The following is a 57,438-nucleotide window of genomic DNA, read 5'->3' as shown; positions in this document are numbered from 1 at the left end:
GACACTGGCCGGACCGCCTACCTCGAGAACGGGTTTGAGCCGCTCGCGCCGGATGAAGTCTCCTAGACGAGCTGCCAAGCGCACGGTCAGGCAGTTAGCCGCCCGATCGAGGCGGGTGTCGCGGCGGCTGACACGGCAACCTCGGTGCGATGCTGGGGCGATGTTGGCTACCGTCGATGTTCGCCGAACCCAGGGTGGGCTCCAGTTGACGATGACCGCGCCTGGACCTTCGGGTGCGTGGATGACGCGGCTGCGCTACGACCAGGCAGAGGAGCTGTCGACCGCGCTGAGGACGGATTCTCCTACGTTCTTAGGGGGCACCGTCTCGGCCGGACTGGCCTACATCCCGCACTATCCCGAGGTCGAAGACGGCGTCCTCGCTCGCATCGAGGGCGAACTCACCGAGGATCTGCGCAACGCCACGCATATAATGCGTACCGACATCCAAGCGATGCGCGATATCGGGGATGCCCTGCGGGCGCACATGCCCCATCGGCTTGAGCCGATTCCCTCCGATCCGGCGGCGTCATGGACGCCGACTCCAGTGAACTGATCAAGGGGCGGCTGGGAGTGTCGCCAGCGCCCCCTAATCGCGACCTTTCACGGCACGACGCCCGGCACGCGGCCCAAGCCCAGGGCTACATCGGTCGCGCGATCGCCCTGCGCAATATCTATCGGGTCCGCAACCGCGTCTTCGGCCTCGTCGGGCTCGCCCGCGCCCACCCTGATCACCGGCGAGCCGGAACGCGCTGCCGAGCTGATCGACATGGCCATGCCTGATACCGCGCCGTGGACGTCCGGCCGGGTCGGAGTCAAGATTCGGGACTTCCAATGGGAAACAGGGGCGTTCGCTACGGTGCCTGCCGTGCGAGACATCCGCGAGGTCGTCGCAGCAAAGCAGAGCTCCGCGAGATCCTGAAGAATCAGCGCGACGATCTCGTCGGTGTCACCTGCTCGGCCCGGGGCGCCGACTCGGTCTTCGCCCGCGTCGTTCTGGAGCTGGGTGGGACGCTGGAAGTCGTGCTGTCGGCGGCGGACTACCGTGACCGCAGACGTCCCTACATCGTCTGCGTGTCGGCGTCGGAGTGGCTTCAGCCCACGGCTGAACGCAACGCGGCGATCTGGGCTTCGGCGCCACGATTCGACTGGTTCCCGCGACGGCGTCGGCCTGGATCGCCCGATCGCGTGGTGGCGGGGCACATCGACCCTGCCCCTTCTAGGGTGGGCAGTGAAGCCTGCCCCGGAGGAGGACGACGTGCGTCGACGCAGCTTCTTGAAGGCCGGTGGCGTGGCCATCGGCGCCGCTTTCGCAGGCGCCCCGGTCGCGGAGGCCGACGCGTCTCCCGCCCCCGGGGCACTACCGGATCCGGCTGTCGTGCTCACCACCTGTTTGTCGGACGTCCTGCTTGGCAGCCGAGCGTCCATCGGTCCGGCGCTGCCGACCGTCGGGCTGACCCGCGCACTCGCAGCGGCGCGCGCATCGTTCGGCAAGTCCGACTTTCTGGCGTTGGCCGACCAGCTGCCGGCGTTGGTCCGAGCCGCGGAGGCCGCCCAGGACGCCGGAGCAACAGCTCAGGCTTACACGCTGGCCACCCGCGCGCTGGTCAAGCTCCGCCCTGCGGGGCTGGAATGGATCAGCGCCGACCGCGCCGTGCGGGCTGCGGAAGCAGCAGGTCAGCCCCTCATTCTCGCCGAAGCCGAGCGCATGCTCTCCGGTGTGTGCCGCCGCGCCGGTGACCACGACCGGGCGGGCACTCTTGTCGTGCAGGCAGCCGGCCGACTGGCGCTCGACGGCCGGGACCCGCGCCATTTCCTGCTGCACGCCAGCCTGCTGTGCACCGGCGGGTACTCCGCTGCCCGGGCCGGCGACGGCGCCCGAGCTCGCGACTTGCTGACAGAGGCCGCCGCGACGGCGAGCCGGCTCGACGGCGCCGGGGCTGCACGGGCCCGGGCGAACCTGCTAAGCCACCGCGTCTCGGTGGAACAACTGCTCGGCGAGCCCGGGGCTGCGCTGCAGCACGCTCGCACGGCCCGCGGGGTGCGGTTCCCTGATCTTGAACGGGAGGGGCGCTACTTGGTCGACTTGGCCGCGGTCCAGTTGCAGCTGGGGCAACCGGGCCCGGCGTACAGCACGTTGCTGGCCGCCGAACGCCGCGCACCCGGTGAAGTGCACACCCGCGCGGCCGTCCGCACCATCGTCGACGCGCTGCTGAACCAGAATCGTGCAGCCGTGCCAGGAATTCGTGATCTCGCTGCCCGGGTTCACGTACCTGCCTGATCAGGCCCAGACCCCCGGCGGCCGTCAGGAAGACTTACCGTGCCCTACAACAGCTTTGTTGATGTCCTGATCACCTTGGAACGTGGCGAGCAGGTCTTGCTCGCCCAGCGTGTGGGCACCGGCTACGCGGACGGCCAGTGGAATCTGCCCTCGGGCAAGCTTGAAGACGGCGAGGACCTCGTCGCCGCCATCATCCGGGAAGCCCGCGAGGAGCTCGATGTCGAGGTGGACTGTGATGATCTGGAGATGGTCACCTCGGTCCACTATTTGAATCCTGAGGGCCAGGCAAAGGTCGGGTTTTCTTCCGGGCGCGGTGATGGCGGAGAGAACCACGCAATGCCGAGCCGCACAAGTGCTCGCAGATCGCATGGTTTCCGAAAACCTCCCTTCCGGAGAGCACAGTGCCATACACCCACGCCGGTGTGGAGCTCTACCGTCGTGACGAGCGGGTTCGGGCTGCAAGGCTGGCCGCATCCAGCCGTGTCGGTATTGGCTGGGCGCTGACCCAGGTGGCGTGCCGGTCCGGGTGGCCGAACGATCGCGGCATACCGGTCATGGAATCTTGGTCAGAGAGTGCTCTGGCGCTCGCGTGTGCGCCATGCAGGTGGACCTGTCCTTGAGAGGTCACTCCTCGCGCCGCGGGCGGCTAAGGCGCCAACGGCGGGCTCGGTCGTTTCCTTTCGGCGACCGAGCCCGCCGTCCGTGAGGGGGTGTCGGCTTCGCGGCGGTTCGTCAGTGAAGCCGTGCCAGCTGGCGCGAGGAGCCGCCGCCTGGGGCCGAGTAGCCGGTCACAGGGAACCGGAAGTGGCCGGGCTTGCAGGTGGCTGAAGCGGCAGCGCTGCCAGCTCCTCGCAGCCTCGTCCAGCCTCCTCCTGCGGTGTTACGCCGCCGTCGGGACCGTGAATTCACCGTCTGCTGCGCCAGGGGTGAAGGCGGTCCATTCATCGTCGGTGTAGGTGAGTGTGGTGGTTCCGTCGAGGCTGTGCAGGCGCGCGCCGCCGACGGAGAAGTGTTCGATGGGCAGGGCGTGTATGGAACATTCCAAGTGAACGTGCTCGCGGTAAAGCGAGGGGACTCGCCGCGTGGGGTCCCATCGCGACGGAAGGTAGGCATCCGAGGGAAGCACCGTGAAACCGAAGCTCGCGGCGGAAAAACTACGCCGCAACATCGCGCAGTACCCCACCACCACGTTCGCTATCGACGACGACGCCACCCGTGAGGAGCTCACCGCCTTCTTCATCTCCTGCCGCTTGAAAGTCGTCGTCGCGGCTGGCTCGCCGACGAATCCCTCCACCTGGCCGCCCGCTTGACGAACGCGAAGGAGAACCTCGCCGAGGCCGCTGGCGAGCTGGAGCGGGCCGTCGGCATCTTGCGGCAGGGGTTGATGATGGCACAGCGCTGGCCAGTGTCCAGGGTTTGTTCGTCCGGATCGAGCAGGCCGCCGCGCGGGCACGCGCACGTTTGGAGAACTGAGGTGACGCCGCGGCCAGCCAGCCCGGGGAGCCTCCGGAGCGTGAGTAGATCTACCTATGCTGCGTGGGTAGATCGGCCTGAGATGCTGTTTTTCCTGTTCACAGCTGTTGTGACCTGTTGAAGGGCACCGCCCGGCTGTCGTAGGGTGACCGAGTGGTTACCGGCGACGGGGAGGCGTTGTGGGCTCGGGTTACCAGGTGGTGATCGACAAGATCCGCGGTATGGGCAGGGCCGCGGCCGAGGTGGCGCAGGGGCTTCGCGGAGCGAACTGCGCGGCGACCGTGCCGGCTGGTGATCTGGGGATGCCGGGGTCGCGGGCCGCGCTGGCGATGGCGCAGGTCAAGCACGCCCTGGTGCAGCGCGAGCAAGGTTTTGAGGTCCGGCTGGACACCCACGCCGCGAGCATGGCCAAAGCCGCTGATCATTACGCCGCGCAGGAAGCGGCCGCGGCCGCTGACTTGTCTGCCCGCGGTCAGGGGCCGGTGAAGGCGAGCTGATGGTCACGTGGGGAGATGCGGTCCGATGGAACCCGGCGGTGCTGCAGGACGCGGTCGGTGCGATCAACGCCGCCTACAACAAGCTGGTCGCCTGCTCGGACGATTTGCGGGACATCAACACCCCCGAGGGCTGGCACGGTGACGCCGCCGCAGCGGCGGCTGGCGAGGTCAACCAGATCATCGACGGCTTGGAGGAGTACGCGGCGGACATAGCCGCGTTGCGCCGCGCAGCCGGGGAAACCGGGGACGCAATCACCGGGGTGCAGAACGGGGTGAAGGAAGCGGTGGCGATCGCCGCCGCCAACCACTTCACCATCGCCGGTGACGGCGCGGTCGTGGACAACGGCGCGCCCGAGGTGCCGCAAGAGCAGCGGGAGCTCGCCGCTGAGGAACGCCGCCGGGTCGCGGAGGAATTGAAGGATCGGGTAGAGGAGGTTGTGCGGCAGGCGATCAATGTCGATGAAGGACTGTGCTCGGTGCTGGGCCTCATTCAGGCCGGTCAGGTCATCGATGCGACCGCGAACGACAACGAGCACACGAGCCTGGCCGCGGCCGGCAACGCCGGAGGCGCCATCGCGTTCCCCTCGATCATGCCTCCGCCGGCGGTCGATGCGGACCCGTCGATGAACGCGGCTTGGTGGGCGGCGTTGTCGGACAAGGAGCGGCAGCAGCTGATCGCGCAACACCCCGACTGGGTCGGCAACCGGGACGGGGTGAAGGCCTCCGACCGCAGCAAAGCCAACCTGAATCTGCTGGATCAGGAGAAACGCAGCTTCGCCGCGGAGCTGGACCGGCTCAAGCGGGAGGATGGAGACTCTGACGAGATCGCCCGCCTCGAGCAGCGGCTCAAAGCACTGGACTCGATCACGGGGATGATGCACAACCCCGACGGCAGCCTCAACCCGAACCGGCAACTGATGTCGCTGGACATGACCGGGGACCATCCGAAAGCGGCGATCGCGAACGGGGACGTCGACACCGCGCAGCATGTCGCCGTGTTCACCCCCGGCATGAACTCCACGGTGGACGGCAACATGAACGGCTACGTCAACGACATGCAAGGCGTCCGCCACAGCGCCGAAGACATGCTGCGCCGCGCCGGGGACATGTCGAACGTCGCCACCGTCACCTGGATCGGCTACCAACCGTCCTCGTTCGACGACAGCGGTTCCCTGCTGGGGCTGGCCACCGGGGAGAACGCCGATGTCGGCGGGGACAAGCTCGCCAAGTTCGACCAGGGCATCAACGCCTCCCACACCACGGATCCGCATTTCACCGCGCTCGGGCATTCCCAGGGATCGATCGTGACCGGGATCAGCCTCACTCACGGCGGCACCGGCGTGGACGACGCGGTGGTGTTCGGCTCCCCAGGCGTGGCTGACCACTTCGGGATCGACAACACCGCCGCCGATCTGAAGGTGCCGCAGGGACACGCCTACAACATCACCGCTGCCGGCGACCCGGTCGCCCAGTGGGTGCCGGAAACCTGGCGGTACGGTGCGGCCCCGTATGCGATGGACGGTATGACTCAGTTGTCGGCGGACGCGGCGACCGGGCCGGACGGCGAGCCGCTGGCGGCCTCGCACGGGCACAGCGAGTACACCCGCACGACCCCGGAGGGGGTCGACAGCACCAGCAACCACAACATTGCCGCGATTGTGGCCGGCAAGCCGCAGCTGACGGTTCCCGCTCACTAGGAAAGTTGATCACGTGTTGTCACGAGCATGGCTGCTGGCTTCGGCGCTGGCGGCTGTTGTGGTGCTGGCCGGGTGCGGCGATGGCCATGAGTATCTTGATCCTCAACCGACGGGACCGTCGATGTCGAAGCAACAGCAGCAGGCGCAGCTGGCGGCCAGGCCGACGCTGGATGAGGCGATCGTCGGATATGAGAAGCTGCGCACGACGCTGCGTGAGCGTCTCACCAGGGACTTTGGTGTCGCGGTGTGGACTGAAGAACCCGGTTCGGCTGAGTTCAGCGGCTGCGCGCCGCAGTTCCCGGCGTTGACCGAGCAGGAGGCCAGCAAGAAATTCCTGCCCCGCTGGTACGCGCCGACGTCGCTGCTGCCCCGGTGGGACCAGGTGAAGCAGGCTGTGCGGGAGGTTGCCGGCGGGCACGGGTTCACCACCGTGGCGCTGGATGCGAACCAGGCCGGAGACGCCGAACTCAACCTCACCGACCAGCTCGGCGCGCAACTGTCGATCGGGACGAGCAAGAACACGGTCCTATCGTTGACCACGGGCTGCCATCTGATTAAGAAATAGCCCGCGCCGCACTCAGCCGCTACTCAAGGGACTGGCGTGAACAGGACACCTTCGTTCGGGCTTGACGGCGGTGAGGACCCGTCGCCGCGCCGGGTGCTGTTCGCGGCGGCCTGTTGGCTCCTCGCCGTTGTGACCGGTGTGGGAGCGGTGGTGCTCGCTGTGGCCGGGGCGATGAGCAGTGATTCGTGCAGACCCGGTGACACGGCATTCATCTGCACCAGGGGCGGGCAGAACGTCGCGTGGTGGCTTCCGCTCGCCAGCTGGGCCGTGTCGATTCTGCTGGCCTGGGTCAGCGCAGTGAAACTTGGTCCCACCAGGGCGCGATGGCTCGGCCTGGCAGCCGGCTTGACGGTCTACTCGGTAGTTCTCGTGATCGATTGGATCCTCGTCGCGCGGTGAGACCCGGCAGGGCCGCGGCCGGTGCCGGAGCGGGCCGGAGGGGCAGAGATTACCCGTTTGGCCCAGGGCAAACGTAGAAAGATTCAGGTCTCCTCGTCTGCGGCCTCCGACTCGACTGACGTCGGCGGACCCGGCGGGCGCATGCGAGCGACGACGTTTTCAAGACGGACCACCAGCGCCATGGTGCCGGGAGGCACCGTGCCCTCATCGACGGCCCGACGTAAGCCGACCGCCGTTTCCGCCAGCTCGTCGGCCACACCGGCGAGCCGGTCGGGAATCGCCTCCGGCGCGCTTTCGCCGACTTCAGGTTGCCGGTTGTCGTCGTCAGGTTCCATCTCAATCCTGTTCTGATCTGGTGAATGTCAGCGTCGTTGTGTCCGGCTTGTCGTCTGGCCAGATCGGTGGGTTTGTCTCATTCGGTAGACGGCGCCAGTCCTCAAGGACGCGCTGCATCACGGCGCGGTCAGGTGTCACGGACTGGGGCCGGAGGGCGCGTCCCACCTGAAGCTGGACATAACGCCGCGGACGCTTCGGCACGCCGACGCGGTGGGGGAGCTCCGGCGTCCTCGCGGATCACCGGGGCTGGGATGCCCACCGCTACGAGACCGGCTACGCGCTGCAGCGTGTGACCACCGAACGTCCCGGCCGCTGACCCGTCCGCACAGGCACGTCTCCGCGCAGACCTGTGTGTTGCGCGGAAGGAGGTGGGGGTGACGTCGACCGAGCCGATGATCAAGACCGTGAGTCCGGAGGTCTTCAGTGGACTGCCGGCGGCCGGGTCGGGGGCGGATCCGCCGAGCGCGCTGCTGCTGGATATCAGGGCCAGCGCGGCCGCGAGGGCCGTGGTGAGGGCGGTGCGTTTCGCGGTGCGCACGCGTGTGCTCCTTCGGGGGAGGAGGGGAAGATCCGGGAGTTCAGGCGTGGCTGCGCAGCTGGCCGCGGAAGCCCTCGCGGAAAGCGTCGTCGGTGACGACGAGCAGGCGAGGACCGGCGTGGACGAGCCAATCCCCGGCGCCGAGCGTCAGGTCGGGCTCGGGCCGGCGGGGCTGGCGGATGGTCGCGGTGTCGCTGTGGACGGCGATCTCGGTTCCGGCGCTGAGGACGGCTTGAGCGGTGAGCTGTTCGACCCAGCCGCGGATGACGTCGTCCAACATGTCGAACCCGGCGTTGCGGACGGCCTCGACCATCTGCTCCGCCTTGAGGCCGAGAACGTCGTCCGCGCGGACTGCCCAGTAGAGATCGATCACGGTCATCGGGAGACCTCCGGTGAGGTCGGGGCGGCGCGGACGTCGCCGATGGTGGTTCCGGTGAGGGCCTGGCCGACGAGGGCGACGACGAGCGCGAAGAGGGGCCAGGTCCAGGTGCCGGTGGCGATTTGGAGCAGGCCGACGCCGAGGGCCAGGACGCCGGCGAGGGTGTAGCCGAGGCCTTGGACGACCGACGACAGCGCGGCGGTGGTGTCGGGGTCGCTGTGGGTGCGGCGTCCCAGGTCGACCAGGGCGAGCGCGAGCGCGCCGATGCCGATGCCGAGCAGCCCGGTCCACAGCCAGGTCACGCTGAGCGGGCTGATCATCAGGCCGGTGACGCCGGTGATGCTGGATCCGGCGAACCCGACCGCGAGCGGGGCGTGCGGTACGCGGCGGGCGAGGTACGGGACAACAAGCGAGGCCGGCACGCCGAGCACCATGACCGTGGCGAAGTGGTATCCGGCCTCGGCTTGGGTGAGGCCGGCGGTGCGCAGGATCGTCGGCAATCTGCCCATTAACAGGAACGTCACGCCCGACAGCAGCCCGAAGTGGACAGTGAGGGTGGCGATGGTTCCGCGGGGGATGAGCGTCTGGGGGCTGACGCGCGCCGCCAGGGCGGCCCCGGCCGGGGTGGCCAGGTGGCGGCTGCTGCCTTGCCAGACGACGAGACCGACTGCGGCGAGCAGTGCCCAGCAGCCGAGCCCGAGCTGCCACGCCACCCCGGTCGGTGTGAGTAGCGCCCCGACCGCTGATCCGGTGCCGAGGCAGGCGGTGTAGCAGGCCGCAGAGCCGGGTGTCGCGGTGCTGACGATGACCGGCAGCAGGGCGCCGAGGACCGCGATCGCCAGACACGCCGCGGTGGTGCCGGCAACGATCGTGGCGTCACCAGGCAGGGTCCGGACGATCAGCGAGACGGCGAGGACGCCGAGTGCGCTGGACACCACGGCGCGGATCCCGAACCGGGCCCGCAGCCGCCACGCGGTCCAGCCGCCGACCGCGAAGCACCAGGTCGGTAGCGCGACCAGCGTGGCTGCCAGGGGCGGAGACAGGCCTTCTGCGGTATCAATGCGAGTGAGCAGCACGCCCATGCTGGTGACGGCGGGCCTCAGGTTGAGCGCGAGGACGGCGACGGTGAGTCCGGCGGCGACCGGGTTGAGGTTCGCGGTGGGGGAGACGTGGGCGGTGGTCACGCCACACCGCCGGGGTCTTCCAGCAGCATGTTGGCCAGCCGGGTTCGGGTCGGGCACGACACGGGCTTGGCGCACTCGTGGCACCAGTTACCCACCGCCGAGTGCGCGTTCCACTCGGCGGGGAAGACCTTGATGAGAGCCCGCAGGGCGCGGAGACCTTCGACAAGGAGGTCGACGAGGTCGTGTCCGTCGAGGATTGCGACGACGCGACCGTGACCGATAAGGCGGACGCCGGTGCGCACGTCGATGCCGGCGCGGCAGGAGTCCGTGGCCACGGCCAGCGGACCGCGGCGCTTGGCACGGTGGCTGAGGCCGAGCCAGTGACTCAGCAACGGGGGCGCAACTGCAGGTGGTGAAGCTGTCACCTACACGAATGTAGGTTATCTTCGACATTTTGTGCAAGGTATCCGACAATTTGAGGGGTGATCGTCTCCCCCGGTAAGGTCTTCGGGCGATGAACCAGCGCGATGATGGGCCGCCTGATCACAAGCTAGAGCAGCACCTCGCGGCGATGGGCTTGCGTCTGCGTGCTGCCCGCCGACGGGCGGATTTGACTCAGGGTGAGCTCGCCGCGCTCAGCGGCGTGGATCGGGGCAACATCAGCAGAGCGGAACACGGCGGCAACATCTCCCTGGAGACCCTGTGGCGCCTCGCCCTCGCGCTGAACATGCACGCCGCTGATCTGCTGGATGACCGCCTACGCCGCGACAACTAGCTGTATGAGGCCGTGACGTTGGTGACGCCGGTGTGGAGCCGGGTGACTGGGGGCTGGTTTCCGGCGGCGGTGTGTGGTCGATGGTAGTTGTAGTGGATGTTCCAGACAGCCAGGGCAGCGGTGCGGTGAGCTTCGCTGGTCCAGACGTGGGCGTAGAGGAACTCTTCGGCCAGGATCCGGTTATAGCGCTCGACCTTGCCGTTGTGGCGTGGGGTGTAGGGCGTGATCCGCTGGTGACGGGCGCCGCGTAGCACGGTGGCGAAGTCGTGAGCGCGGTAGCAGGCACCGTTGTCGGTGACCAGGCGGTGGATGTGAGTGATGCCGTGGCGGGCGAAGAACGCCCGCGCGCGGTGGACGAACCCGATCGCGGTCCGGGCTTTCTCATCAGGTAGGGCTTCGGTGTAAGCCAGGCGCGAGTAGCCGTCGACGGCAGAGTGCAGGTAGGTGTAGCGGGCTCGCTGGCCTCGGGTTTTGCCGCGAGCGACGTGTCGTGCGTGCTCGCTGTCTTTGCCGTGGACCCGCCAGCCGCCACCGTCGGGGATCTGGCCGGTCTTCTTCACGTCGAGGTGGACCATGTGCCCGGGCCAGCGCGCGATGATCCGGCGTGGCTGACGATTGCTGTCGCCGGTGGGGTCGAGGAATCGGCGCCGGTTCAGCCCGAGCTGCAGCAGATGCCGGCCGACGGTGCGGACGGAGATGGTGATGCCCTCGGCGACCAGTTCGGTGGCGATCCGGCGGGCGGAGTATTTCCGGGTCCGGCGTAGCTGCTCGATTCGGATCACCACGTCGGCTGGGGTGGCGGTGGGCTGGTGGTGCGGGACGCTCGGGTGGTCGAGCAGGCCGGCTTCGCCATAGCGGCGCCAGCGGTTGACCCACTTCGATGCGCATTGGCGGGAGATGCCCATCTCGGCGGCGACGTGGGCGATCGGGCGGGTCTGGCAACGCGCGACGAGCCGGCGGCGGCCCTCGACAGACAGCGGGGCATTACGGTGGTGCACGGACGGGTCTTTCTGCTCGGCGGACGAGTTGGTCGCACTTCTCATCCTGCCGCTGAAAGACCCGTCCCTCGTCTCAGGCTCCCGCCGACGTCACCAACGTCATGACCCGCAACAACTAGCTCAGCTGGCCGCCGTGCGGCGTGGTCGGCTGGCCTGCTGGCCCTTTCCTGCTGTCCGAACGTTCCCGAGCCTTTCATCCCGAATGATCCGAAAGCGGCACCTCGCTGCCGTACGAGGTAGCCGGTCCGTCCCAGCGGTCGCGGATGATGATGGCCAGCTCGTCGAGATGCGCCCTGGCATCTTCCGCGGCCTGAGGATCGGCGCTCTCGAAGAGTCGATCAAGCTGAAGGAGCGTGGCGTGCGCCTGGCTGGCGGCCTGATGAGGCGGCGCCGGCTCGGGCGATCTCATCCACGCCTCTCCCCACAGAGCGGACCCGGTCTGGCTGATGGCCGACCGGAAGATCAGCTCCTCCACCTTGTCCACGGTCAGGGCGAGTGATACCGCCCAAGACGTCAGCAGCGCGACGTACCGTTCATAGGCCGACGGCCGCCATTCATCGACGTTCAGGTACTCACGTGCGTGCGTGCCAAGCCATCGGCGGACGACGGCGTCGAGGATCAGAGTGGCGTGCTGGGAGAACGCGGCGGCGGTGACGAACCGCAGGTACTTGGTGCCGAAGGCCACCCCGAGGTAGCGCAGCCGATTCTTGGCGAGGTCGCGAAATGCCACAACTCCGCCGTGATCTTGGGCGATGCGGGCCACCTCGGCCAGTCGTTCGGCTGCGCGGGGGTTGTCGGTCAGTACGCGTGCGGTTCGCCAGGGGCCGTAGGCGACCGGGCCGTAGCCCCAGATCATGGCGGCCAGGAAGGCCTTTTCGGCACCCTCGGCGGTCCTGGCGTGTGTCGCGTGGCGGGTGGCTTCGGCCCGGTCGATCTGCTCGGGCAGGTCGCTGAGGAACGCGTGATGCTGTGGGAAGTACCCGAGCCACGATCGGCGAGACCAGCTCGAAGGTGGCTGCGGCGGCTCACCGCGGTCCCGCCATCGCTGGACGGCGGGCTGTCAACGCGTCTGGAACTGCCGCTTCGGATACGTCGTTCACGCGTCCCTCGTCGATCGCTGATAGCGGGTCGTGGTTGTGCGCTCGGGCCCCTGCGTCGGAGTGTAGGTCTCCGGGCGCTCGGCGTATCGGCCCCGGGCGCGGAAGCGCGAAGGCCGGGCGGTTTCCTGTGGCGACGTCCGAACACGACGGTCGGCAGGTAGCCGGCCAGCTGGATGTCGCGGTGGATTCCATCGATGAAACTCGCCGTGATCCGGCTATTAGCCGCCGTCGCTGCGGGTGACAGTACTATCTGGAGAGGACGGATGACGGCGGAGTGATGACGGGTGGTGCGGCGATGACGGTGTTGCCGGAATGGCTGCAGCTCTCACCCGAGGGCATCACGGTGGCGGACTACGAGGCGCTGCCGGAGGATGTGTGCCGGCGCGTCGAGATCGTCGACGGGGCAGTGGTCGTGCTTCCTGCGCCAACGCGGTCGCATCAGCGGCTGGTCCGGCGTCTCGCGGACGTGCTGGAGGCCGCCTGTGGGCCGGAGCTTGCGGTGGTGACGGGCGCGGATTTGCGGGTCCAGGAGGCGCCGCTGGTGAACCGGCGCCCGGACATCGTCGTCTATGACGCGCAGGTGCCGGATGAGCAGGTATTGCGGCCCGCGGACTGCCGGCTCGTCGTCGAGATCATGTCCGAGGGCTCGGTGACTGCCGATCGGCTGAGCAAACCGGCCGAGTACGCGGCAGCCGGAATCGGGCACTACTGGCGCGTCGAAGGCGGCGAGGGCTCCGCGCCTCGGCGTGTCATCCGACACGTGCTGGACCCGCGTACCCAGAGCTACATGGTTGACGGAGCCGACGAAGGGGCGCTGAGGGTGACCTCGCCGTTTGCCCTGACCGTTGACCTGCGCGCCCTGTTGGGCTGACCGGGCGGCGGGCAAGCCAGCGGCCACAGCGGCGCGCCCACGCCGGTCCACGTCGGCGAGTTCGGGGGTTCGGCCCCAGACGAGCGCCGAGCGGTGAGCGATCACTCTCACGGCGACCGACCGCCGCAGCGGGCAGGAAGCGGTGGTCGCCCTGACTGCCTCGGTCGGCGCCGGGATGTTCCCCGACCAGGGCGATGATCTGACCACGGTGTTGCTGGCCGTCGACGACGCGGTGTACCGCGCGAAGGATCGCGGTCGCGACCAGACCGTCACGGCTTCGACTCACTAGAGCTCTGCTTTCGGTGCGCTGGTCTGGTTGGCGATTTCGGCGCCGCGGAGGTTCGCTGTGGCGAGACAGGTGCTGACGTGGTTGGGCCAGGCCGTCCGATGCGAGGCCAGGTGCGGTCGCGAAGACGGCAGTGCCTCGGCGGTACCGAGCTGCGCCGGCACCTCGGCTTCGACTGGAAACCGTCAGGTGTCCGGATTTACGGTTCCGGTGTCAGCGAGGTGCGGGCCGGAGGTGGACGGGTAGGCTGGTGTGCCCGTTGGACAGGAACGTGGGCAGGGTGGTTAGTTCCTCCGGCGGCACGGCGAGGGTCAGGTCCGGGAAGCGGTCGAACAGCGCCGGGAGCGCTACTTCGGCTTCGAGTCGGGCCAGTGGCGCGCCCGGGCAGTGGTGCACGCCGTGGCCGAAGGTGAGGTGCGGTGCGGCCGGACGGGTGATGTCGAACTCGTCGGCGGTGTCGCCGTGCTGGGCGGGGTCGCGCCCGGCGGCGCCGAAGCTGACCAGGATGGCGTCGCCGCGGCGGATTACCGTGCCGGCCACGTCGATGTCCTCGACCGCGTAACGCAGCGGCGTGTACGGGATCGGTGCCTGCCAGCGCAGCGTTTCCTCCACTACGGCGGTCCAGGACTGTCGCCCGGACCGGACCAGGGCGAGCTGGTCGGGGTGGGTCAGCAGCGCGGTGACGGCGTGGTCGAGCAGGTTGACCGTGGTCTCGTGGCCGGCGGTCATCATTAGCATCAGGGTGTCGACGAGTTCGGTTTCGGTCAGCGCGCCGTCCTGGTCGTCGCGCGCGTCGATCAGGGCGCTGGTGAGGTCGTCGGCGGGCGTCGCGCGCTTCTGCGCGATCAGTTCGGTGAACAGGGCGTACGCCGCCGCCACGTTCGCCTGGGCCTGTTCGGCGGTGATCGCGCTGTCGAAGAAGCCGTCCACGACGTCGCGGATCCCGGCCTGTTTGTCTGCCGGGACGCCGAACAGCCGGCAGATGACCTCGATCGGCAGTGGGTAGGCGTACCGCGCCCGCAGGTCGACGGGTCCGTCGCCGGAATCCGTAACGAGGGCGTCGAGCAGGTCTCGGGTGATTTGTTCGACTTCCGGGCGGAGCGCCTCGGTGCGGCGGGCCGTGAAGGCGGCCGCGGTCAGGGAACGCAGCCGCCGGTGGTCGGCACCGTAAGCGGTGAACATATTCCGGATCGACACCCAGATCCGCAGCGGCCAGTCTTCGGCGATGTCCCCATTGGTGAATGCGGGCCAGTGCTGCACCGCGTCCTTGGACACCCGAGGGTCGGCCAGCAGCCGACGCAGGACGTCGTTTCCGGTGGCGGCCCAGGCCGGAACGCCGCCGGGCAGTACGATCCGGGTGACCGGCCCCCGTTCTCGCAGACGGGCGCCTTCGGCGTGCACGTCGGAGGCGTTGACGTCGAGCGTGATCGGCTGGTCCATTCCCATTCCTCTTACCAGTTCTTGCACGGGCATCGGCCGAATCCGGATACGGGATGCCGACTGCGGGTCAAAGTGCGTCCAGGGTGCAGATCACGGACGCGCCCGTGCCGCGAACGAGTGGCCGTTGTTCCAGGATTCAACTCAAGGCGCGACCCCGCTGGTGGGATTCACCGAATAGAAGAGCGTTTTGAATGTCGCACTGCAGGAAAGTGTGCCACGGCGGCAGTCGTAGCCGAGTGATCGCTGTCTGAGCCGGCCCGGTGACTACGTTTAACCTGGTGAACACGTCTGCGGCGGTGATCCAGCACCTGGCTCCCCGGATCGCCGTTGTGTGTCACCCCCAGGATCGCTCGATCGACTGCATCAATAATTGTGCCATCGCGAGGACGTGGCTCGCGTGCCCTCAACGAGTGAAATGACGCCCGGCCAGCGCTAATCCGCCATCCCGGTGAAGTCACCCGCATGGGGGATATTGGAGACTGGATCAGGTGGACAATCGGTGACCAATGCGGTTTCTTGACAGGGCAATGCGAGTTCCCGTCCGCCCCAGCTACCGGCACGGAGCAAGCTGCAGAAAATTCGTTAGTGTGGGGCGTTCACATCGTCGGACCCGTCGCTCAAGCGCGGTGCGGACGTCAGGTCCGCGCTCTTCCCGATCGGTGCGAGCGAGTCCGCGGGCACGCCGTGCGTGAGCAGATCCCAGCCGGTGCGGTGTTGGTCGAACAGGACGGTGTGCGTACCGAAACGGCTCTCGTGATCGCGCAGGTAGTCGGAGGTGAAGGGCAGCCCGAGGTAGGCATGTCCCTCGGTGCCCCAGGTCGGGTCCTCCACCGTGTCGTCGGGCCGGGCGCACCAGGCGTGCGCGGCCGGGAATCCGCTCGTGTGGATGGCAAATCCTTCGACGTACACCAGGCCGTAGGTCTCGCTGTGCAGGGTCGCGTTGCTGTAGCAGCGCTGTGGACGACCGAGCGGCCGGCCGGGCGGAAGGGGGGCGGGGGTGAACCAGCGGCCGTGTTCGAGCACGAGCGCTTCGATGCTGGCGTGCCGGCGGCCCGGCTGCGACGGGTAGGCGCCGGCCATGGCCCGTAGTAGCCGGGTCAGGTTGGCCTGGGGTAGCCCGAGCGGACTGGCATCGATGTCCGTCATGCCGGAACGCCCGAGGTAACTGCGCCGAGCTCACGCTCGCCGAGGCACGCGAAGTCAGCGGCGGACCTGAAGGATGCTGCAACGACCACGGCGTAGTCCTACGCCTGCTCGCCGACGTACGGGATGGGTTCGAACACTCCGTCGTCCAGCACGCCGCCGGCCGCGAGTGCGCGGTGCAGGTCCTCGGCGAGGTCGGTGGCGTCGGTGCCGGTGTCCTCGCTGTGGCATTCGACGACGAACGCACGGATCACCTCGAGCGCGGACTGGTCACCGGGGTGGTGGTCGTGGCCGCGGACATGCAGGTGCCCGGCCGCGGCGAGCCGTCCGGCCAACAGCGCCGCATCGTCGAGCATGGCGGCGCCGAGGTCCATGCCGACGCTGGCGACCATGAAGTCGCGGATGATCCCGGCTGCACGCGACACGGCCGTCGCTGATTGATCGGCGGCAATCGCCTCGGAGCCGGAGCTCGAGGTCATGACGTCGGCGTGGAGGTAGGGGCGGCTGTCGCGGCACGGCGCGAGCACAGGGTCGTCGGGATCGACGCCGTTGGCGATGGCCATTGCCCGGTAGTTGTCATACAGGGGGCGGTCGCTGGAGACCGCGGTGGCGATGTCGGGGCCGTGCATGCGGACGGCGAGATTGTGGGCAGCGCCGCGGAGGAGGAAGCCGGCGCAGGTCAGCGGCTCGTCGGGTCTGCTGGCGTGACAGCCGAACCTGCGGGTGCCCTGGTCGTAGGTGGTGTGCGCCGAGAGCCGGAAAACTTCCGGCGGGAACGCCCCGACCCGGGATTCGAGCAGCCACGGGCAGGTGGGGCAAGGTTTCTCTTGATAGGCGTTGCCGGCGGGAGCCTCGAGGGTGACCACGCCCCACCCGTCGGCGCCGGGACGTACGAGCACCACGTGGACGTCCGTCGGTGTCGGTTCCATGGTGTCGTCGGGTGTGTTGGACACGTCGGCTTCTCCCTCGGTGGCGTGCGGGCAGTGTAGTGCGTCGCGTCGACGATCTTTCGCCGTTCCGGCGGCGTTGAGAAGCACGCGGAGGTTGAGTCGGAGGGGGGACCGAGTGGAAGAGATCGCGTACGCGCCGAGACGTCTGAGCTCGTCCGCAGAGGAATTGGTGTCGAGGCGAGTCGGGCCGACGGTGGCCTCACGATCTGTGGTGGCGTATTTGCGTGTCGAGATATTTGCGCACCACGTATGACCGTAAGCTCGCGGAGCCACGGCTGGCTCCGTGGTCGAGCCGGCAACGTCTCCGGTGTCCCATCGCGTAGCCGACGGGCGTGACAGGAAGGACGGTGGTCAAGTGCCGCGCGAACCGCGGTATAGCAAGAAAAGTAGCCAACTGGATCGACGCGAGCTCGTGGTCAGCATCAGAGTGAATCTCACGCTGACCACGAGCCATCTCGCGATCGGCCTGCTCCTGGTGCTCGGGGTCTCCCAAACGGGCAAGTACCTGTAGCAGTTGAGTGATGGCGCTCGGGGCGTGATTTGCAGATCGCGTCCCGAGCGTCCTTCGCTCTCTCGAAATTGACGAGATTCACCAAATCTACCATCCACCGTTGCTGATAGGGAGGACGTTAGTAGCTGCGTCCTAGATGGCCTGAACAGGCAATGGGGGAACGGCTGCGGTCGTGCTCTGGGCGAACATGCTGGTCAGGCCATGTCAGGATCGCTCCTGCTGGAGCCGGGCGAGGCCTGCGATAACGAGGTCGTGGTCGGGGCCAGAGCGCGGGGTGCTGTCGGGCTTCCACTGGTTGGCGACGGTGACGCCGGGAGGAACGAGGTCGAGTCCGTCGAGCCACTGTGCCAGGGTGGCGCGGGTGCGGGCGACCAGCGGGCTGGCGCTGTTCTGGTAGAGGTTGATGCAGGTCCGGACCTGCTGGCGTAGCTCGGGCGGGGCGGTTTCGTCGGTGAGGTGCGACAGCGCGAGGTAGCTGCCGCGGGGCAAGGCGTCGCGGTAGGCGGCGACGATGCCGGCGGGGTCATCGCGGTCGGGGATGAAATGCAGGACCGCGATCATCAGCAGCGCGATCGGCTGCTCGAAGTCGAGCAACGCGCGGGTGTCCTGATGGTCCAGGATGGCGCCGGGGTGGCGCAGGTCGGCGTCGATGACCGTGGTGGCGGGATCGTCGCGCAGCAGAAGCCGGCTCTGGGTGACCGCGACGGGGTCGTTGTCGACGTAGGCGACCTTGACGTCGGGAGCGAGGTCGCGGGCTACTTGGTGGACGTTGCCGACGGTGGGGATACCGGAGCCGATGTCGATGAACTGCCGCACGCCGGCATCGACGAGGTAGGTCACGGCGCGGCGGAGAAAGTTGCGGTTGTCCACCGCCATGGTTTTTGCGGGCGGCAGGACCGTCAGAATGCGTTCGGCGAAGGCCCGGTCGATGGGGGTGTTGGTCGAGCCGCCCAAGTACCAATCGTAGGCACGGGCAACGCTGGGCTTCTCGGGATCGACGGGGGAGATATCGGACGGGGTTTCGTCGTTCGACACATACTCTCCCCTCGTCGAGAAATTAGGCTAGCAACCGCAAGATGCAAAAGGCATCCACCACATGGGCGCGGTAGGGGTTCACTACAGCACAGTCACTGCGATGGCCGCACCCGAAACTAATCCGGGTGACAGCGGCACCCTCGACCGTTAACCGTATGCAACGAGCGTCACGCATATGGATGAGGTCGTGTTTTTTCGGGGGACATCGCGTCAAAAACTGACTCTGTGGCCGAGTAACTGGTGTGAGCGTTGCTTTCCCCCGGGTGCGCTACTCCCGTCCCCACAGAATCTGGAAAGGACTACCCCGAGATGTCCTCGAACTGGCCGCCCGTCTTGCTGGTGGCGATGACCGCCGCGCTGACGTGGCGACGTACACGCCTCGCCGCGGCGCGTGTTCTGCGGTGCACCGCGGCGACGTGCCTGGCGTGGTGGTCGCTGCGCGTACTCGCTGCCTCGGTTGTCCCGTCGACGCCGGCGATGGTGCTGCGCTGGCGGGTGTCCGGTCGGGCGCTGACGGTCGTGCTGGGGCCGCCGCTGGGCCAGGGCGCGGAGTGACCGATTCGGCTCAACCTCCGGCCCGCAGACCGTGGACGGAGCAGGACTACCTCGAGTGCTCGACGATCGTCACCGAGAGGCGGAAGGCCTTGACCTCCTACGTCCGCCGGCTGGTGCCGGGCGTGGATCACGACAACGTCGTCGGCGAGGCGCTGTTGGCGCTGTATCAGGGGTGGGACCGCATCGATGGCGACAAGCTGGCGTGGCTTTACCGGGTCGCCCGCAACAAAGCCATGGACGCGACCCGGCACAAGGAGGCCGGGCACGCCGAGATCGACGAATCGGCCGTGGCCGAGAGGGCCACTCCGATCGGGGTGTGGACCCCGCCGAACCCGGGGGAGCGGCTGCTGTTCGTCGAGGCGATCGGCGCGCTGCCTCGCCGCCTGGGCTTGCCGCTGACGCTGCTGGAGAAAGGCTGGCGGGTCGAGGAGATCGCCGAGTACATGGGCATGCCCGTCTCGACCGTCGGCATCTACCTGTCCCGGGCCAAGAGCTACCTCAACCGCCTGCTCACCGCCGCCGAGGACATCAGACCAGCTCACCGATCGGAAAGGAGGGACCGATGACTCCGTCGGCACCCATGCCCACCAGCCCCCCACCCGGCCGCCGCGACGCGGAAGTTCCGGTCCCGGCCACCGTCCACGACCGCGCGACCGCGCTGCTGGCCCGCATCAGCGCCTTCATGATCGCCGCCGACGACCGGATCAGCGACCCGGCGGCCGCCGCCGACGTCGAGGCGGCGGTGCGGGACGCGCGGAACCCGGTACTGCCGGGACTGGTGCTCACCGTCGACGACGCCATCGATTTCGGGCACCGCTGGTACGCGGCGCTGACCAGCGACGCCTACCTGCAGATCCACCGCAGGTTCGCCGAGCAGCAGTTCGGGCGATGGACCGCGGCGATGCTCGCCGCCTTCGGCGCCCCCATCCTCGATCCGCGACGCCGGCTGGGCCCTCCGGGCGAGCTCCCCGCGCCGCCGCGGATCGGCTACGAACTGGCCTACGTGCACAAGCTGCCCGCCGCCGCGCTCGGCACCTGCGTGGCGCTGCTGTCGGACCTGGCCGCCGAATACACCCCCGGCGCGACCCGCGCGGTCCGCACAGCGGTCGTCGGCGCCTTCGCCAGCGGCTTCGGCGAAGGACTGCAGGAACGCGTCCGGGACGAGCAGACCGCGCTCACCTCCGCGTTCCTGCACCTCAACCCGGCCACCGGCCGCGGTGACAAGCCGGCGGCGCGGCGGTTCCGGGCCGCGGTCGCCGACACCGTCACCGCAGTGCTGGCCCTCGACGAGCACGGCGGCATCCTGGAGGCCAACACCACCGCGCAGAACCTGCTGGGCCGCACACTGGCCGAGCTGCGCGGGCTGACCTTGGCGGAACTGGCCGTGTGCGCCGACGACGCCCAGGAGATCACCCGCGCCGCCGAGGCTCTGCGCGGCGCCGGGCCGCACCTGCCTGCTGCGCAGGTGCACGTGGAGTTCCGCATCACCAGCGACACCCACCCCGGCACCCGCTGGCTCACCGCGACCCTCGGCCGCGCCGGCGGCACCCAGCGCGGCTACTCCGTCGTGCTGGAAGACGTCACTTTCGTCCGCGGTCTCGAGCACGGGATCGACATCGAAGCCGCCACCGGCCTTTTGACCGAACAGGCTTTCCGTGCCCAGACTGCCCGGATTCTCGCCGAGACGCCCGAGCGGGCCGCGCTGCTGACGATCCGGCTGTCCGGCTGGGCCCACCTCGACCACGTCCTTCCCCAGGATCTGCGCGCTGGGCTGCTCGGCCAGCTGCACACCCGCATCCGCGCCGCCCACGATCCCGCCCGCCACCGCCAGCTCGTCGGCCGCAGCGGCGACGAGGTCTTGGTCCTGCTCTACGACTTCACCGATTGGTCCACCGTGATCCGCCTGGTAACGCAACTATCGGACTGGCTGCGCGATCCCGTGCACCTCGACGCCCACCAGATCCGGCTCCGCCCGCGCACCGGCATCGCCCAAGCCCGCCCCGCCGACACCCTCGACGATCTGCTGCGCCGCACCCGCCGCGCGCTGCACGACCCCGCCCACGCCCGCGCCCCCTGGATCCACGCCGACCCCATCACCCAGCCCGCCGCCGGAGATGATCAGCGTCAGGTGGAACTGCTGGCCGAGCTCACCAGCGTCTTGGAGGCCGGCACCCTCGGAGTCGACTACCAGCCCGTTCGCACTCCGGTCGGCTGGCTGGCCGCGGTCTGCCCCCGCCCGTACTGGCTCAGTCCCACCAGCGCGCGCCGGGAACTGACCGACATTGCCGAGCTGGCCGAGCACACCGGCCTGCTCGCCGCCGCCCTGCCCCACGTGCTCACCATCGCTGCCCGCGACACCACCACCTGGGCTGCCGGGGGGCGCCCGACGCCGGCAGTTCTGCTCGGGCTTCCCGGCGCCACCGTCCACGACGACCTCCTGCTCGACACCTTGGTCACCCACGCCGCCGAGACCGGCCTGCCGGCCGGGCGGCTGCAGCTGGCCATCCCCGCCCGCGCCCTCACCGGAGCCCCCGCAGTCCTGCGCCGGCTGCGCGAACTACCCACCGGGCCCGCCGGGATCCGTCTGGCGCTGACCGACGTTCTGGACGATCACGTCCCGATCCAGGCGTTCACCACCGTCCCGTGGGCCTCGATCGGCCTGACCGCCGCCACCGTCACCGCACTGACCACCACCCCGGCCGGCACCACACCCCTGGTCGCCGCGCTCACTACGATCCGCGCGTTCGGTGCGCAAGCACTCACCGACATCCCGGCTGAGCACCCGCCGCACCGCGGCTTCGACCTCTACCAGGACCCCGAGATCCTGACCGCCGATGCGGTGCTCCGCCTGTTCGCCAAACCGGGGATACGTGCGTGAGCGGACACGGAAGTGAGCGGCCGTATCCCCCGCGCAAGCGACCCCCGCTCGGGCTCAGCACGTTGCGGAGCCAGGGCAAACGCTTGAGAGTGATCATGGTGGGAGGGACGCATCATGACGAGCCAGAACGCAGATACCGCCCGCCCGGCAATTCGGCAGGCGATGGTGACCGCGCTGCGGGTGATCGCGGTTGTCGCCGGAATTGGAGTGTGCGGGTGGGTCGCGCTCTGGCTCGCCTTCGCCCTCTGACCTTCGCGTGTCTGGCTCAGTGGCGGTGACGGACGTGCGCGTCCAGCTCAAGACGGTCCTGCGCGTGCCCACCGACGTCGGCGACCGTACCGACGTGGAATTGGAACGGCGGGCCCGGGCCAGCGATGTCGACGCGTTCGGGGAGCTGGTGCAGCGGTATTGCGCTGCGGTGGCCTACGTGATCGGTTCTCGGGTCGGTGACCCGGTCGAGGCGGAGCGTCGAGTGATCGAGGTGTTCTGCGCGACGTGGCGCGACTTGCAACGCCCGCTGTGTTCCCGGCGTGGATTCGTCGGCGTGCTCGGCCACGCGCTCGCACAGAGCGTCGCCGACCTCGACCCGCCTGCTGTCCCGTGACTCGGGCTCGGCGGCCACTAGGGGGAAAGTTGGGAAACGAGGCGTTTCCGGCCGCCGAGCTGGGTACGTTGTGGGCGCGGGCCCGGTTGTTACCTCCCCCCTCGATGACCGGGCCCGCCTCCTGAAGGTGCTTGCCGTTCACCGGCTGGGCTGCTGAGCCGATCACCACCAGAAGCCGTTGGCGGCTGTCCGTGCGGTGACCGACGCCGACGTCGACTTCACGGCGGGCTTGATAGAGCCTCGGGAAGCTGGATGCTGATGCTCACAAGCATTTCCCGGACTCGGGCCGCTGACCTGAGCTGCCAGAACGATCAAGCCGGTTGCGGCGGCGGCCACGGCCAGGGTGATGAACGCTCGGCGCGAAGTCGAGGGCAGCCGCGACCAGGTGCGCGTCGAGTCCGCACTCATCGCTTCACCTCGCTCCGCCGGCGCACGAGCGCAGTGATCGTCGCGCGGTCAAGCAGAGGAGGCAAGATCGCCGGCCCAGTAGGGCTAGCGTCCTCGGCGACTGGGGCTGGCGGGCGGGGTGAACACGGCCCGGTCGTGCCGGCGGCACAGCAGGCGTACCCGGTGCTTTCGGCCGGGTAGGCGCTCGCCGGACACCGCAGGCTGCTGGCAGATCCAGCAAAAGCCGCCGGCGGCGGGAACTCGCTGAACTCCCACCTCGCGCGGCGCGGTCTCGCTCATGGCGATCATCCTCGCGTTGGCCGGCATGATCGCGCGCGGGCAGCCATCCGATCGAGCGACCGGCTGCAGTGCAGGCCTCTGGAACGCCGCCCGGTGTCGGCTTGATTTCCGCGCGGGCCGCTGGTCCGGTACAGGCGGCCGGGGATACCAGTCAGGTGCCCGACGCGTCCTGCTCGCCGTCGGCCATGTACGCCACGATCCGGTCCACCGAGGCTTCGGCTGACGACGTGGCGGCGAGGACTTGCTCGCCGGGTATGTCGAGGCGTCCGCTCGCTGCGTACCAGCCGCGCATGTCCGCAGGAGTGAATTCGCCGGCTTGGGGGCGGGTGGCGTGGCGGCGCACGGTCTCGTCGAAGGGCACGTCGAGGTAGAAGAAGCTGGTGCGGCCGCGGTGGTCGGCGGCGAGCTGGCGCAGCATCGGCCCGTATCGGGCTGCGGTGAGGATGCCTTCGAGGATGACGTGGTAGCCGGCGTCGAGGCTGAATCGGCAGACCGTCGCGATAAGCGCGATGTTCAGCCCGCCAGCGACGTCGTGCTCGCGCAGGATGACCCGGCGCAGGACGTCCTGCTGGACAAGTGCGACGCCGCGGCCGAGGCGGGCGCGGACAGTCGTGGCGACCGTGGTCTTGCCGGCGCCGGACGGGCCCCGGAGCACGACCAGCTGGGTGCGCGGTGAGCCCGTCGGCCCGTTCGGCGGCTCATGTGGCGTGGCAGCGGCAGGCGCGGCTGCGCGAGCCCCGATTGATTCAGCATCAACGGGCTTGGGGTGCGGTTCGTCGCTTCGCGCGGTCACGATGCCACTAGTACCGGATGAGTCGGACGGCGGTGGACAGGACCGCTTCATCCGCGTGTGTCCACGCGATGCCCGGGTCTCGCGGGTGGTGCCGAGCGGTGCAGGAATTCGCGTCGGCGGTTTACGCGCAGGCTTGGCGCCACTGCAGGGCGGCGCGCCAGGTCGCGATCAAGGCTTCGTCGTCGGCGAAGGTGGGTGAGGCGCCGAGCGGTACCCACGTCCGCTCTACCGGCCGCCCATCCTCGACGTGCACCACGCAGATCCCGGGGTAGCGCAGCACCTCACTGTCGGGCTCGGCGGAGATGCTGACGTCGCGGCTGGTCACCACCAGCTGCACTTGCCGTTCACTCATCACGTACCCGCCCGCTTTGTACTCGACAACATCGACGCGCACAGATCACCATCTGTGGCACGTTCTCCTCTTGTCCGGCTCGAATCGCCTGCAGAATGCGGTGGCGGGCCTGTTGGCGGGACGTCGATGACTTTCCGTCCCGAGAAGACCGAGAGCGCGTCGTTCGGCCGCGCGGGTTCTGTGGAGTTGTTGCGGACTGGGCGGGACAGGGCCTGAGGCGGCGGCAGTCTCGGGGGAGGAAAGCTGCCGCCAGCCTCAGGTCCGCGGCCGAAGCCGCAGTGCCGATGTCGACCAGCCGTTCTCGGTTGTTACTACGTCGACGCGTCGGCGAGGTGTCCCTGAATCTGTGCCGCAACGAAGGTTTCGCCGGCGAACGCGCCGTCGGCGGGAGGCCGGGCAGGGTGCCGGACTCGCCCTCCACGCCAGCCCGGCACGTCGTATCTCCTGGTGGCGGACGCGGGCCTCCCAACCGTCGAGGAGAGGGTCCCCGTGCGCGGCTCCCGACAATCGCTCACGCCGGTGAAGGCCGCATGTGAGCGTTGCGTCGACGAGAGTGCAGATCATGAACACCCGGCCGGGGGATGTTGGACAGCTACGCGAAGCGATGGTGCGAACCGTCATGCAGGCGGGACCTTCAGCGGTGTCCGCCGCCGAGGGCATGTGGTGATTAGCGATCGCGGCCGTTCGTCAGGTGGCGCCGTGCGGGATGAGAGTTAAGGCGCAGTGCAGGTGGGCACGGAGCTGGGCTTGGGGTCGCAGGCGAGGGCGATCGTGGAGGACATCGACCGGCAGATGGCCGCGCAGGAACAGTTCATCCGCCGGAACGAGTGTTGGGACCAGGTGCGCGCAGCGGCCGACGGCGCGTCCACCACCATCGTCGTTCCCGACCACGTGCCGGCCGACCTGCATCACGACACGCGTAGCAGTATCACCGCGTTGGCCATCCGCCGGATCTGGGCGTCCAGCCGGGTCGTCTACGCTCTGCATCCGCAGATGCTGGCGGAACTGGCCGACAGCAGTTCCGAGCAGCTGCCCGGCCCGATCTTCAGCTACCTCCCGCACACCAACCCACTGGTGATCTTCCCGGCGCCGATCCCGACCACCACCCCAGACGGCGCGCGTGCGCAGATTCTCGGCTTCTACGTCTTCGGCAGCGTCGGCCAGGCGCGGCGCCTGTGTTCCAGCCACGACGACCCGGTCAACGTGCTGCTCTACCTCTGCAGCGAAGAACCCGACACAATCGTCGTGCGGCCCGCCACTCAGCGCCGTTCCAAGGGCAAAGGCCTGAAACCCGCGAAACCGGCCCGCATGATCAAGGTTGGCTGGCGGTTAGGGCCGGCGTTTCACACCGCCCGCCGCGTCGCGACCGAGGCTCCCGCGGAAACCGGCGACGGCCGACGGCGGCCCACACCGCACCAGAGACGTGGACACTTCCGCACCTACTGGACCGGGCGCGGGCGCACCACCCCGATTCTCCGATTCATCAAACCCTTCTGGGTGAATCTTGACCTTGTCACCGACCCGGCGAACGGCGCCCCCGAACACAAGGTCATCGCCGTCGGACCGCGACTGGAACCGTAGAACCGGGCACGGTTCGCGCACCGTAACGGTCACCGCGCAGGCGGCCCGCGCGGTTCGGCCGCATCGAGGGCCGTTCAGGCGCACACCCAGCCCGGACCCACGACATGACATCGGCTGACTGAATATCGGTCGGCCCGACCTCAGCGATGGGGGCTCTGAGATGGGCTGGACCGCCGTCCGCGGCTGGCCCGGGAGATCGTCGAGCCGGAGCTCCCATAGGAGCCAGGTTTCAGTGAGACCAATCCACCGAGCCAGGTCTTACCAATCTGAGTCCGCGCTGGTCGAGAGAGGATGCATGCATCAGATGCATCGAGACAGGACATCCAGGCCGCGGCGAGTGGAGGCGTCACCGCGCTGACCCGGGATGCGTCACTTAGGCACTGCCGAGCACGGACGCGGCGGTCGTCCGGTCGGCATCATCCGTGGCGAGGCCTCCACTCCGGCGGCGGGCAGACGGAGACGGTGAGCGGACCGCCACGCCGGTAACAAGTCGGTTGCGGACGAAACCGCGAGTGTCACAGTTCGCCCAGCGGCGCCGACCGTTGTAGATGTGACCGAGGGATACGGGCCACCCGTCGATGCGGCTGCGCGGCCCGGTGGTGCCGAGCTTGCGTTGGCGGCGGACCGGCTGGCGGCTAAGATCATCGACGGCCTTGTGTCGGACACCATCGAGTTTACCCCGCCGTTGCATCAGTTCCTCGATCGCCGGGCCACCACCTTCGCCGTCGTCGCGCCCTGGGGCGCGGATGAGTCCGTCCTGGTCGAGCAGTTCCAGTTCATGTCGTTATGGACCCGTGAGCGCGGCGATCCTGTCGCGGTGCGCGTCCCCCTGGAGACGTGGCGGGCCGGCCGTTCCCTGGAGTCGTGGATCATCCGGTTCCTGGCCAACAAGTTTTCACTCGCGCACACGACGGCGTGGTCGCTGGTCAACGCCGCCCTGGTGTACCCGATCGTCGAGGATGTGGACGAGCTGGCCACCGGGTTGCGGGAGCAGTTCCTCGCGGCTGTGCGCGCCACCGCGTTCCCGATGCTGCTGACCAGCCGGTTCGCCGAGTTCGTCCGAGACTTCCCGAGCGTGCACCTGAGCCCCTTGACAGCGGCGGACCGGCTCCGCCGCTGGCCGAAGGTCGCCGGCGCCGTGCGTGACGATCCGGCCGCTCCGCTGGCTGCGGTGCTCGACGACCCGGTGGGCCGCGAGCTGTTCTTCGCGGTGCACGAGGAGGACAAGCACGACCCGGCCCTGCTGCTGGACCGGAACTTTTTCCCCGACCAGCGGGCGATCGAGCGCCACCTGGCCGCCGAGCTCGGTTCTTCGCGGCTGCTGCTCCTGCGTGGTGTCGCGCAGTTCTCGGCGGCTGCGGAAGACGGGTGTGTCGCGTGGTGGCGTCTCGCGGACTCCGTGTCTCGCCAGACCTTCCTCGACTTCACGACTGTCGTGGCGGTCGCCACCGGCTGCGCTACCGCGCTGGCGGTGTGGGCGGCGGTGCCGAAACTGCCGCTGTCGGCCGCCGCCGTGGTCGCCGCCGTGGTCGCGATCGTCCTGGCGATGGCGCTGTCGTCGCTGGCGCGGCCCCGGTTCCCGCAAGCAGTTGAATGGTCCCGGTGGCGGCGCGCTTCGACGGCCTGGCTCGCCGGCGCCCCCGGTATGGGTCTGGCGGCCGGCGTCGTGTCGGTCGTGGCGGGTTTGCACTGGACGAGCCTGATCGGTGCAGTCCTCACCGGACTCTGCGTGGGTGTCATCGGAGTACAGCGCACGCTGCTCGTCGAACGCGGCGACGAAACCCTGCTTGACGCGCCCGCCCTGGTACTCGCGCAGGACCGCGCGCCGGCTTTCCTGCGCATCTTCCTGGCCATGGCGGCCGCCTTCTTCGCGACCGTGACGTGGACCGGCACATCCAAATTCGATGTCCTCGAGGGGATTCTGCTGCTTACTACACCGCTGGCCGCCGCGGTGCCGATGACGGCGGGCTCCACGTACTTCCGCTACAAGATCGCGGTCGGGATACTGAAGCCGGGCAGGCTCACCGGCCACGACGCCGTCGGGACGCTGTCCGCCGTACCGAGACTCGTGCGCCGCGACGGCGGTCTGTTCGTCTTCCATGATGCGGCTGTGCGGGAACACCTGGCGGAACTGCGGCTCGAACCGGCCTACCCCTCGGTTTGGGACCCGGCCGAGTTCGTCCTTGCCAAGCGCCACGGGATGGCCGAAACGGCGTGCCGCGACGCCGACGTGGCCGGCGCGATCAACCTCGAGGAGTACCGCGGCTTCGTCGACCGGATCGCCGAGGACATCAAGGGAAACCGGACGGCCCTCCTCGCATCGACCGCGGCCGCCCGGCAGAGCTACGCGACCGCGAAGCGCCGGTACGCCGAGTCGGTGCTCAAAATCCCGATCGACGCCGCCGTTGGCATCGAAGAAGTGAGCCGGCAGCTTCCGCTCGTCGGGGCCACCGCCGCGTCGATCGTGCCTGCCGCGTTCGTGCTCGACCGCGTCGGCCTGAGCTGGACGAGCACCGCTGGCGTGGTCCTCGCAGCGGCGGTGCTGACCGCGCTGGTGAGCTGGCCTCTGCGGCGATCGTCCGATCCGATGCTCCGCCTGGCGGCCGCTGGAGTCGTGCTCGGCAGTCTCATTGCACTCGCGTTCAAACTCTCCCTGCGCTTCCAGGCAATGCCACCGGTCATGGGGACCGTCCTGATCTGGCTGGCCGCCGCAGTCGGCGTGGGTTCGTGGCTGGCTTGGGGCCTGACCGGGTGGTTGCGGTCGCTCATCGCGAAGGTGCGCTCCGACAGCCCCGCCGACTGGCCGTCGAACGGCTTCACCACCTGGACCGAAACCGCCCGGGCCGACGCCGAAGCCGCGCTCGACGCCTGGCTTGCGGCGATGGTCGAACGCGGGGTGGCGCCGCTGGTGGCCGAGCGCCTCAACCGGATCCGGCAACGCTCCTACGACCGGGAACTGCCCGACGCCGACGTCCGGAAGCTCGGTGACGTCACCGATGTCGCCCAGTACGTCCCGACCGACACCAGCGGCCGGCTCGTCCGCACGCTGAAGTCCATGACCCGCGGCGCGATCGGGATCAGCGGACCGCGCGGAGTGGGTAAGAGCACCGTGCTCAAAATGTTCGGCGAACTGAACTTCGGCACCGACCGCGACGACCTGGCCCTCGTGGTACCGGCGCCGACGAACTACGGGTCACGCGACTTCCTCGTGCACCTCTACACGACGGTGTGCACCAGCGTGCTGGCCGCCGCGCCCGAACCACGGCGGCGTCGCCGGCGGTGGCCGTGGCTGCTGGCGTCCGCGATCGGGGCGATCGGCACGGCGGTGGCCTGGCAGTGGCCCGCGCTGGTCGGCGCTGTGCACTGGGTGCCGCCGAACTGGCGGACGGTGGTGATGGCCGCCGGGCCGGCGGGCACCGTCGTTGCGCTGGTCGGCTGGCACCGGGCGGGCACGGCACGCCGGGAGCCCAACGACGACCTCGTGGTCGAAGCCCGCCACCGCCTCTCCGGCCTGCGGTTCGTGGTCACCACGACGGTCACCCGCAGTGCCGCGCTCAAACCGCCGGCCATGGCCGAGTTCGGCGGCTCGCTCGCCATGGCCCAGGCCGCGCAGCTCAAGACGCTGCCCGAACTGGTCGGTGAGTTCAGGAACTTCCTTTCCCTCCTCGCCCGCGGGCATCGGGTGCTCATCTGTATCGACGAACTCGACAAGATCGCCTCCGCACCCGAGGCCGAACGGATCCTCAACGACCTCAAGGCCCTCTTCGGTATCGAGAACTGCTTCTTCCTGGTGGCGGTGTCCGACGACGCGCTCGCAGGCTTCTCCCGCCGGTCGCTGACGGTTCGCACCGCGTTCGACTCGGCGTTCGACACCGTGGTCACCGTCGGCCGGTTCGAGCTGGCCGAGACCCGGCGGCTGCTCGTCCAGCGGGTTTCGGCGCTGCCCGAGCCGTTCGTGTGGTTGTGCCACACGATGTCCGGCGGCCTGCCCCGCGACCTGAACCGCGCTGTCAGGGAGTTGTACGACCTCAGCGCCGCACACCGCGAGAAGGATCTCGCCACGCTGAGCCGCGAGATGATCCACGCCGACCTCGACGCGGTGGCCGACGCATTGTCGGTGCGGCTGGCCGATCGGTTCGACGGGCCGGCGATCCGGCTGCGCCAGCACATCCTCAACGCCCGCCGGCTCCCGGCGGAGAACGCGGCTCTCCTGGCCTACCGGCCCCTGCGCTGGACCGCCGACGCCCCCGACGACCTCACCGTCGTCTACGCCCAGTTCCGCTGCTACCTGGCCTACGCGGCAGCGATTCTACGGGCGTTCGGCGACAACGCGGACGCCGTGGTCGCGGCGCTGCGGGAAACCGATGCCGATGCCGTGCGTTATCTGGTCCAGGCCCGAGCGTGGCTGCCCCTGGACCCAGTCGCCGCCGCGGCTTACGTCGACGATTGGCAAACGTTCGAGAGAGCAGCGCTGAACCGCGCGCCGTGAAGCACCGCCAGATTCCTAACGCCGTCATCGCGACACCACGGGGAGGCTCACGGGTTTGGGAAGCTGGGCCGGCTGGTCACCGGTCTGGCCGCTGCCGACTGCTCAGCGGATGAGCGTGGCGAGCGTCTTGGTGGCGATTTGGGCGTCCGGTGCCTGGTGGTGGGCGAGTTCGAGGACCGTGAAGTCCCCCGCCGTCGCCGGGTTGGGGACTGCGAGGACGGTCATCCCGGCTGCGTGGGCGGAGCGGATGCCGGAAGCGGAGTCCTCGACGGCCAGGCAGTGCCCTGCCGTGTGTCCGACCTTCCGAGCTGCGAGCAGGTAGGGGTCCGGTGGGGGCTTGCCGTGCTCGACATCCTCCCCGGCCACCACCACTCGCAGGTGCGGGCGGACCCCGAACGCGGTCACCGCCGCCTCAACGTAGCGTCGCGGGGAATTGGACACTACCCCTTCCAGCCTCGCCGCCGCGGCGACCAAGTCCTGCGCGCCGGGTAAGGGGGCGAGTGCGCCGATCATGCCGTCCACACACTCGTCGACGACGGCCTCGGCGGTGAGTCCCGGACAGCGCCGTGCGAGGTATGCGCTCCAGTGCCGGGTGCTGGCGCCCTGAAACGCCGCCCAGTCCGCCGGAGTCCACCGGTGGCCGTAGCGGCCTGCGACGTCGGCGAGGACGCAGGTCCAGGCCCCGGCGCTGTCGGCCAGCGTCTCGTCGAGGTCGAACAGCGTCGCGGCAAGCAGCAGCCCGCCACGACCTTTTGGCGGACGTGCTGCGCGATCTGCTCGACGGACACGATCTTCAGCCAATGCCCCTCGGCCAGTCCGGTCGGCCCGTCCGCAGGTCTGCGATGGCGGCGACGGTGTCCTGGCCGGACTGGTGGGCACGTCGGGCCGCGGCAACCGCCGACTGCCTCATCCAAGCCAGCGGAAGACCGTCCCTCTTGATCAACTCGCCAAACCTTCCGAGCCTCACCCGATCTTGTGAATGCGGCCCGTCCGCACCAGCAGTTTTGGTCGACCGCGTGGTCGATGAGTGCCGAAGGATCGCTCGCGCCGCGCTGCTTGTCGTCAGGGATGTTAATGTTACCCTGAATCTTTGTCCCCATTCGTCCGTGGAGGAATTGTGGTGTTGCGTCGATTGGCCCCGCATGTCGTCCAGGTGGCTCTGCCGGCCGTGGCAGCATTGTTTACGTTCGTGCTCAGTCCGGCATCGGTTGCGCAGGCATCGACGACGACCAGCTGTGCCACCGGGTGGGTGATCAGTACGGCCAACTTGCCGTTTCCTCACGATCCCACGCTGCACCTGGGCACTTCGTGTTCCGGGTTCTCCGATGCGGGGGCGCCCTACGTTTTCAACGTCGCCTGGTTGAATGTCATTTTCAATGGACCTCCCTATAACTCTCCGTTTTACAACGTACCCGCGACCTGCACTTCGTACTCATACAGTGGAACGTCTTTGACGGCGACGGGGTGCACCTATCCCTTACCTCCCTACGGACGGTGACGCAGATAGAATCGGTCATCGAACGCGGGCCGTTGCTTCCGGGCTGGAGTGGCTGGGTGGTGGGAAACAGAACGGGGTCGAGCAGGTAGGGCGGCGCGCGCCCTTGCGCCTACGCGGCAGGATCGTGCCCGCCACGCAGGTGAGCATTCCGTTCAGGCGGTGTCCGCACGCAGGGCGGCGGCCAGCCATTCCTGGACCGCCGCCGTCCGGTCCTGATCCGGCGTGGGCGGTCTGTCGGGCGTTGATACGCGCCCGGCGGTGTTGCGCAAGGCAGGGGATGGCGAGCGTCGTAGGCCGGCCATGCCGCCTGACCACCAACGTCCGTAACCCTGAGTCGCCCCTAATGCCGTAGTGACTTTGCGTCAACTAGCTCTTACCGTAGCTGTCCCAACGAGCTGCAGAGGGAGCTGTACTCGTGGACGACGGTTCTGCATCGCGCACCCCGGACTCGCCTGCCAGGTTCTGCTCGGACTTCGCGGCCGAACTCCGTCGTCGCCGAGTGTCGGTTCGCCGGGCAGCGGAGCTGACGCACTGGGGGAAATCGACGATCTCCTCCGCCTGCAACGGACACACACTGCCCAAGCGTGACCTGGTCGAAGACGTACTGCGCGGCGTCGGCGTCGGCGACGAGCTCGAGGGTTGGCTCACGCGCTACGACCAGATAGCCAACCCTGGAGACGTAGGCAGCCAAAGGTCACCCGATGGGCCGGCTGCCGAGACCGCACCGCACCGTCGGCTGTCCCGCAGGGTACTCGGCGCCGCTGTCGGTGTCGTTGTCCTGCTCGCCGGCGGCATCTGGCTGTGGCTCGCACTCCACTCCGCGCCGAATGGCACAGATGGGGACCATAGCCTGGCGGAATCGGTGGCAGCCCTGCGAGGGCAGCCGCACAGCACGGTCATCGTGCAGAACATGTACGCCAGCGGCCCATCCGGGTTGCATGAAGACCGGTCCCTGTCCTACTTGTCCTCGCGTCCCGTCGCCCGCTGCGCCAACAACGGCTGCAAACTCCCCGGCACCGAGATGAGCACCGGTGCGGCGATCACCGCCATCTGCCACATCCAAGGTGAGCTGCTGACGAATGCCGACATCTCCTCGCCCGGTATCAAGACAAACCCCAACGCGTCGGCCTCCGCGCTCTGGTACGAGATCATCTGGCCGGACGGCCGACGGGGCTACATCTCCGAGGTTTACCTGGCGCCTGCCTACCGAGGCGGCCTATCGCTACCACCGTGTTGACACCATGAACATGCAGGTCAGCGTTGTCCAGCGGTGTCCGGGACACACTCCGGACGCCGAACCTATCGACCTTCGCCGCGGCCGCTGATGACGTTGAAGCTGTCGCTCAACCAGCGGCAGTCATCAACACTCAGCGAAAGGTCACCCATGGAAATCCTGCAGAAGGTCATCGCCGCGCTCCGCAGCAAGGCGGCGGTGCTCATGATCGCCGCGGCCGCCGTCGGGTTGCTGTTCACTGCCGGCACCGCGTCGGCGGCGACCACCGACCCCAACCCGCAGACGAGCGGTTGCGCAGCGAGCATGTCGCGCGAGGTCGTCGCCGACATCTACGACGGCGGTACCCGCGCTGCCACAGCGCACCTGCGCTACAGCCGCAGCTGCGGCACGCAGTGGGTCACCGTCTACTACCTCCCCGGTTACTCGGCGGCGCCGTCGGTCTGGCTCCAGAACCAGTCCGGCACCAACCTCTACACCGCCTACTCCGACAGCACCTCGGCCTACACCTACCAGCTGTTCAACATGGCCAACCGCGTCGGCTGCGGCGGCACCCACCTCTACCACAACGGTGCCTACCTGAATTGGACGTACCTGGGCTGCTTCTAACAGCCAACGTCAACGGCCGTGGTGAGCAGGTGCTCACCACGGCCGTTACCAGTGTCCTGAGTCGTTCATTCGATGCTCGACTTCGCCGTCGAGGGAGGAGTCGCTGCGACCTCTTCCCGGTGACCGGCTGTCATGGGCGTTACTGCTTCGCGGCGGCGCGTGGTACCCGCTTGCGAGCCGGCGCCAAGGCCGGTCAGGCGACCTTGCCGCTGTGCTTCGTCGTAGGCGGTGTCGACCTCGGAGGAGAGACGGCCCCTTGGGAGACTTCGTAGACGTTCTCGCCGGCCCAGGCGCAGATCGCGCGAGCGTTTGCGGTCCGTCGTGGCGGCTGTCGGCTGGCTGCCACCATGACCCGGTGACACCGCCCCGGAGCATGGGTTCGGCTGGGGGTGCTAACGGGCTAGGCACCTCCGCAGGTACTGGGCCGGGGTGCTGGTGGCGAGCCAAAGTAAAGAGGCCGCATCCACTGCCGAAGCGGGGAACGCTGGTGGCAGCGTGCGGTGCCGCCACTTTGCCGTGGTCATCGTCTTCGCTGCCGCCATCACCTCAGCTCTCACCTGGATCCTGCCGTGAGCTCTTGGATAGCTGATGGTGCGCTGGGTTCTTCGATGGCGGACGTGACGCGGATTCCAAGACTGGCACCGTCGGGTTCGCAACAAGAAATTCGTCCGGTCTGACCGAATATACCTCGGACGGCAATACTATTCTCACCCGGATGCGTGCCCAAACCGCGTCACATCGATCGGCCAAGAGGCGACTCAAGAGGCGACCAACCCCGCGAAAGGTGCCGAAATGAAACGAAGGCTCATAACACTCCTGGCGGCCGTTCCGTTCGCCCTGTTCATGACCCTCATTGCGACGGGTGAGGCTTCGGCTTCGACGAACTGTTCCTCAACGACCGGATCGAGTGTCTGCTACACGACCGGCGCGCACCACCTCCAGGTGTGCGACACAAATGCCGACGGCTGGTCGCCCTACGCCTGGTGGAATCCGAACACAAGTCACTCCCAGCCCACCAATCGGGCCGAGTTCACCGGCGGGGCCCCGAACTGCGGGAGCTTCCCGGTCACCAGCTCCGGCGGCAAACTCTCGTTCCAAGCGTGCCGCGACGTCCGCAACGACCCGGACAACTGCGGTTCCTGGGTGACGGTCACTTACTGACGGGGTTCAGGACTGCCGCCAGGATGATCGATGAGGCGACGAACCCGTCAAGGATCTGCTGGTCGAGGACCTTACCCGGTCCTGCGGGCGGTGCCGCCCGCAGGACCGGAGATCATTCATCGCGGCCGCACAGCGGTAGCCGGGCTTCCGTTCGTCGCGCCCGACCACGCTGAGAATAAGGTTCGGCGGCTTTTGCGAATCCCCTTCAGGAAATTTCGTTCGCGGGCGACGCTGCGGACATGGGGTCTGACTCAAGCAGGCCGCGTCGGAGGACGCCGTCGCCTTGATCCCGCGCATGAGCAAGGGCCGGTCCGCTCCATGGACACGTCCGGGGCTATGAACGGGGAGCCGCCTTTCGACAACCGATCCGACGTCACCGAATCAGGTTGGGTCGCCTTCGGGGCCGTCCAGTGGACCGCTTGCCCGCGGTGAGGCGCAGAAGCATCTGCAACTCCAGCGCCCGCTGCGGGGAACGCCAACCCTCGCCGAGCAGGCTGTCGACTGCGGTGAGTCGCTGGTAAAGCGTGTTGACGTGGATCGCCAGCGCGCTGGCTGCCGGGCGCGCGCGACGGCCATGATCCAGGAACACGCGCAAGGTCTCCACCAGCGGCACACCACGGCGTCGTTCCTCGGCGAGTACCGGGCCCAGCATGTGTTCGAAGGCCTCCGCCAGATCGCGGCGACCGGCATGGTCGAGCAGAATCCGGTACAGCCCGAGTTGCCCGGCGGTCGCGGCTTCTCCCATGCGCTCCAAGGCGCGCAGCGTCGGTCCGGCCTCGTGGAAGCACTGCCGCAGCTCCGCCGCCCGCGCGCGGGCCCGGCGATGGCGGTCGCCGGCACCAGCAGGCCGGATCTGGCGAGCGCGCCCAGGGGTGCGCCCAGCCGGCCGCCGAGAAGCGTCAGCGCCGGATTGGCGTGACGCGCGCCGGTGGAAAGCTCGGGCGGCCGAGCCAGGTGCACGCCCAGCCCAGCCGGCAGCCCGGTGCCGGGCACCACCACGGCCAGGCTGGTGAGGAACCACTGCGGCGCGAACGTCCAGGCGAACAGCACACCTGAGAACCAACCGGCGGGCCCGAGGGGCGCCGAACCGAGCAACCGGATCGGGCGGCCCGGCGGCCGGGCGCGCCGCGGCGTCGGCGGGCGAGCACCACCGGCGCCAGCAGGCCGAGATGCAGCCCCCCGGTCGTGACGCCCGCGAGGAGACCGGCGATCAGCGACATGCGTCGCTACGCGGTGCGGTGTGCCTCTTACTGCGTGCAAGTGACTGTTAGGGGCTACACGCGGGCGAGCGCACGCCGACGGTCTCGATGCGACTCGGGCGCCCTGCGTCCTCGATGTCCGAAGAGGACTGTTGTGTGTGGTCCACCCGTGCATGCCGATTTCCGCTTCGGGTAGTCGGCCGCCGCCGGGGTTGACAGGATCACGCCGACCACGAAAACTGGGCGCCGCACTTAATGTTATCGCTAACATATCGGGGTAGGTCTTGCGCGCGCGGCACAGTGGTTACCGGCTTCCGGTGGTGGTCACCGCGATCCTCCTGGTGTTACTGGGCGCTCCGGGTGCTTTCGCGCAGTCCGGGGACCGGGACGTCACCGCCGACGTCCTCGCGGACCGGGACGTGACGCTCAGCGGGGACACGGTCGTGCGGCTCCCCGGCGGCGTCACCACCTACGCGGGTGTCATCCGGGGCGAAGGAGTCTTCACCGTCGCAGGTGCGGGCACCCTGGTCCTGGTGAAGAACAGCGACTTCACCCTGCCGGCCGACCGCCGTCGCCAGAAGATCGCCACGGTGGGCGGCAACCATCCGGTGACCACGATCGCGAACCCCGACCCGCCCGCGGTGATCGTGCAACGCGGGGCGACCCTCCAGTACGGGAGCGGCTCGGGCGGTGACGGCGTCATCGGGCATTTCGTCTCGGCGCCCGGGGTTTCGCTCAACACGCTGAACCACCAGGTCGACGGGACGCTGGACCTCGCGGCGCACCGGGCGTTGAGCCTGGGCGTGATCAGCGGGACCGGGCTCGTCAAACAGCGGCGGAGCACCTGGCCCGGCATCGAACTGCCGGGCACGCACCCGTTTTCGGGGACGCTGTACGTCGGCACGGGCGCGGACTACGGCAGCGTGAACTACCTGACCTCCATGCCGAACGTGCGCAAGGTGGTCAACCAGGGGTCGTTCATCCACAACGCTCCGGACGGCGAGGTGGTCACCGACGCCGCCGACATCTATTCGCAGTTCTACGGCAACGACATCAACTTCCACACCTGGGGATCCGGCGTGGTACGGATGTCGGGCGTGTACAGCTGGTCGGACAACGGATCGGACACCGATCCTGCCCTCAGTGCGCCCGCCCGGAACTTTGCGGCCGTGCCGCACAGGGACAACAAACGCGGTATCAACATCGAAGGCGCCGCGGTGACTTGGGGCGACGGCACGAACCACCGTTTCTTTCTGCCGGGCAACGAAAATACCGTTTACATCAACATGCACGCGGACCCGGGCGGCGCCCGCAGCGTGCTGACCTTCGACTACGACGGCCCGGTCACCCTGGCCGCGCCGATCTCCGGCGGGAAGTACCACGACACGATGGCGGACGTCGGCCGCGGCGACGTCGTCGTCGCGGCGACCCGCGGCAACGCGGTCACTTTCACCGCGCCGCAGAACTACGACGGGGACACGACGATCGGTGCCGGTGCCTCGCTGCGGCTGGGCGACGGCAGCCCGGACGGTGACAGCGCACTGCTGGCGACCGGCAGGATCGTCGACAACGGCGAGCTGATCGTGCAGAATGCGACCACGGATGCCCGGCCGGCCCGGATCGCCGGCCCGGGTTCGGTCACACAGGCCGGCCCGGCGACCACGACCCTGATCGGAGAGCTCACCTACACGGGGAAGACCACGGTGCAGGCGGGGACGCTCGCGGTCGCCGGTGGGTCCCTCGCCGCGAGCGCCGCCGTCAACCTGCCCGCGGCCGGGACGACGCTGGACCTGACCCGGGCCCGGGATGCGACGATCGGCAACCTCTCCGGCGTCGAAGGCAGCACCGTGGCGGCCGGACGCACGCTGACCGTCCGGTCCACGGCAGCGACGACGTTCGCCGGCACCTTGGCCGCCGCGGGCGACGTCACCAAGACCGGAGTCGAAACGCTGACACTGACCGGTAAGCACACCACGCAGGCAAGCACATGGACCGTCCGGGAGGGCACGCTCGCGCTGGCCGGGGCCGTCCAGGCCCGGCAGCTCGCCGTGCAGCCCGCCGGCACCCTGCGGGCCGAGGGGACGGTGGCGGCCGTAGTCGACAACGCAGGGACGGTCGAGGCGACCGGCCTGACCGTGCGTGGCGCCTACACCCAGCATCCAGGCGCCCACCTCCGGGGCACCCGGATGGCCGTCACCGGCCCGGTGACGCTCGCAGGCAGCTTCGTCCCGGAACGGGCGCAGGGCCCAGGTGTGCTGATCGACAACCAGGGACCCGGCCCGGTCGAGGGCACCTTCGACGGACTTCCGGAGGGGGCGGCAGTCGGCGCACTCCGGCTCACCTACCGCGGCGGTGACGGCAATGACGTCGCGCTGACGGGTGAAGCCGGGGCAGCGCGGCCCGGCAGCGGGGTGTCGCCGGCCGCAGCGGCGCCTGGCTTGGGGTCGTCCTGGTGGCTTGCGGTGGCCGGTGCGGTGGTGCTGCCGGTCGTGTTCGCCGTGGCCTTCGCGGTGCGCAGGCGGGTGCGGCAGCGGAGCTGACCTTCGTCGGGGGGGGGGGGGGCCTCCGGTCCGGGAGCAGCGCCCCCACGTACGGGGATTCGAAGAGGTCCGCGATGCGGCGGCACCCAAAGGTCGTTCGGGTGGAACAGTCGTCGGCGAGACGGCCGCGGAGCGGACTCGGTGCCGGGCCGCGCAGGTCGGCGACGGGCAGCCAGGACACTCAGCCGCCGGTGACGACTGCGGAGGCGACTCCCTGTGTCATCGCGTCACCGAGCGGGACCCAGAGCGGCCCGGCCCGAGACGAGCGCCAAGCGATTGATTGCCGCCCACACCCGCGCGAAGGGTCAATTCTGGGCACGGGCCTGGCAGATGCCGGGCAGCAGCACACCCGCGGTGTCGAGCAAACTCGCCCGACCACGTCCGGTTCGGCGACGGCAACGCCCTCCTGGTGGCCTTTGCCGGATTCGGGGCGCGGTGCGCCGCGGACGGGTAGCCAGACCGGCGGCGGCTCGGGGGAGGAATCCGCCGCCGGTCCGGGCTCACGGCGGGTGCCGCAGGGTGAAGGTCGAGCCGCGCTGGGTTCCTGTTACGCCGTGGCTGCATCGAGGGGTACCCGGGGCCCGGCGGCAGACGCGGGGCGTTCTGCCGCCGGGCCACGTACCGGACGATCGAACGGGTCGGGGGCGTGCCGGGTCGATCGGAGTGGCAGCGGAGAAAAGAGAAAGCCACCGCCGGTATGACGCACTGCCTCCGAACCCATCTGTTCGGGTGAAAGCCGGCCTTTCAGCGAGCGGTTACGACCGAGAAGGCGTCCAGTGCGTACACCTCTGCGGTGGCGAGGTTCTTGGTGCCCGTGCACTCGACTTGCACGGTGTGCGAACCCGCCGCCAGGCCCGTTCAGCTTCCGCGGCCGCGAAAGCCCCTTCAACGTCATCCTCGCCTCGGTCCTCATCCCAGCACCGATGTTCGCCCTGTGGGTTGTTCCTGCTCATGGCGAAGCTCGAGCCCACTGACTCGTACTTGTCCGTGCTGCTGCCCAGCTGTGTCAGGCCGTTCGGCGCCTACCTGTGCGGATCTTCGCCGCGACCTCGGTACCGGATGAGCTGCTGGAGGCCGTCCGGCTCGACGGCGAGGGTGCCTGACGCACCTTTTCCGGGGTCGCCCTGCCGCTGATGGCGCCGGCACTGGTGACCGTCTTCCTGTTCCTGTTCGTCGGGATCTGGAACAACTACCTGCTGCCGTCGCTGATGCTCAATTCCCCGTCGCGGCTGCCGGTCACGGTGGGCCCGGTCCAAAGGCGCTCGGAGTTCGCCGACGGCGTGCCGCCGCTGTTGTCGATCACCGGGCGTTCCTGTCCCTGATCCCACTGCTGATCGCCTTCGCCAGTCTCCAGCGGTCTTGGCGCAAGGGACTGACCGCCGGTGCCGTCAAATAGTCGCCTGCCGGATCGTGCGCTGCTACTGGACGTCGGCCGGTGAGGTGCACGCCGCGGATCCGCAGGCGAACCGTACGACGGCGCCGGCAGGCCGGACTCGATCAAGGCGACTGCGAGCTTCCACCGCACCGGCAGTGCCCGGAATCGTTCCTCCGAAGAGGACGCCGAATCCCTCCATAAGGGACATAAGGCTTTAGAGCTGCCTGCTGGCTCGAACGGTGTCTTGACGTGCTCCCCGTGTTCGTCGATAGTGGTGATTCCAATCCGGACTTTGACCCGGAGCGGTCCGCAGGTTAAACTGTTAGCGCTAACATTACCATCGTTGAACAAGGGAGTTCATGATGCCCGCGCTGCCCGTGTTCCGCCGACTGCGGCGTGGAGTGACTATCTCCGCGGCCGCGGCGGCGCTCGTCTTACCCGTTCTGGTCACCTTCGGCGGCACTTCGCAAGCCGCTGCACAAGGTCCCTGCGACATCTACGCCGCGGGCGGCACGCCGTGCGTCGCGGCGCACAGCACCACCCGCGCGTTGTTCGCCTCCTACAACGGTGCGCTCTACCAGGTCCAGCGGGCCTCGGACACCGCGGTGCGGGACATCGGGGTGCTGTCCGCCGGCGGTATCGCCGACGCGGCGGCTCAGGACGCCTACTGCGCGGGCACCACGTGCACTATCACCCGCGTCTATGACCAGACCGGCAGCAGCGGCAACACGCTGGTCTACCAGGGACCGGGGGGAACCGGTGGCGCGGACACCGCAGCCGTTGCCACTACCGAGGCCTTGACCGTGGGCGGTCGCAAGGCGTACGCGTTGTTCATCAATCCCGGCAACAGCTACTTCGCCGGCGGCTCCGGTGTACCGACCGGCAGCTCGCCGGAAGGCCAGTACATGGTCACCAGCGGGACGCACGTCAACAACGGCTGCTGCTTCGACTACGGCAACACCGAAACCGACCACCACGCCGACGGCAACGGCGCCATGGACGCGATCAACTTCGGTACGGAGTGCTGGTTCGGCGGCTGCAGCGGAACCGGGCCATGGGTGCAGGCCGACCTGGAAAACGGGCTGTTCTCCGGCGGCAGCAAGGCGTGGAACCCCAGCCAGCTTGCCCAGGCCAGCCACTTCGTCACCGCGATGCTGAAGAACAACGGCACCACCCAGATGGCGCTGCAAGGTGCTGACGCCCGGTCCGGGACCTTGACCAAGCTCTACGACGGCGCGCTGCCCAGCGGCTACAACCCGATGCGCAAACAGGGCGCGATCATTCTCGGCAGCGGCGGCGACTGCTGCCAGAGCAACCGGAACGCCAGCGCGGGCACCTTCTACGAGGGTGCCGTGGTCAAGGGGTACCCCTCAGACACCACCGACGCCGCGGTCCAGGCCAACATCGCGGCGGCCGGCTACGCCACCGGAGCCACCCCCTTCACGCCGGGCGCGAAGATTTCACTGCAGGCCACAACTTCTTGCTGCACCAACGACTACCTGCGGCACGACACGGACGACGACAAGGTCGTGATCGCGCCGGTGACCGCGGGCAGCTCGCCGGCCGACAAGGCGGCCGCCACCTGGATCGTGCGGCCCGGTCTGGCCGACGGCAGTTGCGTCTCCTTCGAATCGGCCGACGCGGCAGGCAGCTACCTGCGGCACTACGCGTTCCAGCTCCACCTCCAGCCGAAGGCCGCGACGACGCAGTTCGCCGCCGACGCCACCTTCTGCCCGAAGCCGGGAAACAGCGGCACGGGCTACTCATTCCCGTCGTTCAACTACCCGGCCAAGAACCTCCGCCACTACGCCGCCACCGTCTACCTCGCGAGCAACGGCGGCACCAATGCCTGGGACACCAACTCGCTGTGGCGCGAGGACACTTCCTGGCTCACCGCAGCCCCCTGGAACTGACCACGCACCGGAAGTCCAGCGACGCATTTCCCGCAGTGTGAAGGAGACTCGATGATCCGACGACCGTGGATCCGCCGCGCCCTCCTGGCGGCCGGTACCTCCACCAGCCTCGCCGCCGGCCTGCTCACGGCGACGGCCACCTCTTCACAGGCCGCCGCCCAAGGACCATGCGACATCTACGCCGCGGGCAACACCCCATGCGTGGCCGCGCACAGCACCACCCGCGCCCTGTACGCGGCCTACAATGGCCCGCTGTACCAGGTGCGGCGCGCATCCGACAGCGCGACCAAGGACATCGGCGTACTGACCGCCGGTGGGTACGCTGACGCCGCCGCGCAGGATTCCTTCTGTACCGGCACCAGTTGCGTCATCACGGTCATCTACGACGAGTCTGGCCGGGGCAACCACCTCACTCAGGCACTCAGGGGGCACTGGCCCGGTCCGGCTGCGGGCGGCAACGACAACCTCGCCAACGCCTTCGAAGCGCCCGTGACGGTCGCCGGCCATAAGGCGTACGGCGTGTCGGTGGCTCCCGGCACCGGATACCGCAACAACAACACCAATGGCATCGCGACCGGTGACCAGCCGGAGGGAATGTACGCGATCTTCGACGGCACACATTTCAACGGCGGCTGCTGCTTCGACTACGGCAACGCCGAGACGAGCGGCAACGACGACGGCAACGGCACCATGGAAGCCATCTACTTCGGCAACAGCAAGGGCTGGGGCTACGGCAGCGGCGCCGGGCCCTGGATCATGGCAGACCTGGAGAACGGCTTGTTTTCCGGCGTGAACCAGCACTTCAACGCCGGCGACCCGACGGTCACCAACCGGTTCCAGACTGCGATCGTCAAAGGCGGCCCGAACCAATGGGCCATCCGCGGCGCCAACGCGCAGTCGGGCAGCCTGTCCACCTACTACAACGGCGTGCGCCCCAACGTCGCCGGCTACAACCCGATGAAGAAGCAGGGCGCGATCATCCTCGGCATCGGCGGCGACAACAGCAATACCGGTGTCGGCACCTTCTACGAAGGCGTCATGACCGCGGGCTATCCCTCCGACGCCACCGAGAACGCGGTCCAGGCCAACATCACCGCGGCCGGCTACAGCAGCGCCCCGGCCGGTGCCGGAACCCTCACACCGGGCGCCAAGGTATCCCTCCAGGCGACGACGGCGTGCTGCACATCCGACTACCTGCGCCACGACGACGCTGACGACAAAGTTGTCATCTCCGCCGTCGATTCCACCAGCGCAGCGACCCTCAAGGCCGACGCGACCTGGATCGTCCGGGCCGGCCTGGCCAACAGCTCCTGCCTGACTTTCGAGTCGGCCGACCAACCCGGCCGGTTCTTGCGCCACTACGCGTTCCAGCTTCACCTGAACGCCGACGACGGTGGCGGTGCCTTCGCACCGGACGCCACGTTCTGCCCCACCACGGGCAACAGCGGCGTGGGTAGGTCGTTCCAGTCTGCCAACTACCCTGCGAAGTATATCCGCCACTTCACCTTCACGGGTTATGTGGCGAGCAACGGCGGGAGCAACACCTGGGACGCGACGACGTCGTGGGCCCAGGACACCAGCTGGCTCGTCGCCTCGCCCTGGAGCTGACCGGGAATCCGCCGCCTGCAAGCCCGGTTTCCCTGCAGCGTCGCAGGGGAGCCGTGCTCGTTCCGCGGTTGCCGGTAGCCGGCTGCGGTGCCCTTCTCGAAGTGCTGATCTGACCGACGCGCAGTGAGCGATCCCGGTACCGCTGCTGTCTGTAGGCAAAAGCAACAGGTTGACTGCGACGTCCGGCCCGATAATGGTCCATTATCCAGTAACTGTCTGGTAGGCAGCGTCGCGGTTTAGGTGTGGTCGAGGTCGTCGAGTTGGTGTTGGACGCGCTCGGCGTCGGTGTCGCGGCCTTGGTCCCGGTACAGCTGCAGCGCCTCCCGCCACACCGTGCGGGCCTGCTCGTACTGGCCGAGCGCGGCGTGGGGATGGCCCATGCTGTCGAGGGTGTCCGCGACCTGGTAGGCGTTGCCGATGCCGCGGAACAAGGCGAGAGCGGAATGGTAGTGGTCGAGGGCCTGGTGGTGGTCGCCGGTGTGGTGGGCGATGTAGCCCAGGCTGTCCAGGGTGGCCGCCTCGCCGTTGGGGTTGTGGTGGTGGCGGTGCAGGGTGAGGGCGGCCTGGCAGTGCTCGCGGGCGGTGTCGAACCGGCCCAGGCGCGCGGCATGCCAGCCCACCAAATTGAGCGCGCTGGCTTCCCGCACCGGCTGGTCGAGGGCGCGCATGAGGTCGAGGGAGTGGTGGGCGTGCTCCAGAGCCTGCCGGTCGTCCCCCCGTCGTCCCCAGGCGAACGCGAGTGCCCGGTGGGTGTGGGCCTGTTCGGGGAGGTCGTGGTGATGCACGGCCAGGTCCAGGGCCTGCTCCAGGTGGGTGGTGGCCTGTTCGTGCAGGCCCAGCAGGGAGCAGGCATGGCCGAGGTTCCGGTGGGTGCAGCTGTGGGTGGTGGGGTCGGGCAGGTGGTCGGCGGCGTGCAGTGCGGCCTGCCACGTGGTGATCTCGTCGTGCAGGTGTCCCCGATGCTGGTGGAAGGTGGCCAGGTTCCAGGCCAGGTGCCAGACGGTGTGGTGGTGGCCGAGGGTGGCGGCGGTGCGTTGGGTGGCCAGCAGGGTGGCGTGCTCGGCATGCAGCCAGGCCAGCGCCGCGTCGGTGTCGGGCAGCGGGTGCGGGTGCACCCCGGGCGCGGGCGGCTCGGGCCGCACGAGCGGGCGGTGGGGGTTCAGGAGGCGTTCGGCGGTGTGGGCGGTGTGCAGGTGGAAGTCCCCCGCCCGTGTCAAGGCCGCTTCCCGCATGTGCCCGGGCAGGGTGGTGTGGACGGTGTCGGTGGCGTAGCGGCGGATCAGGTCGTGCATCGCGTAGCGGCCGCCCGGCCGCCGTTCCAGAAGGGAGGCGTTCTCCAGCCAGTTCAGCGTCTTTCGGGCGAGGCGGTCGGGCAGGCCGGTGAGGGCGGCGGTGGCGGGTGGGGTGGTGTCGGGACCGGGGGCGATGCCCAGCAGCGCGAACACGGTGCGCTGGGTGTCGGTGAGCCGGCGCAGGGACCAGGACAGCACCGTGGGCAGGCTGGCGGCCGGGTCGGAGTCGTGCTCGAGCGCCTCCAGGCCGAGGTCGCGCAGTTCGGCGGCGGCCTCGGCCAACGCAGTGTCGGGGCGGGTGCCGGCGGTGCGCGCGGTGATCGACAACGCCAGCGGGTGGCCCCCGCACAGCCCGATCAGCTCGCCCACCGCCGCGGGTTCGGCGGCGACACGGTCGGCGCCGAGGCGGGCAGTCAGCAGGTCGCGGGCTTCCTCGGGGGACAGGATGTCCAGGGGCAGGTGGCGGGCGCCGTGCCGGTCGATCAGCGAGGCCAGCCGGTGCCGGCCGGTGACCAGCACCGTGCAGGACGGCGAGCCGGGCAGCAGCGGTGCGACCTGGTCGCTGGTGGCGGCGTTGTCCAGCACGATGAGCATCCGCCGCCCGGCCACCAGGCTGCGGTAGAGCGTGGCCTGGGCGTCGAGGTCGGTGGGGATGCGGTTCGGGTCGACTTCCAGGGCGTCGAGGAACCCGCGCACGGCCACCGCCGGCTGCACCGGTTCGCCCGCCGGGCTGAAGCCGTGCAGGTCGACGAACAGCTGCCCGTCGGGAAACCGCTCCAGATGCCGGTATGCCCAGGCCAGGGCGAGCCAGGTCTTGCCGATGCCCCCGGCACCGCCGATCGCCGAGACCAGCACCGTCGCGCCCTGCCCCTGCGGTGTGGCGGCGTGGGTCAGGGCGCGGTCCAGGCGGGCCAGTTCCGCGGTCCGGCCGGTGAACAGTCCCGGTGCGGCGGGCAGCTGCCGCGGGATGGGCCGCGTCGGTCGCGGTGGTGGCGGGTGCAGGTTCAGGTTGCCGTGCACCACACCGACGGCGGCACCGTGATCGGTAGCGACGAGGTCACCGTGGATGCTCGAGGTCACCGCGGTGCCGGCGTCCGGGGTGGTGCCGGGGTGGGGCGGGTCGGCCGCCGACGTGGTGTGCCCGTGGTCCGCGTCGGCTAGCGAGGGTTGTGCGGCTGCTGCGCATAAGGCGGTGGTGTGCCGATGGTGAAGTGGTCGCCGGTGGCCGCGCCGATGGTGATGCCGGATCCGGAGCCGTGCACGTCGCCGGCGATGTGCACTCCGCGCGGTCCGGGACCGTCGTACCGAGCGTGTGTTTCGGGCCCGGCTGTAGGGCCGGTCGTCGCATGGCCGGCCGGCGCCGTCTCCGGTGCTGGAGCGTCCGGAGGCCGTGGGGTGAGGACGGTGGGGTCGGCCGGGTAGGGGTGGTCGGGCAGGGCGATCCAGGCGCGGTCGTGGAAGGACTTCACCGTCACCTCGACGGGCCGGAATGTGGCGGGGTCGAGGGTGGTGGAGTTGCGTACGACCTCGTCGAAGACCAGCCCGGACACGATCATGGCCAGCACGCCCGGTGAACTGGTCAGGGCCTCGCGGACCGGGGCTGCGTCCAGCAGCCGGAACGCCGCGACCATCGTGGGCGAGGTCGCGCCGTGGTCGTCGAAGGCGACCTCCCCGGCGTGCACTGCCAGCCGCAGCCGGGCGCGCGCGGCGGTGGGGCTCGTGCTGTTGTGACCGCGCACCGCCCGCACCAGCGCCTCGGGCAGCACCTCCAGCAACGGCGCCTTCGGGTACTCCGGCGGGACCAGCACCACCACACCGTCCCCGGCGTCTCCGTGCCAGCACGCCTGCATCGGCACCCCGGCTGCCGCCAGCGCTTCGGTGACCACCGCATACATCCCGGCCCGGGTACCGAGCTGGTGCGGCAGGGTCCGGCTGGCGGCGCTGTAGCCCTCCACGTCGACCAGGACCATCGTGCGGTGGACCGCGTGCCGACCTGTACTCGCCATGCCGACCCCCCAGGGCAGAACCGCGTGGTGCGCCGATGAACCACAGTTCTATCGGATGGCGGGGTAGGTTCCGTGTCATGTGACGCATTGGTCGCCCGTTCGGCCCTGCGCGTGCACCCGACCGGGCGACACACCCTGATTCGGGGCGGCGGCTGGTGGGCCGGATGGCGCCGACGTCGTCGAAGGAACCGTGGTCGGTGCCTTCGCGGAGGGCGGCGGATGATCTCGGCGAAGGGGCCGGCGGCGACGGCCTGCAAGTGGGGTGAGGCCAGGACGCTCGCGATGGTGGTGATGTCCGGGCAGCACACGGCGTGGGCTGCGGGAACGCGACGCCGACATCAAGCTGCTCGAAGGCGCCGGGAAGCCCCGTCGGCTGCGCCTCGAGCTGTGCCAGGGCTGTGTGGAGCGCCTGAACTACGCTTGCACTCACCGAGTCCGGCACACCGTTCTGGCGATCGCCGACACCGACCACGTGCTGCTGCGCTAGACAAGCTATTGGCCACGCGCGAAATTTCTTGCTCGTCGCTGTAGACAGAACACCGAGGTTCTCCGAGCCCTCTGTGAACGAGGTCGAGAGGGGGCCACGAGGATGGGTACCACGCCGCTGCTCGCCATCGCTGCAGTTTCGGCGCTTGGCGCGCTGGCACGGCAGTTGATTGCCCTGCTGCGGTATCGCGTACGTCGAGCCAGCGTGGAGCGTGTCATCGCGCAGGCGGCTCCTGGCACTCGAATCATCGACCGTGACGCGGACGGCGCAGTCGTTGACGTCACGCTCTCCAACATCGCGCGACCAACTGACGCGAAATGCCACGTCGGCCGAGACGAACCGGCAGCATGACGCAGATGGAATCGCCGGGACCGCCCTCGTCCGCGCCGCTCGTGGAGAGCTATGAGGCATTTTACCGCGCGACCGCAGATCGAACCTTCCGCGCGGTTCTGCGGATCGCTGCCGGTGATCGCGACGTGGCGCAGGACGCGACTCAAGAGGCCTACTGCCAGATGCTGCGCCTCTGGTCACTTCGGCGGAACCGGTCGATCGAGGACAATCGCAAGTACGTGCTGGGCATCGCGTCGAAGAAGGTTATCGACGTGTTCCGCGGTCGACGCAAGCTCACCGAACTCGACGACGAAATGGAAGTATGCGCGGAGGACGCCCAGCTGGCTGCGGTCCTCGACAGAGCCACGGTGATCAAGACCGTGCTTGAGGTGATTGTCCGGCAGCCGGCCCAACGCCGAGCCGTGGCGGTGCTGTTCTTCATCGAAGACCTCACCGACGAGGAAGTCGCTTCCGCGCTCACCATGAATAGGTCGACCGTTCGAACACATATACAGCGCGCACGGAGCGTCCTGAAACTTCAGCTTGACCAGTACGAACAAGGAGGCGAGGGGGTATGACGGAGCCACACGACGCCATCCGTGAACTGGTTCAGCGTGCCCACGACGAAGACCCCGACCGCATCGAGTTCGACACCGAAGCTGGTTTGTCGGAGATCCGCTCTCGCGCTCCTGACCTGCTTCAGCAGCCGGTAGTGGACACGAACGAAGTCAGATGGGCCGGGTTCCAGCTTTCCGCTCTCCAGCTGTCCCGGGACATCGTGACACTAGAAGCCCGACCCGAGAGTGAAACGCTGGTTCGGCCCTACACGCGAACAGCAGGTCCGGTACGGCCGCACGACATCCCCGTCGAAGCGCTCGTGACCATCGCCGAGCACGTGGATCTCTCCACGGTCCGCGTTCCGGAGTTTCGCCGAATCTGTGAGATCTGCACTCGGCCTACAGCCATGATGGAGATCGCCGCGACGCTGGGGATGCCATACGGGATCGTCCGCGTGATCATCGGAGACATGATCGACTCACGGCTGGCAGCCGTCACTCCGCTCAGACTCGGCAAGGACGGCCGCCCAACCCTCGAGCTCATGACCAACGTCCTGGATCACCTGCGTGATCTTTGATCGGCCCTCTGGCGGCTATGACCGCATGACATCGTGGTCGCGCCGATGACGTGTTAGCCCGGCCGCCCCGAGGCGATCAGCCGCGGAAAGTCGACGAGCCGACTGACCAGTCGAGCGTATCGGCCCTCGACAACCTGGGCTTGAGGTCCGAGTCGCCGGCGGCCTGTATAACGTCCTTCATGAGGCGGTAGCGGGTCGACACCTGGAACGAGACGGCGCGTCCGCGAAGCCGCCACCTTTGCGTTCGTCGCAAGCTATGTCGGAGGATGTGCATCGGCTGCCTCTCTGTTTCGTGTACGCCGAGTCGGTCGGGTCGCTGGTCCAGGCAGCCAGCGTGTGTGGGGAAGAATCAGGCCAAGCGCCCCTGCAGTCGATGCCCAGAGCCGGGCGCGCCGCCCTTGGCGCGGTCAAAGCTCCCGTACCCACGGGACGAACACTATTGACGCTCTGTCGGCCACAGCAGACGGTCGGACTGGTTTTGATCGTGGAACACTTCAGATCGCTGGTCCGTGCGGTGACGCAGTAGGTGCCGTTGTTGCCTCGGTTAACCTGCGTCTTGGTCATGGTGTCGGCCGGCAGCGGCTGCGGGTATGAGGGTGGGGAGCATACGTGACGGCGGACGTGCAGCTGCGGGCTCTGGACCGCTCAGAAATCACTGATGACGAAGCAGGCGGGGGGCGATGGCCCCGGCCACGCACCAGGTGCGTCGCCGACGTTGACCACACCGGGGCTCCACTGCCACAGCGTCCGCAGTCGCGCCCGCAGCCGTGGCTGGCGGCCAACGGACCGGGTTCACGCGGTGGCGGCTGGGACCCCTGGAAGTTCGACACTCACCGAGCGGGACGTATGCGCACCGAGGACCTGTGCCAGCTGTGCGGAACGCCCCGGACGGACATCGTGTTCGTGTTGGCACCGGTGAGTCAGGTTACGACTATCGTGGAAATGTACGGTGGTGCCGTGTGCTCTCTGCGGTGTGCGCGGTTGACTGCCGCTGTGTGCCCGCACTACATCGATGGCGGCTCGCAGGTTGCGATCTACGCCGTTCCACGTCATAAGCGGGTGGACTTGGTCGGCTGCGATCTGGACAACGATGATGAGTACGACGTCGCTGGTCTTGATCCCGTCTGTGCGGTGATGGTCACGCGCGACCCGTGACCATGAAGGCGATGGTTGCCTGGCGTCCGATGGGCTGCTCGTTCCGCTGATCGCCGTCAACCCGCGGCGGGTCACGCGGCAGACCCGGCTCTCGTGCGTCTTTTCGCCGACGCTCGTAGCCGTCATCGCGGTCACCAACCTCGGCGCTCGGCGGCTGCGCGCTCCCCGGCTTGCCGATCCGATATGTCACCGCTCGTTGCCGCTTGGACGTTTGGTCGTGTAGTGGCCGGGAGTGTTGATCGCCCGGCTCACTGGGACTCGACTGCGACCTGGGCGATCTTGTGGCGGGTGACGTAAGCGTGATCCTGTCGACGCCAGCGTAACGTGCCGGAGTCTTCCATCTCGGAGATCATTTTGATCAATTGCGGGAGCGTCGTTGTGTCGTGCTCCAGTGGCCACTCGGTTCGGAGGCGATACAGCATCAGGCGAAGGCATGTCCACGGTGCGGCGTCGGGAGCTTCATCGGGTCCGACTACTCGGAATGGCCATCGTTCGATCACCTCCGCGGCGGTCTGCTCCGTCGTCTGAACTGTCTTCGCCGGCGATTCGGTGAGGTGAAGAGGTTCATTTCCCAGTGTCAGGGAGCCGGGATGCAGCGGCACCAGGTCGGCCAGCGTCGTTATGTCTTCGTCGGAGTGCACTTGGACCAGCTGCCTCCGAGCAGCCGCGGACGGGAATGGGGAATGGTGTGAGGACGTGGCGTCGGTCGGGGTCGGTGATTCCGGTGGGCGGTCTTCCTGTGTCGTCGACTTTTTGGTGGCCACTGTTCGAATCCTCGTTGATTGGTTCGGAGTCGGTTGCTTCGCGTACCTGATAGTGGACGCAGTGTAGTCGGGTGGGTGCTCGTGCTGATGGTGGACATGCCGGCTGTCGACGTGCCGGGTCGATGACAGCCGGTATGGGGGCGAGTGCCCAGCGCTGTAACTGCGGGCATCGCTGGGTGACGTTGATCGGCTCGGCTTGACAGCGCCACGGCCGTCTCACATGATCCGAACAAGTGTTCGACGAGTTCGGGTTCGCTTGCGGCTTCCCCACGCAGGTGTCTCCGGTGCGTGTCCGTGCTGGAGGTGTGGGGTGGCAGTGCCGGAGGCAGTGGCCGGGCTTGCCGCGATCCCGGGTGTCCGTACGGCCGCGCAACTGGGTGAACCGAGTCCGGACACGTCGGCGTCCGCCGGCTCGCTCCCGGTGGTCCCGGCACTGGGGGAGCTGGTACCCGGTGGGTTGCGGCGAGGCAACACAATATCGGTCACCGGCTCGACCGCCCTGGTCTTGGCGCTACTCGCCGCGGCGACGCAGGACGGTTCGTGGGCGGCAATCACCGGCATGCCCGAGGTCGGTGTCGCCGCTGCGGCGGAGTTAGGAGTCGAACTGGATCGGCTCGCGCTCGTCCCGGATCCCGGAGCGGAGATCGCTGCGGTCCTGTCGGCGTTGATCGATGGGTTCGACCTGGTCGTGCTCGGCCGCGTCGCCGCCCGCGGCGTGCAGCCGCAGCTGGCGCGCCGGCTGGCCGGGCGCGTCCGTAACCGAGGCGCCGTGCTGCTGGCCGCCGGGCCCTGGCCCGGCGCCGACCTCGAGCTGAGCGTGTCCAATCGCCGGTGGCGTGGTGTGAGCCAAGACGGCTTCGGCCACCTGGAGTTCCGGGACATCGTGGCGGTCAGCCGTGGCCGCGGCGCCGCGGCTCGGCCGCGCGAGGTGGCGCTGCAACTACCGGGCCCCGGTGGTGCCGTCGCGACCGCGGCTTCTACCGAGCGTGGGTTGCGTGAGGTTGCCGGATGACCCGCAGGTCGCGGCGGCCGCTCTCGAGCTGGCCGGGATCGTCACGAGGTGCTCGATGATCGAACGGCCCGGCGATGCGGTTCGGTCGGGGGCGCGCGGGGAGTGCGGCGAGTTGATTCCGGTCCGACCGGCGACCGGCAAGCTCGTGGTCTGCTTGCGCGGTCACCGGCTCGACCAGGACCTCTACGCCAAGCTCAAGCCCTACAGTCACCGCTACCGGCTGCACGGCACGCTCTGCGAGGTCTGCCGTGCCCAGGAAGGCTGCGAGCCCGCGGCTCGGCGCCTCGCCGAATGGGCCCACCTCGACGTCACGACCCAGCATCCGGCCGCCGCTGTCCCGGACGACGGGCTCGTCCTGGTCGCTCACCCGCCGGCCGCGGGCACAGTGGCCGGTCGGATCGCCCTCCACCTCGACGGCGTGGAGGTCGGCGCTGTCATCGCCAGCCCGTGCACAATCTGCCGAACAGCCACCTTGGACTATGTCCATGTCGCCGCCGAGTACCGGCGCCTGGGCTTCGGTCGCACGCTGGTCGCGGCCGCGGTGGCCCGTGCCCCGCTCTACCGGTGGACGGCTCCGCTGCCGGACGGTCCGGTGGCGCAGTCCTTCCGGGCCCGGATCGCGATGCGCCGAGCAGGGCAGCGATGCGTCCACGCGGGTTCATGCGGTCAGTGATGCGGAAATGCGCGAAACCCCGGCCGCTGCGGGACGGGGGGTGCGCCCATATTGAGGGAACGCCCGTCGCCGGCCGCTGGACTTGATATCGGAAAGCGGCGGGAAACGCAACAGCGCGCATTCCACGCATCACTCGTGTGGGTGAGGTGCGGTGGGAAGAACTGTCGGCCTGTATGGTTTGCGTGACGGTGTAGCCAGCTATGGCCGCAAGGGGAGGACCGTTGGTGTTTCAGCTTGACCACATCGTGCTCGCGGAGCTCGACGTACCTGATGCCGTTACCGTGGATGCGCAGCTGAACGAGCTGCTGCGACCCGGTGGCGAGCGCGTCGAGCTTGCCGCCGAATACGAGGCCCGGGATCCGAGCGGAGCGATCAGAGTCGTCGTCGACGCGGCGTGCCTGGTGATCAGTGTCGGCATTCAACGAGCGTGGGCGTCCCGGATTCCGGCGTCCCAACTGGCTGGAGAGCTGTTTCGGACGTACGTCACGGCTGTTCAGCGCGCCACGGTCGTCAGACTCGCCAACACCAGTGAGCCGGCGGCCGCGCAGCCTGCCGAGGGGATTGCTGCCCTCGACGAATCGTTGCCGTTTGACGAATGGATCGCCGCTATTCGCGCGCGGATGGACGAGGTCGACGCGCAGCTGGACCGCATCCACCGTCTGGACGCCGACCGTCCGGCTCCCGTGGTCGATGACGTCCGGAGTCCCCGCGGGTACTTCGTGCTGCACCTGCGGGGCGGCAGTCCCGCGGGGATGACCGGGTCGGTCGAGGTGCTGGAGAAGGCTGGTTCGGACCGCCTCCAGCTGGATGTCCTGGAGATGTTCGCCGCGGCCGGCCTGGCCGTGCCCGCCCCGTCGGCGCCGTCGCGTTCAGATCGGCAGCTGCCGCCGGAGGACGAGGACGTCTTCGAGTTCCGCTACGACGATTAGGGGGCAACAATGGTTGGTTACAAGGTCATCACCTCGGCCGTGCGGGCCGAGGGAACGAAGTGGCGTGGCCTCGCCGACACTCTCGGCGCAGTGAACCCGGTGGTGAAGAACGCGACGCTGGGACCGGCGGCGTTCTTCGTCGGCGATCCGCTCACCTTGGCCACGGAAGCGTTCAACGCCTCCCTGCTGAGCGACACCTACGAATCCTTGCGCTCCTACGTCGAGCAGGCGGTCGAGGGCGGGATTCTCGAGTTCGACCAGATCGACAACGCGCTGCAGAAGACAGCGCAGATGTATGAGCTGGCGGAGCAAGTCACCGAAGTCGACCTGAAGAAGATCTACGGAACGGCGCCACAGTAGCCATGACCACGCCCGCGGGCCCCGAGGCTCTCATCGGCCCTCTCGACGACATGTTCGGCACGATCGAGCGCGAGATCGGCACGATCATCGACAAGTACAACGCCGCGGTCAGCCACATCAACGACTGGAAATACGTTCTCGGCCCCGCGCTGATCTGGATCTCCGATGCCCTGAACAAGGTCCGCGACGGCCTGGACAAGGTCGTGAAGCTCGTGCGGTACGCCGTCGAGCACCACATGCCGGTCGTGTCGCTGGTCATCCAGAGCTTCAACTGGCAGGACCACGTCCAGAAGGACGTCTCGGCGATGGTCGGCTCGGTAGAGGCTCCCGCCGATCCCAACCTGGCCTACTGGGAAGGTGCGGCGGCGACGGAGTACCGGAACCGAGCGAAGATCCAGCGGGACGCGGTGGACGCGATCGGCGGCCAGGGCGGGAAGGCGGATGCGATCAGCAGCTGGCTGCTGAACATCGCCAAGCTGAACGTCGAGTTCATGAACGGCCTGGTCGACATCGTCGCCCAGTTCCTCGGTGCGCTGGTGACCGCCGCGCTCGAAGGCGCCACGGTCGTCGAGATCCCGTTCGCGGTGAAGGATCTGGCCGGCGCGATCGGTGGTTTGGTCACCGGGGGGATCAACCGGCTGGCCGAGATCGCCACTAAGCTGATGGAGACCCTGACCATCGTGCGGGACGCCAAGGGGCTGATGAACGACCCCCGGCTGCCCGGTGGCAAGTGGCCCCAGGCGGTCAACCTGTGATCAGCGGGGTGCAGCCGTGAACGCATCAGCCCCCCAGGGCTTCCCGCCATACCCCTACGGGCCGCCTCGGCCACCGAAGCGTGGCCTCGCCCCTGGCTGGATCATCGCGATCGTGGCCTTCGGTCTGGTCGTCGTGGTCGGTGCCGCCGTGGCGGTGTTCGCGGTGCTGAACCGGGGCAGCGGCTACGACGCGGTCGAGGGCAAGTACGGAGCCGGCCCACTGGCCAGTTGCGACGACTTCGCGGCCCGGGAAAGCAACCTGCCGCCGAAGAGGTCCGACACGCCGCTGGGGGGCACCCAGGGCTGGCTGTGCACCTTCACCGACGAGGCGAGCAGGGTGACGGTCGACCTGGACGTGGAAGTGACCAATGTGGCCCGGCAACGCAGCAGGTTCGAGGTGCAGACCGGGCCGGCCGGCTACGTGGTGGACCCGGCAGTGCACCTGGGGGAGCAGGCCGCGTGGGGACCGATCGCCACCGGGAAGACTTGTGACCTGCTCGTGTTGGACAGCAACGCCACGTTGAAGATCGGGCTCGACGACGGGAATGCCGCCAGGGACGCCACCCAGGCCTGCAAGGACCGGGTCACGACCATCGCCCAAGTCCTCTATGCCGTGATGCAGCCGCAATAGTACGGCGGGGAGGCGTCACGTACCCGACGTGAGCCTGGCGCCCGCCACCCCGTGGGCGGCCGCGAATACCTATGTACGGGGACGAGCCGGGGGAGCCAGACTCTCCGCCGATAAGCCCGGGGTTGAACCGGGCCAGGTCAGCCGATGCCGAGCACCGCCTTCGCCGTGGTCCAGTCGTCCAGCATGGCCGTCTGGGCCGCGGACAAGGTGACCTGGTGAGCGCAGACAGCCTTCTTCACAGCGTTCTCGACGGAGTCCTTGCTGTAGGAGTTCTCGTCACCGGAGTGCGGCTCAGGCCAGAGGTTGCGCGGGTCCTTCGGCGCGCCGCCGAGCTCCAGCGGGAGGAAGTGGTCCTCCTCGTAGTCGGCCATGTTTGTGTCGGTGTAGCCATAGTCGATGATGCCTTGCTTCTTCAGCCCGTTGGTGTAGGTGGTGGACGGGCGGATCGTCGCGGTCCAGCCGGACACGCAGATCGTCGAGCCGATCGTGGACTGGGTGACGTCCGGGTTCTTCGCGCCCGGGGTGCAGGCCGGGTCCGGCAGGGGCAGGTAGGCCTGCGAGCACGACGCCGCGGTCGACAGCGGCGCGGCGGCCGTGTGGCCGGCGGCGTAGGCAGGAGCAAAAGTCGCGCCGGCGGTGGCGGTGACCGCGGCGGCCGTGAGGCATACGCGAAGTACGGAGCGGCTCATCATGGTCCTTTCGCAAACATCATGGAGTCTGCCGAACAGGTCGGGTGTGCGTGGTGTTCACCATGCGCAGGCGACGGCGACGACACGGTGACAGTGAAGAAGCCACCAGATGACAGCGCCACTGCAGAACCGTTCACCGCGACGAATTCGTGCCACCTCGTCCGGAACATCCCTACCTTCGGCGGGCCGGCCACACTCGGGTACGGCGTGGCGATGCAGGCAACGCCCCCGGAGCCGGTAGAAAATGGACCCTGTCAAGTCTTGTCCCACGCTCGAGGGCTTGCATTCCTCGCCGCAGCTGCTGACGCAGGAGACTCCCGTGTCCCTTTCTTTCTCCGGCACGCGCCTGTGGGCCGTCGCCGCACTCGCCACGCTGGCGCTCGCCGGCTGCCACACCTCCCTCGCGGCAACACCGACCTCGACTTCACTCTCAGCGCCGCCGGCCGCGCCGGGTGAGCTGCCGGTCGGGAACTCCGCCGCGGCGATGCCCGGTCCGGGAACCTGCACGCTGGGCCACCGCGACGGCCAGCCCCTACCTGACCCGCACTGCACGCCCGGGGCGGTCAACTCGGCCGTGCGGCAGGACACCATCAAGGACACGATCTGCCAGGCGGGGTGGACCAAAACTGTCCGGCCGCCGACGTCGAAGACGAACTCGATGAAGGCCGCGTCCGCCCGCTCCTACAACCTGACCCCGGGCGACAAAGGTGAATACGACCACCTGGTCAGCCTCGAACTCGGCGGTGCCCCCGATGATCCGCGCAACCTGTGGGTCGAACCCGGCACCATCCCGAATCCGAAAGACGCGGTCGAGAACAAGCTCCACGCCGCCGTGTGCGCTGGTCTGATCCAGCTTGCTCCAGCTCAGCAGGCCATTGCAGCTAACTGGGTCACGGCGTTCGACACCGTCGGCTTACGCATCGCCAACGGTAAAGTGTGCTTGCGTGACAAGCCCACCAGTTGCGTGACCAGCCACCGCGGTGACGAGGACGGCAGTTGACCTCGCACGGAGTTCGGCACAGCCAGCTCACACCAGCCCGTAGCCTGCCTGATATCGGACGCGTTGTCGGCCAGCACCAGCACCGCATCGGCGCGATCGGCGAGCACTGATCGGCACAACGCGGCCATGGCGTCGACATCGCGAGGAATGCGTTCCTCGTTTACACTTAGGCTCCGTAACAACGAATCGAGCGCATGCTCCGTCCCGATCGGCACCGCCTTCGTAGCCGTGCAGGTCGATGAACAGCACCCCGCCGGGGAGCCAGCCGGCCTCCACCGCGGCGTGGCAGGCGTGCACAGCGAGCGCTGTCTTGCCGACCCCGGCCAGTCCGGCCACCGCAGATACAACCACGGCACTGTTCGAGGCAAGCAATCCGACCGCCGTCGCCAGCTCGGCCTCTCGGCTGGCGAACGCGGCCACCCGTCTCGGCAGCTGCCGCAACATCGTCTGCGACGTGGCCTCCGCCATACCGATGGTGATGCCACCGTGGACAACTGCTGCCTGTACGACCACGCCAGCGGTACCGCCGAACGTGTTGTCGTGGGCGATAGGACCGACCCTTGCGTCGTTTGTCCCCGTATCGTCTGGATCCACCAACCCTGCCCATCCCATTGGAAGACGCTTGCCTTTGCATTTATTGCACGTGATGCCGTGTTGCCGCCTGTTTTAAAGGTCGCAAATGCACGCCCATCGGCATAGGGCCGGCGTCGAAGCTATGTAGCCGGACGGGTATATAAGAAATGGCTACCCTG

55 protein-coding genes and 1 pseudogene (1 of these 56 cut by a window edge) are annotated in these 57,438 nt (G+C 68.5%); 37 read left to right on the top strand and 19 right to left on the bottom strand.

The window, feature by feature from the left end; translation table 11 throughout:
• Together ABZW17_RS16265 and ABZW17_RS16260 are read left to right on the top strand one after the other, a co-directional pair.
• Window positions 1-66, top strand: the end of a protein-coding gene (locus ABZW17_RS16265; RefSeq protein WP_354814006.1) for an NUDIX hydrolase. It extends 450 nt beyond the left edge of the window; 66 of the gene's 516 nt are visible here — the last part of the coding sequence; its start codon lies off the left edge, out of view; it ends in the stop codon at window positions 64-66.
• Window positions 67-241: 175 nt separating this feature from the next.
• Window positions 242-553: a hypothetical protein gene (locus tag ABZW17_RS16260; RefSeq protein ID WP_354814004.1), complete on the top strand. Its 312-nt coding sequence runs from the start codon at window positions 242-244 to the stop codon at window positions 551-553.
• A gap of 47 nt (window positions 554-600) precedes the next feature.
• Here the strand turns inward: ABZW17_RS16260 and ABZW17_RS16255 are convergent, their stop codons facing one another.
• Window positions 601-774, bottom strand: coding sequence for a hypothetical protein (locus ABZW17_RS16255; RefSeq protein WP_354814002.1), 174 nt, complete (start codon window positions 772-774; stop codon window positions 601-603).
• Between the two features lie 481 nt (window positions 775-1,255).
• On the opposite strand from ABZW17_RS16255, the gene ABZW17_RS16250 reads away from it, so the two are divergent.
• The 7 genes from ABZW17_RS16250 to ABZW17_RS16220 all read left to right on the top strand — a co-directional run bounded on the left by ABZW17_RS16250 (window position 1,256) and on the right by ABZW17_RS16220 (window position 6,909).
• Window positions 1,256-2,278, top strand: a complete 1,023-nt coding sequence (locus ABZW17_RS16250; RefSeq protein WP_354814000.1) for an XRE family transcriptional regulator — start codon at window positions 1,256-1,258, stop codon at window positions 2,276-2,278.
• A 39-nt stretch (window positions 2,279-2,317) separates the two neighbouring features.
• A complete protein-coding gene (locus tag ABZW17_RS16245) occupies window positions 2,318-2,782 on the top strand; it encodes an NUDIX domain-containing protein (RefSeq protein ID WP_354813998.1) in 465 nt (154 codons plus the stop codon).
• Between the two features lie 623 nt (window positions 2,783-3,405).
• On the top strand, window positions 3,406-3,588 hold the full coding sequence (locus ABZW17_RS16240; protein WP_354813996.1) for a hypothetical protein: 183 nt from the start codon (window positions 3,406-3,408) through the stop codon (window positions 3,586-3,588).
• Window positions 3,589-3,948: 360 nt separating this feature from the next.
• On the top strand, window positions 3,949-4,248 hold the full coding sequence (locus ABZW17_RS16235) for a hypothetical protein (protein ID WP_354813994.1): 300 nt from the start codon (window positions 3,949-3,951) through the stop codon (window positions 4,246-4,248).
• 38 nt (window positions 4,249-4,286) lie between these two features.
• Window positions 4,287-5,945 (top strand): alpha/beta hydrolase, encoded by a 1,659-nt coding sequence (locus ABZW17_RS16230; RefSeq protein WP_354813992.1) that lies wholly within the window; start codon window positions 4,287-4,289, stop codon window positions 5,943-5,945.
• 13 nt (window positions 5,946-5,958) lie between these two features.
• A complete protein-coding gene (locus ABZW17_RS16225; RefSeq protein WP_354813990.1) occupies window positions 5,959-6,510 on the top strand; it encodes an LppA family lipoprotein in 552 nt (183 codons plus the stop codon).
• A gap of 36 nt (window positions 6,511-6,546) precedes the next feature.
• Window positions 6,547-6,909: a hypothetical protein gene (locus tag ABZW17_RS16220; protein ID WP_354813988.1), complete on the top strand. Its 363-nt coding sequence runs from the start codon at window positions 6,547-6,549 to the stop codon at window positions 6,907-6,909.
• Between the two features lie 83 nt (window positions 6,910-6,992).
• Here ABZW17_RS16220 and ABZW17_RS16215 read toward each other — a convergent pair whose 3' ends face one another.
• The 4 genes from ABZW17_RS16215 to ABZW17_RS16200 form a co-directional block, all read right to left on the bottom strand.
• On the bottom strand, window positions 6,993-7,244 hold the full coding sequence (locus tag ABZW17_RS16215; RefSeq protein WP_354813986.1) for a hypothetical protein: 252 nt from the start codon (window positions 7,242-7,244) through the stop codon (window positions 6,993-6,995).
• Window positions 7,245-7,823: 579 nt separating this feature from the next.
• Window positions 7,824-8,162, bottom strand: coding sequence for a hypothetical protein (locus ABZW17_RS16210; protein WP_354813984.1), 339 nt, complete (start codon window positions 8,160-8,162; stop codon window positions 7,824-7,826).
• Window positions 8,159-9,346: an MFS transporter gene (locus ABZW17_RS16205; RefSeq protein ID WP_354813982.1), complete on the bottom strand. Its 1,188-nt coding sequence runs from the start codon at window positions 9,344-9,346 to the stop codon at window positions 8,159-8,161. Before ABZW17_RS16205 ends, ABZW17_RS16210 begins: the two co-directional genes overlap by 4 nt.
• A complete protein-coding gene (locus tag ABZW17_RS16200; protein WP_354813980.1) occupies window positions 9,343-9,711 on the bottom strand; it encodes a hypothetical protein in 369 nt (122 codons plus the stop codon). Before ABZW17_RS16200 ends, ABZW17_RS16205 begins: the two co-directional genes overlap by 4 nt.
• 89 nt (window positions 9,712-9,800) lie before the next feature.
• Between ABZW17_RS16200 and ABZW17_RS16195 the strand changes: the two genes are divergently transcribed.
• The gene (locus tag ABZW17_RS16195; protein ID WP_354813978.1) at window positions 9,801-10,061 is read left to right on the top strand and encodes a helix-turn-helix transcriptional regulator; all 261 of its coding nucleotides are present in this window, start codon (window positions 9,801-9,803) and stop codon (window positions 10,059-10,061) included.
• Here ABZW17_RS16195 and ABZW17_RS16190 read toward each other — a convergent pair.
• On the bottom strand, window positions 10,058-11,059 hold the full coding sequence (locus ABZW17_RS16190; RefSeq protein ID WP_354814190.1) for an IS481 family transposase: 1,002 nt from the start codon (window positions 11,057-11,059) through the stop codon (window positions 10,058-10,060). The two genes, ABZW17_RS16195 and ABZW17_RS16190, sit on opposite strands and share 4 nt — an antisense overlap.
• A 193-nt stretch (window positions 11,060-11,252) precedes the next feature.
• Window positions 11,253-12,068: pseudogene (locus ABZW17_RS16185) on the bottom strand (hypothetical protein); the annotation flags it as partial.
• Window positions 12,069-12,454: 386 nt separating this feature from the next.
• On the opposite strand from ABZW17_RS16185, the gene ABZW17_RS16180 reads away from it, so the two are divergent.
• Complete coding sequence (locus tag ABZW17_RS16180; protein WP_354813976.1) at window positions 12,455-13,030, top strand: Uma2 family endonuclease; 576 nt, start codon at window positions 12,455-12,457, stop codon at window positions 13,028-13,030.
• A 142-nt stretch (window positions 13,031-13,172) separates the two neighbouring features.
• Window positions 13,173-13,319, top strand: a complete 147-nt coding sequence (locus tag ABZW17_RS16175) for a hypothetical protein (protein ID WP_354813974.1) — start codon at window positions 13,173-13,175, stop codon at window positions 13,317-13,319.
• Between the two features lie 210 nt (window positions 13,320-13,529).
• Here the strand turns inward: ABZW17_RS16175 and ABZW17_RS16170 are convergent, their stop codons facing one another.
• The 4 genes from ABZW17_RS16170 to ABZW17_RS16155 all read right to left on the bottom strand — a co-directional run bounded on the left by ABZW17_RS16170 (window position 13,530) and on the right by ABZW17_RS16155 (window position 18,395).
• Window positions 13,530-14,756 (bottom strand): cytochrome P450, encoded by a 1,227-nt coding sequence (locus tag ABZW17_RS16170; protein ID WP_354813972.1) that lies wholly within the window; start codon window positions 14,754-14,756, stop codon window positions 13,530-13,532.
• 582 nt (window positions 14,757-15,338) lie between these two features.
• Window positions 15,339-15,902: a hypothetical protein gene (locus ABZW17_RS16165; protein ID WP_354813971.1), complete on the bottom strand. Its 564-nt coding sequence runs from the start codon at window positions 15,900-15,902 to the stop codon at window positions 15,339-15,341.
• Window positions 15,903-16,000: 98 nt separating this feature from the next.
• Window positions 16,001-16,852, bottom strand: coding sequence for a DUF6283 family protein (locus ABZW17_RS16160; RefSeq protein WP_354813970.1), 852 nt, complete (start codon window positions 16,850-16,852; stop codon window positions 16,001-16,003).
• A gap of 712 nt (window positions 16,853-17,564) precedes the next feature.
• Window positions 17,565-18,395 (bottom strand): SAM-dependent methyltransferase, encoded by an 831-nt coding sequence (locus ABZW17_RS16155; RefSeq protein WP_354813968.1) that lies wholly within the window; start codon window positions 18,393-18,395, stop codon window positions 17,565-17,567.
• Between the two features lie 309 nt (window positions 18,396-18,704).
• On the opposite strand from ABZW17_RS16155, the gene ABZW17_RS16150 reads away from it, so the two are divergent.
• From ABZW17_RS16150 to ABZW17_RS16130, 5 genes are all read left to right on the top strand, one after another.
• Window positions 18,705-18,950: a hypothetical protein gene (locus ABZW17_RS16150; RefSeq protein ID WP_354813966.1), complete on the top strand. Its 246-nt coding sequence runs from the start codon at window positions 18,705-18,707 to the stop codon at window positions 18,948-18,950.
• Window positions 18,947-19,516 (top strand): sigma-70 family RNA polymerase sigma factor, encoded by a 570-nt coding sequence (locus ABZW17_RS16145; protein ID WP_354813964.1) that lies wholly within the window; start codon window positions 18,947-18,949, stop codon window positions 19,514-19,516. The genes ABZW17_RS16150 and ABZW17_RS16145 overlap by 4 nt, the downstream gene beginning before the upstream one ends.
• Entirely contained in the window at window positions 19,513-21,828 is a 2,316-nt protein-coding gene (locus tag ABZW17_RS16140; protein WP_354813962.1) for a PAS domain S-box protein, read from the top strand. Before ABZW17_RS16145 ends, ABZW17_RS16140 begins: the two co-directional genes overlap by 4 nt.
• Before the next feature lie 114 nt (window positions 21,829-21,942).
• Window positions 21,943-22,077, top strand: coding sequence for a hypothetical protein (locus tag ABZW17_RS16135; RefSeq protein WP_354813960.1), 135 nt, complete (start codon window positions 21,943-21,945; stop codon window positions 22,075-22,077).
• A 34-nt stretch (window positions 22,078-22,111) separates the two neighbouring features.
• Complete coding sequence (locus ABZW17_RS16130; RefSeq protein ID WP_354813958.1) at window positions 22,112-22,432, top strand: hypothetical protein; 321 nt, start codon at window positions 22,112-22,114, stop codon at window positions 22,430-22,432.
• A gap of 838 nt (window positions 22,433-23,270) precedes the next feature.
• Here ABZW17_RS16130 and ABZW17_RS16125 read toward each other — a convergent pair.
• A complete protein-coding gene (locus tag ABZW17_RS16125; protein WP_354813956.1) occupies window positions 23,271-23,774 on the bottom strand; it encodes an AAA family ATPase in 504 nt (167 codons plus the stop codon).
• A 259-nt stretch (window positions 23,775-24,033) separates the two neighbouring features.
• Complete coding sequence (locus tag ABZW17_RS16120; protein ID WP_354813954.1) at window positions 24,034-24,264, bottom strand: hypothetical protein; 231 nt, start codon at window positions 24,262-24,264, stop codon at window positions 24,034-24,036.
• 771 nt (window positions 24,265-25,035) lie between these two features.
• Here ABZW17_RS16120 and ABZW17_RS16115 point away from each other — a divergent pair.
• Together ABZW17_RS16115 and ABZW17_RS16110 are read left to right on the top strand one after the other, a co-directional pair.
• Complete coding sequence (locus ABZW17_RS16115) at window positions 25,036-25,845, top strand: hypothetical protein (RefSeq protein ID WP_354813952.1); 810 nt, start codon at window positions 25,036-25,038, stop codon at window positions 25,843-25,845.
• 655 nt (window positions 25,846-26,500) lie between these two features.
• On the top strand, window positions 26,501-30,334 hold the full coding sequence (locus ABZW17_RS16110) for a hypothetical protein (RefSeq protein WP_354813950.1): 3,834 nt from the start codon (window positions 26,501-26,503) through the stop codon (window positions 30,332-30,334).
• 102 nt (window positions 30,335-30,436) lie between these two features.
• On the opposite strand, the gene ABZW17_RS16105 is transcribed toward ABZW17_RS16110, so the two are convergent.
• The gene (locus tag ABZW17_RS16105) at window positions 30,437-31,135 is read right to left on the bottom strand and encodes an HAD family phosphatase (protein WP_354813948.1); all 699 of its coding nucleotides are present in this window, start codon (window positions 31,133-31,135) and stop codon (window positions 30,437-30,439) included.
• A 1,112-nt stretch (window positions 31,136-32,247) separates the two neighbouring features.
• Between ABZW17_RS16105 and ABZW17_RS16100 the strand changes: the two genes are divergently transcribed.
• The 3 genes from ABZW17_RS16100 (at window position 32,248) to ABZW17_RS16090 (ending at window position 34,833) form a co-directional block, all read left to right on the top strand.
• Window positions 32,248-33,069, top strand: a complete 822-nt coding sequence (locus ABZW17_RS16100) for a helix-turn-helix domain-containing protein (RefSeq protein WP_354813946.1) — start codon at window positions 32,248-32,250, stop codon at window positions 33,067-33,069.
• Between the two features lie 147 nt (window positions 33,070-33,216).
• Window positions 33,217-33,672 (top strand): hypothetical protein, encoded by a 456-nt coding sequence (locus ABZW17_RS16095; protein ID WP_354813944.1) that lies wholly within the window; start codon window positions 33,217-33,219, stop codon window positions 33,670-33,672.
• Window positions 33,673-34,464: 792 nt separating this feature from the next.
• Window positions 34,465-34,833: a hypothetical protein gene (locus ABZW17_RS16090; RefSeq protein WP_354813942.1), complete on the top strand. Its 369-nt coding sequence runs from the start codon at window positions 34,465-34,467 to the stop codon at window positions 34,831-34,833.
• 373 nt (window positions 34,834-35,206) lie between these two features.
• On the opposite strand, the gene ABZW17_RS16085 is transcribed toward ABZW17_RS16090, so the two are convergent.
• Window positions 35,207-35,578, bottom strand: a complete 372-nt coding sequence (locus ABZW17_RS16085; RefSeq protein ID WP_354814188.1) for a helix-turn-helix domain-containing protein — start codon at window positions 35,576-35,578, stop codon at window positions 35,207-35,209.
• A gap of 771 nt (window positions 35,579-36,349) precedes the next feature.
• Here ABZW17_RS16085 and ABZW17_RS16080 point away from each other — a divergent pair.
• From ABZW17_RS16080 to ABZW17_RS16065, 4 genes are all read left to right on the top strand, one after another.
• On the top strand, window positions 36,350-38,572 hold the full coding sequence (locus tag ABZW17_RS16080) for an autotransporter-associated beta strand repeat-containing protein (RefSeq protein ID WP_354813940.1): 2,223 nt from the start codon (window positions 36,350-36,352) through the stop codon (window positions 38,570-38,572).
• A gap of 1,133 nt (window positions 38,573-39,705) precedes the next feature.
• Window positions 39,706-39,894, top strand: a complete 189-nt coding sequence (locus ABZW17_RS16075) for a hypothetical protein (RefSeq protein ID WP_354813938.1) — start codon at window positions 39,706-39,708, stop codon at window positions 39,892-39,894.
• 415 nt (window positions 39,895-40,309) lie between these two features.
• The gene (locus ABZW17_RS16070; protein WP_354813936.1) at window positions 40,310-41,860 is read left to right on the top strand and encodes an alpha-L-arabinofuranosidase B; all 1,551 of its coding nucleotides are present in this window, start codon (window positions 40,310-40,312) and stop codon (window positions 41,858-41,860) included.
• A gap of 51 nt (window positions 41,861-41,911) precedes the next feature.
• Window positions 41,912-43,468 (top strand): alpha-L-arabinofuranosidase B, encoded by a 1,557-nt coding sequence (locus ABZW17_RS16065; protein ID WP_354813934.1) that lies wholly within the window; start codon window positions 41,912-41,914, stop codon window positions 43,466-43,468.
• Window positions 43,469-43,704: 236 nt separating this feature from the next.
• Here the strand turns inward: ABZW17_RS16065 and ABZW17_RS16060 are convergent, their stop codons facing one another.
• Together ABZW17_RS16060 and ABZW17_RS16055 are read right to left on the bottom strand one after the other, a co-directional pair.
• The gene (locus tag ABZW17_RS16060) at window positions 43,705-45,780 is read right to left on the bottom strand and encodes a tetratricopeptide repeat protein (protein WP_354813932.1); all 2,076 of its coding nucleotides are present in this window, start codon (window positions 45,778-45,780) and stop codon (window positions 43,705-43,707) included.
• A 137-nt stretch (window positions 45,781-45,917) separates the two neighbouring features.
• The gene (locus ABZW17_RS16055) at window positions 45,918-46,766 is read right to left on the bottom strand and encodes a hypothetical protein (RefSeq protein ID WP_354813930.1); all 849 of its coding nucleotides are present in this window, start codon (window positions 46,764-46,766) and stop codon (window positions 45,918-45,920) included.
• A 589-nt stretch (window positions 46,767-47,355) separates the two neighbouring features.
• Here ABZW17_RS16055 and ABZW17_RS16050 point away from each other — a divergent pair.
• The 4 genes from ABZW17_RS16050 (at window position 47,356) to ABZW17_RS16035 (ending at window position 49,873) form a co-directional block, all read left to right on the top strand.
• Entirely contained in the window at window positions 47,356-47,604 is a 249-nt protein-coding gene (locus ABZW17_RS16050; RefSeq protein WP_354813928.1) for a hypothetical protein, read from the top strand.
• A complete protein-coding gene (locus ABZW17_RS16045) occupies window positions 47,601-48,161 on the top strand; it encodes a sigma-70 family RNA polymerase sigma factor (RefSeq protein ID WP_354813926.1) in 561 nt (186 codons plus the stop codon). Before ABZW17_RS16050 ends, ABZW17_RS16045 begins: the two co-directional genes overlap by 4 nt.
• On the top strand, window positions 48,158-48,718 hold the full coding sequence (locus tag ABZW17_RS16040) for a DUF742 domain-containing protein (RefSeq protein WP_354813924.1): 561 nt from the start codon (window positions 48,158-48,160) through the stop codon (window positions 48,716-48,718). Before ABZW17_RS16045 ends, ABZW17_RS16040 begins: the two co-directional genes overlap by 4 nt.
• Window positions 48,719-49,564: 846 nt before the next feature.
• Window positions 49,565-49,873: a hypothetical protein gene (locus tag ABZW17_RS16035; RefSeq protein WP_354813922.1), complete on the top strand. Its 309-nt coding sequence runs from the start codon at window positions 49,565-49,567 to the stop codon at window positions 49,871-49,873.
• A gap of 248 nt (window positions 49,874-50,121) precedes the next feature.
• Here ABZW17_RS16035 and ABZW17_RS16030 read toward each other — a convergent pair whose 3' ends face one another.
• The gene (locus ABZW17_RS16030) at window positions 50,122-50,514 is read right to left on the bottom strand and encodes a hypothetical protein (RefSeq protein ID WP_354813920.1); all 393 of its coding nucleotides are present in this window, start codon (window positions 50,512-50,514) and stop codon (window positions 50,122-50,124) included.
• A 433-nt stretch (window positions 50,515-50,947) separates the two neighbouring features.
• Here ABZW17_RS16030 and ABZW17_RS16025 point away from each other — a divergent pair, with 433 nt between their 5' ends.
• The 6 genes from ABZW17_RS16025 to ABZW17_RS16000 all read left to right on the top strand — a co-directional run bounded on the left by ABZW17_RS16025 (window position 50,948) and on the right by ABZW17_RS16000 (window position 54,997).
• The gene (locus tag ABZW17_RS16025; RefSeq protein WP_354813918.1) at window positions 50,948-51,649 is read left to right on the top strand and encodes a hypothetical protein; all 702 of its coding nucleotides are present in this window, start codon (window positions 50,948-50,950) and stop codon (window positions 51,647-51,649) included.
• Between the two features lie 55 nt (window positions 51,650-51,704).
• On the top strand, window positions 51,705-52,322 hold the full coding sequence (locus ABZW17_RS16020; RefSeq protein ID WP_354813916.1) for a GNAT family N-acetyltransferase: 618 nt from the start codon (window positions 51,705-51,707) through the stop codon (window positions 52,320-52,322).
• Between the two features lie 224 nt (window positions 52,323-52,546).
• Complete coding sequence (locus ABZW17_RS16015; protein WP_354813914.1) at window positions 52,547-53,251, top strand: hypothetical protein; 705 nt, start codon at window positions 52,547-52,549, stop codon at window positions 53,249-53,251.
• Between the two features lie 9 nt (window positions 53,252-53,260).
• On the top strand, window positions 53,261-53,611 hold the full coding sequence (locus ABZW17_RS16010; protein ID WP_354813912.1) for a hypothetical protein: 351 nt from the start codon (window positions 53,261-53,263) through the stop codon (window positions 53,609-53,611).
• 2 nt (window positions 53,612-53,613) lie between these two features.
• A complete protein-coding gene (locus ABZW17_RS16005) occupies window positions 53,614-54,366 on the top strand; it encodes a hypothetical protein (RefSeq protein ID WP_354813910.1) in 753 nt (250 codons plus the stop codon).
• A gap of 112 nt (window positions 54,367-54,478) precedes the next feature.
• Window positions 54,479-54,997, top strand: coding sequence for a hypothetical protein (locus tag ABZW17_RS16000; protein ID WP_354813908.1), 519 nt, complete (start codon window positions 54,479-54,481; stop codon window positions 54,995-54,997).
• 137 nt (window positions 54,998-55,134) lie between these two features.
• On the opposite strand, the gene ABZW17_RS15995 is transcribed toward ABZW17_RS16000, so the two are convergent.
• Window positions 55,135-55,686, bottom strand: coding sequence for a hypothetical protein (locus ABZW17_RS15995; protein WP_354813906.1), 552 nt, complete (start codon window positions 55,684-55,686; stop codon window positions 55,135-55,137).
• Between the two features lie 319 nt (window positions 55,687-56,005).
• Between ABZW17_RS15995 and ABZW17_RS15990 the strand changes: the two genes are divergently transcribed.
• Window positions 56,006-56,686, top strand: coding sequence for a hypothetical protein (locus ABZW17_RS15990; protein ID WP_354813904.1), 681 nt, complete (start codon window positions 56,006-56,008; stop codon window positions 56,684-56,686).
• The last annotated feature ends 752 nt before the right edge of the window (window positions 56,687-57,438 follow it).

It is taken from the genome of Amycolatopsis sp. NPDC004625 (assembly GCF_040609695.1).
In the GTDB taxonomy this organism is placed as follows: Bacteria; Actinomycetota; Actinomycetes; order Mycobacteriales; family Pseudonocardiaceae; genus Amycolatopsis.
This window is presented reverse-complemented; position numbering and strand designations above follow the sequence as displayed.

Coding starts and splice junctions, on each gene's coding strand:
- ABZW17_RS16260 (WP_354814004.1), top strand. CDS start 242: ATGACGCGGCTGCGCTACGACCAGGCAGAGGAGCTGTCGACCGCGCTG.
- ABZW17_RS16255 (WP_354814002.1), bottom strand. CDS start 774: ATGGCCATGTCGATCAGCTCGGCAGCGCGTTCCGGCTCGCCGGTGATC.
- ABZW17_RS16215 (WP_354813986.1), bottom strand. CDS start 7,244: ATGGAACCTGACGACGACAACCGGCAACCTGAAGTCGGCGAAAGCGCG.
- ABZW17_RS16210 (WP_354813984.1), bottom strand. CDS start 8,162: ATGACCGTGATCGATCTCTACTGGGCAGTCCGCGCGGACGACGTTCTC.
- ABZW17_RS16195 (WP_354813978.1), top strand. CDS start 9,801: ATGAACCAGCGCGATGATGGGCCGCCTGATCACAAGCTAGAGCAGCAC.
- ABZW17_RS16180 (WP_354813976.1), top strand. CDS start 12,455: ATGACGGTGTTGCCGGAATGGCTGCAGCTCTCACCCGAGGGCATCACG.
- ABZW17_RS16170 (WP_354813972.1), bottom strand. CDS start 14,756: ATGGACCAGCCGATCACGCTCGACGTCAACGCCTCCGACGTGCACGCC.
- ABZW17_RS16165 (WP_354813971.1), bottom strand. CDS start 15,902: ATGACGGACATCGATGCCAGTCCGCTCGGGCTACCCCAGGCCAACCTG.
- ABZW17_RS16150 (WP_354813966.1), top strand. CDS start 18,705: ATGTCCTCGAACTGGCCGCCCGTCTTGCTGGTGGCGATGACCGCCGCG.
- ABZW17_RS16140 (WP_354813962.1), top strand. CDS start 19,513: ATGACTCCGTCGGCACCCATGCCCACCAGCCCCCCACCCGGCCGCCGC.
- ABZW17_RS16135 (WP_354813960.1), top strand. CDS start 21,943: ATGACGAGCCAGAACGCAGATACCGCCCGCCCGGCAATTCGGCAGGCG.
- ABZW17_RS16120 (WP_354813954.1), bottom strand. CDS start 24,264: ATGAGTGAACGGCAAGTGCAGCTGGTGGTGACCAGCCGCGACGTCAGC.
- ABZW17_RS16095 (WP_354813944.1), top strand. CDS start 33,217: ATGGAAATCCTGCAGAAGGTCATCGCCGCGCTCCGCAGCAAGGCGGCG.
- ABZW17_RS16090 (WP_354813942.1), top strand. CDS start 34,465: ATGAAACGAAGGCTCATAACACTCCTGGCGGCCGTTCCGTTCGCCCTG.
- ABZW17_RS16085 (WP_354814188.1), bottom strand. CDS start 35,578: ATGGGAGAAGCCGCGACCGCCGGGCAACTCGGGCTGTACCGGATTCTG.
- ABZW17_RS16075 (WP_354813938.1), top strand. CDS start 39,706: ATGGCGCCGGCACTGGTGACCGTCTTCCTGTTCCTGTTCGTCGGGATC.
- ABZW17_RS16070 (WP_354813936.1), top strand. CDS start 40,310: ATGCCCGCGCTGCCCGTGTTCCGCCGACTGCGGCGTGGAGTGACTATC.
- ABZW17_RS16065 (WP_354813934.1), top strand. CDS start 41,912: ATGATCCGACGACCGTGGATCCGCCGCGCCCTCCTGGCGGCCGGTACC.
- ABZW17_RS16055 (WP_354813930.1), bottom strand. CDS start 46,766: ATGGCGAGTACAGGTCGGCACGCGGTCCACCGCACGATGGTCCTGGTC.
- ABZW17_RS16050 (WP_354813928.1), top strand. CDS start 47,356: ATGGGTACCACGCCGCTGCTCGCCATCGCTGCAGTTTCGGCGCTTGGC.
- ABZW17_RS16045 (WP_354813926.1), top strand. CDS start 47,601: ATGACGCAGATGGAATCGCCGGGACCGCCCTCGTCCGCGCCGCTCGTG.
- ABZW17_RS16040 (WP_354813924.1), top strand. CDS start 48,158: ATGACGGAGCCACACGACGCCATCCGTGAACTGGTTCAGCGTGCCCAC.
- ABZW17_RS16035 (WP_354813922.1), top strand. CDS start 49,565: ATGCGCACCGAGGACCTGTGCCAGCTGTGCGGAACGCCCCGGACGGAC.
- ABZW17_RS16020 (WP_354813916.1), top strand. CDS start 51,705: ATGATCGAACGGCCCGGCGATGCGGTTCGGTCGGGGGCGCGCGGGGAG.
- ABZW17_RS16010 (WP_354813912.1), top strand. CDS start 53,261: ATGGTTGGTTACAAGGTCATCACCTCGGCCGTGCGGGCCGAGGGAACG.
- ABZW17_RS16005 (WP_354813910.1), top strand. CDS start 53,614: ATGACCACGCCCGCGGGCCCCGAGGCTCTCATCGGCCCTCTCGACGAC.
- ABZW17_RS15995 (WP_354813906.1), bottom strand. CDS start 55,686: ATGAGCCGCTCCGTACTTCGCGTATGCCTCACGGCCGCCGCGGTCACC.